The organism is Proteus sp. G2609 (genome assembly GCF_963896135.1).
Lineage (GTDB): Bacteria > Pseudomonadota > Gammaproteobacteria > Enterobacterales > Enterobacteriaceae > Proteus > Proteus mirabilis.
Map to the genome: position 1 here is coordinate 173,015 of NZ_CAWQNB010000030.1, position 57,671 is coordinate 230,685.

At 38.2% G+C, this 57,671-nt stretch carries 46 protein-coding genes, 1 pseudogene and 1 riboswitch (2 of these 48 running past the window's edge); of the genes and pseudogenes, 22 read left to right on the forward strand and 25 right to left on the reverse strand.

Going from position 1 to position 57,671, the window contains the following annotated elements:
* The 3 genes from bcsA to bcsC all read left to right on the forward strand — a co-directional run.
* Window positions 1-55, forward strand: the 3' end of a protein-coding gene (bcsA, locus tag AACV01_RS09780; RefSeq protein ID WP_060554815.1) for a UDP-forming cellulose synthase catalytic subunit. Its footprint begins 2,543 nt before the window's first position; 55 of the gene's 2,598 nt are visible here — the last part of the coding sequence; its start codon lies off the left edge, out of view; the stop codon is at window positions 53-55.
* A 66-nt stretch (window positions 56-121) separates the two neighbouring features.
* On the forward strand, window positions 122-2,413 hold the full coding sequence (gene bcsB / locus AACV01_RS09785) for a cellulose biosynthesis cyclic di-GMP-binding regulatory protein BcsB (protein ID WP_060554816.1): 2,292 nt from the start codon (window positions 122-124) through the stop codon (window positions 2,411-2,413).
* A gap of 3 nt (window positions 2,414-2,416) precedes the next feature.
* A complete protein-coding gene (bcsC, locus tag AACV01_RS09790; RefSeq protein WP_104836649.1) occupies window positions 2,417-5,692 on the forward strand; it encodes a cellulose synthase complex outer membrane protein BcsC in 3,276 nt (1,091 codons plus the stop codon).
* 84 nt (window positions 5,693-5,776) lie between these two features.
* Here bcsC and AACV01_RS09795 read toward each other — a convergent pair whose 3' ends face one another.
* Genes AACV01_RS09795 through AACV01_RS09805 form a run of 3 tightly spaced genes read right to left on the reverse strand, consistent with a single transcriptional unit; the run spans window position 5,777 to window position 6,956 of the window.
* Window positions 5,777-6,190 carry a DUF6691 family protein gene (locus AACV01_RS09795; RefSeq protein ID WP_046334673.1) on the reverse strand — a complete coding sequence of 138 codons (414 nt, stop codon included), beginning with the start codon at window positions 6,188-6,190 and terminating at the stop codon, window positions 5,777-5,779.
* A 4-nt stretch (window positions 6,191-6,194) separates the two neighbouring features.
* The gene (locus AACV01_RS09800) at window positions 6,195-6,629 is read right to left on the reverse strand and encodes a YeeE/YedE family protein (RefSeq protein ID WP_004244158.1); all 435 of its coding nucleotides are present in this window, start codon (window positions 6,627-6,629) and stop codon (window positions 6,195-6,197) included.
* 3 nt (window positions 6,630-6,632) lie between these two features.
* Window positions 6,633-6,956, reverse strand: a complete 324-nt coding sequence (locus tag AACV01_RS09805; protein WP_004248583.1) for an ArsR/SmtB family transcription factor — start codon at window positions 6,954-6,956, stop codon at window positions 6,633-6,635.
* Between the two features lie 104 nt (window positions 6,957-7,060).
* On the opposite strand from AACV01_RS09805, the gene AACV01_RS09810 reads away from it, so the two are divergent.
* Together AACV01_RS09810 and AACV01_RS09815 are read left to right on the forward strand one after the other, a co-directional pair.
* Window positions 7,061-7,567, forward strand: a complete 507-nt coding sequence (locus AACV01_RS09810) for a SprT family zinc-dependent metalloprotease (RefSeq protein ID WP_012368246.1) — start codon at window positions 7,061-7,063, stop codon at window positions 7,565-7,567.
* 488 nt (window positions 7,568-8,055) lie between these two features.
* Window positions 8,056-8,652, forward strand: coding sequence for a hypothetical protein (locus tag AACV01_RS09815; protein WP_104836650.1), 597 nt, complete (start codon window positions 8,056-8,058; stop codon window positions 8,650-8,652).
* Window positions 8,653-8,851: 199 nt separating this feature from the next.
* Here the strand turns inward: AACV01_RS09815 and AACV01_RS09820 are convergent, their stop codons facing one another.
* From AACV01_RS09820 to hcp, 4 genes are all read right to left on the reverse strand, one after another.
* The gene (locus tag AACV01_RS09820; RefSeq protein WP_004244168.1) at window positions 8,852-9,925 is read right to left on the reverse strand and encodes a magnesium transporter; all 1,074 of its coding nucleotides are present in this window, start codon (window positions 9,923-9,925) and stop codon (window positions 8,852-8,854) included.
* Window positions 9,926-10,001: 76 nt separating this feature from the next.
* Window positions 10,002-10,173: riboswitch (M-box (ykoK) riboswitch) on the reverse strand.
* A gap of 180 nt (window positions 10,174-10,353) precedes the next feature.
* Window positions 10,354-10,686, reverse strand: coding sequence for a DUF6694 family lipoprotein (locus tag AACV01_RS09825; RefSeq protein WP_004244170.1), 333 nt, complete (start codon window positions 10,684-10,686; stop codon window positions 10,354-10,356).
* Between the two features lie 220 nt (window positions 10,687-10,906).
* Window positions 10,907-11,911, reverse strand: coding sequence for an NADH oxidoreductase (gene hcr / locus AACV01_RS09830; RefSeq protein WP_004248592.1), 1,005 nt, complete (start codon window positions 11,909-11,911; stop codon window positions 10,907-10,909).
* Window positions 11,912-11,968: 57 nt separating this feature from the next.
* Entirely contained in the window at window positions 11,969-13,621 is a 1,653-nt protein-coding gene (gene hcp / locus AACV01_RS09835) for a hydroxylamine reductase (RefSeq protein ID WP_004244173.1), read from the reverse strand.
* 485 nt (window positions 13,622-14,106) lie between these two features.
* On the opposite strand from hcp, the gene AACV01_RS09840 reads away from it, so the two are divergent.
* Window positions 14,107-15,588 carry an aldehyde dehydrogenase family protein gene (locus AACV01_RS09840; RefSeq protein WP_161682785.1) on the forward strand — a complete coding sequence of 494 codons (1,482 nt, stop codon included), beginning with the start codon at window positions 14,107-14,109 and terminating at the stop codon, window positions 15,586-15,588.
* Between the two features lie 190 nt (window positions 15,589-15,778).
* On the opposite strand, the gene AACV01_RS09845 is transcribed toward AACV01_RS09840, so the two are convergent.
* Window positions 15,779-17,179 (reverse strand): alanine/glycine:cation symporter family protein, encoded by a 1,401-nt coding sequence (locus tag AACV01_RS09845; protein WP_161682787.1) that lies wholly within the window; start codon window positions 17,177-17,179, stop codon window positions 15,779-15,781.
* A 196-nt stretch (window positions 17,180-17,375) separates the two neighbouring features.
* Between AACV01_RS09845 and clcA the strand changes: the two genes are divergently transcribed.
* Window positions 17,376-18,776, forward strand: coding sequence for a H(+)/Cl(-) exchange transporter ClcA (gene clcA / locus AACV01_RS09850; RefSeq protein ID WP_060554819.1), 1,401 nt, complete (start codon window positions 17,376-17,378; stop codon window positions 18,774-18,776).
* 64 nt (window positions 18,777-18,840) lie between these two features.
* Here the strand turns inward: clcA and tehB are convergent, their stop codons facing one another.
* The 5 genes from tehB to AACV01_RS09875 all read right to left on the reverse strand — a co-directional run bounded on the left by tehB (window position 18,841) and on the right by AACV01_RS09875 (window position 23,478).
* Complete coding sequence (gene tehB / locus AACV01_RS09855; RefSeq protein WP_004244180.1) at window positions 18,841-19,695, reverse strand: SAM-dependent methyltransferase TehB; 855 nt, start codon at window positions 19,693-19,695, stop codon at window positions 18,841-18,843.
* 81 nt (window positions 19,696-19,776) lie between these two features.
* The gene (locus tag AACV01_RS09860) at window positions 19,777-20,946 is read right to left on the reverse strand and encodes an NAD-binding protein (protein ID WP_012368254.1); all 1,170 of its coding nucleotides are present in this window, start codon (window positions 20,944-20,946) and stop codon (window positions 19,777-19,779) included.
* 16 nt (window positions 20,947-20,962) lie between these two features.
* The gene (locus tag AACV01_RS09865) at window positions 20,963-22,048 is read right to left on the reverse strand and encodes a linear amide C-N hydrolase (protein WP_046334678.1); all 1,086 of its coding nucleotides are present in this window, start codon (window positions 22,046-22,048) and stop codon (window positions 20,963-20,965) included.
* A gap of 245 nt (window positions 22,049-22,293) precedes the next feature.
* Window positions 22,294-22,872 carry a YceI family protein gene (locus AACV01_RS09870; protein ID WP_004248606.1) on the reverse strand — a complete coding sequence of 193 codons (579 nt, stop codon included), beginning with the start codon at window positions 22,870-22,872 and terminating at the stop codon, window positions 22,294-22,296.
* Window positions 22,873-22,923: 51 nt separating this feature from the next.
* Window positions 22,924-23,478, reverse strand: a complete 555-nt coding sequence (locus AACV01_RS09875) for a cytochrome b (protein ID WP_161682789.1) — start codon at window positions 23,476-23,478, stop codon at window positions 22,924-22,926.
* Between the two features lie 1,075 nt (window positions 23,479-24,553).
* Between AACV01_RS09875 and AACV01_RS09880 the strand changes: the two genes are divergently transcribed.
* From AACV01_RS09880 to AACV01_RS09915, 8 genes are all read left to right on the forward strand, one after another.
* Window positions 24,554-25,378, forward strand: coding sequence for a MurR/RpiR family transcriptional regulator (locus AACV01_RS09880; protein ID WP_004244186.1), 825 nt, complete (start codon window positions 24,554-24,556; stop codon window positions 25,376-25,378).
* 203 nt (window positions 25,379-25,581) lie between these two features.
* Window positions 25,582-26,337 carry a trimeric autotransporter adhesin AipA gene (aipA, locus tag AACV01_RS09885; RefSeq protein ID WP_036918851.1) on the forward strand — a complete coding sequence of 252 codons (756 nt, stop codon included), beginning with the start codon at window positions 25,582-25,584 and terminating at the stop codon, window positions 26,335-26,337.
* 209 nt (window positions 26,338-26,546) lie between these two features.
* Window positions 26,547-27,035 carry a GNAT family N-acetyltransferase gene (locus tag AACV01_RS09890; RefSeq protein WP_004250320.1) on the forward strand — a complete coding sequence of 163 codons (489 nt, stop codon included), beginning with the start codon at window positions 26,547-26,549 and terminating at the stop codon, window positions 27,033-27,035.
* A 331-nt stretch (window positions 27,036-27,366) separates the two neighbouring features.
* Window positions 27,367-28,926, forward strand: coding sequence for a sulfatase-like hydrolase/transferase (locus tag AACV01_RS09895; RefSeq protein WP_004244191.1), 1,560 nt, complete (start codon window positions 27,367-27,369; stop codon window positions 28,924-28,926).
* A 144-nt stretch (window positions 28,927-29,070) separates the two neighbouring features.
* The gene (locus tag AACV01_RS09900; RefSeq protein ID WP_161682791.1) at window positions 29,071-29,955 is read left to right on the forward strand and encodes an OmpG porin family protein; all 885 of its coding nucleotides are present in this window, start codon (window positions 29,071-29,073) and stop codon (window positions 29,953-29,955) included.
* A gap of 37 nt (window positions 29,956-29,992) precedes the next feature.
* Entirely contained in the window at window positions 29,993-32,158 is a 2,166-nt protein-coding gene (locus tag AACV01_RS09905; protein WP_062814216.1) for an autotransporter family protein, read from the forward strand.
* A 12-nt stretch (window positions 32,159-32,170) separates the two neighbouring features.
* Window positions 32,171-35,236 (forward strand): chondroitinase family polysaccharide lyase, encoded by a 3,066-nt coding sequence (locus AACV01_RS09910; RefSeq protein ID WP_046334681.1) that lies wholly within the window; start codon window positions 32,171-32,173, stop codon window positions 35,234-35,236.
* A 57-nt stretch (window positions 35,237-35,293) separates the two neighbouring features.
* Window positions 35,294-38,335 (forward strand): chondroitinase family polysaccharide lyase, encoded by a 3,042-nt coding sequence (locus AACV01_RS09915; RefSeq protein ID WP_161682793.1) that lies wholly within the window; start codon window positions 35,294-35,296, stop codon window positions 38,333-38,335.
* 407 nt (window positions 38,336-38,742) lie between these two features.
* On the opposite strand, the gene AACV01_RS09920 is transcribed toward AACV01_RS09915, so the two are convergent.
* From AACV01_RS09920 to agaR, 11 genes and pseudogenes are all read right to left on the reverse strand, one after another.
* Window positions 38,743-39,813 (reverse strand): glycoside hydrolase family 88/105 protein, encoded by a 1,071-nt coding sequence (locus AACV01_RS09920; protein WP_004244200.1) that lies wholly within the window; start codon window positions 39,811-39,813, stop codon window positions 38,743-38,745.
* Window positions 39,814-39,830: 17 nt separating this feature from the next.
* Window positions 39,831-40,586 carry a 2-dehydro-3-deoxy-D-gluconate 5-dehydrogenase KduD gene (gene kduD / locus AACV01_RS09925; protein ID WP_004248613.1) on the reverse strand — a complete coding sequence of 252 codons (756 nt, stop codon included), beginning with the start codon at window positions 40,584-40,586 and terminating at the stop codon, window positions 39,831-39,833.
* A gap of 80 nt (window positions 40,587-40,666) precedes the next feature.
* The gene (gene kduI, locus AACV01_RS09930; protein WP_004244203.1) at window positions 40,667-41,497 is read right to left on the reverse strand and encodes a 5-dehydro-4-deoxy-D-glucuronate isomerase; all 831 of its coding nucleotides are present in this window, start codon (window positions 41,495-41,497) and stop codon (window positions 40,667-40,669) included.
* Window positions 41,498-41,539: 42 nt separating this feature from the next.
* The gene (gene nagA, locus AACV01_RS09935) at window positions 41,540-42,709 is read right to left on the reverse strand and encodes an N-acetylglucosamine-6-phosphate deacetylase (protein ID WP_046334684.1); all 1,170 of its coding nucleotides are present in this window, start codon (window positions 42,707-42,709) and stop codon (window positions 41,540-41,542) included.
* Entirely contained in the window at window positions 42,706-43,140 is a 435-nt protein-coding gene (gene agaF, locus AACV01_RS09940; RefSeq protein ID WP_004244205.1) for a PTS galactosamine/N-acetylgalactosamine transporter subunit IIA, read from the reverse strand. Before agaF ends, nagA begins: the two co-directional genes overlap by 4 nt.
* Before the next feature lie 99 nt (window positions 43,141-43,239).
* Window positions 43,240-44,130 carry a PTS system mannose/fructose/sorbose family transporter subunit IID gene (locus tag AACV01_RS09945; protein ID WP_004244207.1) on the reverse strand — a complete coding sequence of 297 codons (891 nt, stop codon included), beginning with the start codon at window positions 44,128-44,130 and terminating at the stop codon, window positions 43,240-43,242.
* Window positions 44,120-44,887 carry a PTS N-acetylgalactosamine transporter subunit IIC gene (gene agaW / locus AACV01_RS09950; protein WP_004244210.1) on the reverse strand — a complete coding sequence of 256 codons (768 nt, stop codon included), beginning with the start codon at window positions 44,885-44,887 and terminating at the stop codon, window positions 44,120-44,122. The genes AACV01_RS09945 and agaW overlap by 11 nt, the downstream gene beginning before the upstream one ends.
* 49 nt (window positions 44,888-44,936) lie before the next feature.
* Window positions 44,937-45,431, reverse strand: coding sequence for a PTS N-acetylgalactosamine transporter subunit IIB (agaV, locus tag AACV01_RS09955; RefSeq protein ID WP_004244211.1), 495 nt, complete (start codon window positions 45,429-45,431; stop codon window positions 44,937-44,939).
* 24 nt (window positions 45,432-45,455) lie between these two features.
* Complete coding sequence (locus tag AACV01_RS09960; RefSeq protein WP_202611868.1) at window positions 45,456-46,658, reverse strand: SIS domain-containing protein; 1,203 nt, start codon at window positions 46,656-46,658, stop codon at window positions 45,456-45,458.
* Window positions 46,659-46,664: 6 nt separating this feature from the next.
* A pseudogene (kbaZ, locus tag AACV01_RS09965) lies at window positions 46,665-47,939 on the reverse strand (tagatose-bisphosphate aldolase subunit KbaZ); the annotation flags it as partial.
* Window positions 47,940-47,993: 54 nt separating this feature from the next.
* A complete protein-coding gene (gene agaR, locus AACV01_RS09970) occupies window positions 47,994-48,773 on the reverse strand; it encodes a transcriptional repressor AgaR (protein ID WP_004244214.1) in 780 nt (259 codons plus the stop codon).
* Window positions 48,774-49,309: 536 nt separating this feature from the next.
* Between agaR and AACV01_RS09975 the strand changes: the two genes are divergently transcribed.
* The 7 genes from AACV01_RS09975 to AACV01_RS10005 all read left to right on the forward strand — a co-directional run bounded on the left by AACV01_RS09975 (window position 49,310) and on the right by AACV01_RS10005 (window position 56,868).
* Window positions 49,310-50,545 (forward strand): anaerobic sulfatase maturase, encoded by a 1,236-nt coding sequence (locus tag AACV01_RS09975; RefSeq protein WP_161682795.1) that lies wholly within the window; start codon window positions 49,310-49,312, stop codon window positions 50,543-50,545.
* A gap of 40 nt (window positions 50,546-50,585) precedes the next feature.
* Window positions 50,586-52,196 (forward strand): sulfatase-like hydrolase/transferase, encoded by a 1,611-nt coding sequence (locus AACV01_RS09980; protein WP_161682796.1) that lies wholly within the window; start codon window positions 50,586-50,588, stop codon window positions 52,194-52,196.
* A 53-nt stretch (window positions 52,197-52,249) separates the two neighbouring features.
* The gene (locus AACV01_RS09985; protein ID WP_161682798.1) at window positions 52,250-53,725 is read left to right on the forward strand and encodes a DUF2264 domain-containing protein; all 1,476 of its coding nucleotides are present in this window, start codon (window positions 52,250-52,252) and stop codon (window positions 53,723-53,725) included.
* A 114-nt stretch (window positions 53,726-53,839) separates the two neighbouring features.
* Window positions 53,840-54,694, forward strand: coding sequence for a tagatose bisphosphate family class II aldolase (locus tag AACV01_RS09990; RefSeq protein WP_004248618.1), 855 nt, complete (start codon window positions 53,840-53,842; stop codon window positions 54,692-54,694).
* Complete coding sequence (locus AACV01_RS09995; RefSeq protein WP_020946053.1) at window positions 54,691-55,662, forward strand: sugar kinase; 972 nt, start codon at window positions 54,691-54,693, stop codon at window positions 55,660-55,662. The genes AACV01_RS09990 and AACV01_RS09995 overlap by 4 nt, the downstream gene beginning before the upstream one ends.
* Window positions 55,643-56,281, forward strand: coding sequence for a bifunctional 4-hydroxy-2-oxoglutarate aldolase/2-dehydro-3-deoxy-phosphogluconate aldolase (locus tag AACV01_RS10000; protein ID WP_004244222.1), 639 nt, complete (start codon window positions 55,643-55,645; stop codon window positions 56,279-56,281). The genes AACV01_RS09995 and AACV01_RS10000 overlap by 20 nt, the downstream gene beginning before the upstream one ends.
* A 5-nt stretch (window positions 56,282-56,286) precedes the next feature.
* Window positions 56,287-56,868, forward strand: coding sequence for a DJ-1/PfpI family protein (locus AACV01_RS10005; RefSeq protein ID WP_004244223.1), 582 nt, complete (start codon window positions 56,287-56,289; stop codon window positions 56,866-56,868).
* Between the two features lie 88 nt (window positions 56,869-56,956).
* On the opposite strand, the gene AACV01_RS10010 is transcribed toward AACV01_RS10005, so the two are convergent.
* Window positions 56,957-57,671, reverse strand: partial view of an NAD(P)/FAD-dependent oxidoreductase gene (locus tag AACV01_RS10010; RefSeq protein WP_004248621.1) — the 3' portion only. The gene runs 701 nt beyond the window's last position; only the last 715 of its 1,416 coding nucleotides appear in the window; its start codon lies off the right edge, out of view; the stop codon is at window positions 56,957-56,959.

Consider the following 57,671-nt stretch of genomic DNA (forward strand, 5'->3'; position numbering starts at 1 on the left):
GTGGCTATTATCGCTACTTCCACGACGTGTCAATGTTTCACAAATATTTCATTAATCTTAACGGTAAAACTCAGCTTTTTGGGAATTTATTAATGAACAATAAGATCTATGGGTAATAATAATGAAAAAATATTTTCTACTATTCGCCTTACTTATGCTTTCCGGTTTAGCTTATAGTGATGACGAAAAAGAAGTGCCAGCGGTTATAACGGAACAACCTTTCATAACGGTTGAAGAAGAGAAAATCACTTTAACATCACCGGATCAGATAATCCCATCTCGCCAAGAAACACGACTATTTTCAACAACAGCACCTACTTATGGTGCTCTAAAATTACAAGGCTCTAGCCCTGATGGTTATCTAGAATTTGGTGTTCGTAGTGATGAATATGTTTCACAGGCAATATTAGATCTAGAGTTTACCCCCTCACCTTCATTACTGCCTATAGAATCACATCTCAATATCTATTTAAATGATGAAATCATGGGCGTGATCCCCCTGAAAAAAGAAGATCTCGGCCATAAAAACCACATTACATTACCGCTCGATCCACGGTTTATTCAAGATTTTAATCATTTAAAATTTACTTTTATCGGCCATTACCGAGAAATTTGTGAAAACCAAGCCAATACCACCTTATGGCTTGATATCAGCAAAAATAGCCAACTGCATCTCACCTATCAATCATTGAAATTGAGTAACGAATTAGCCAATTTCCCCGAGCCTTTCTTTGATAGTCGCGATTTTGGTACTTTTACCTTACCTATGGTGTTTAGCCAATCCCCTAATCTTACCCAACAAAAAGCGGCGGGAATACTCGCTTCTTGGTTTGGTACACAAGTCGATTGGCGCCAGCAACACTACCCTGTGTATTACAATCAGTTGCCCAATCAACACAGCATTGTATTTGCCACTAATAAACAGCGCCCCGACTTTCTTAATACACATGCCAATGTCAATGCTCCCACCATTGAATTAGTCTCACACCCAACGGATCCTTATGTAAAACTGCTGTTAGTAATGGGTCGCGATGACAATGACTTAATTACCGCCGTCAATGGTATTGCCCGGGGACAAGTTATTTTTAGAGGGGATACCGTCACCATTAATGATGTCAATCTATTGGCACCACGTGAGCCTTATGATGCACCTAAGTGGGTACAATTAAATAAACCAATCTACTTTAATACCTTGCAAGATTATCAAGGTCAGTTGCAATCTCGTGGACTAGAGCCTGCTCCCATCACACTCAATATGACCTTACCTCCTGATTTATTTATGTTTAATAATACAGGGCTACAGATGCAATTGCGTTATCGTTATACCGCTCCGGCATTTCAAGATGATTCTCGTATGTCGATTTCAGTCAACGATCACTTTATCAAAGCCTACCCTTTAGAGAGAGATAAAAAAGAGAACTTTATTGTGGCTTATCTACCGTTAATTCAAGGTTGGATCGAAAACAAAAATCTCCTCAATATCCCCGCGGTAAAATTAGGTGAACGTAATCAGATCCGTTTCTCTTTTGACTATACAAATCCGATCCCCGGAGGCTCCGTTGATCAATGTATTACTTATCACCCAGTCCCTAACACGGTAGCATTAGATGAATTATCAAGCTTTAATTTTACTGGTAACTATCGCCACTATATTGCTCTACCTGATTTGCGTGTTTATAGTCATGCTGGGTTCCCATTTAGCCGTTATGCCGATTTGTCAGAAACTCTTATTTATGTCAACCAATCCCCTTCACCTGAGCAATTAACAACGTTATTGATATCATTAGGTAATATTGGTGCACAAACTGGCTATCCCGCGTTAAATGTCTCTTTAACTGCATCATTAGAGGAATTATCAAAACAAGAAGCTGATTTATTATTAATCGGGACAATTCCTCCAGCACTCAATAATGATAAACAGATGAATGTCTTGATTGATAAAGCACGTAGCGAAATTACACTGCCATCACGTGAAATCACCATTTTTAGTCATACCAATTATCAAGATCTAGATAAGCGCCCAGATAGCAGAACATCTTTAACATCAACCGGATCACTCGGCACTATTATTGGTTTTCAATCTCCGTTCTTTTCACAGCGTAGTGTAGTGGCGCTATTAGCCGATAGTCCCCAAGGTTATCGATTATTAAATGAAGCGATAAGTGATAGTGGTAAACGTGATGCAATGCATGGCTCTGTAGTATTAGTCAGAGAGTCTGGTGTCCATAGTTTACGTGTTGGTGATACCTATTTCGTCGGCTATTTACCTTGGTGGGAAGAGGTTTGGTATGTTTTTGCTTCACACCCTATTTGGCTGGGGTTAGCTGCCATTGTCGGTATTGTGCTTATTTCTCTTCTTATTTGGCGAGCAATGAAAATAAGAAGCCAACGTCGTCTTGCGGATAAGGAGTAAGTTATGATGTGGCGCATTTGTTATCAATATCGCCAATATCTCCTTGCTCTTAGTTTGCTGGCAGGCATATTGCCTGTCACGCAAGCCGCAGATGATCCGACTGAAACTTTTTTATATGAGCAAGTTAGACTAGGCAACTCGAAAAGTAACGATGTTTTAGTTTCTCAATCACTGTATCGTTTATCACTTATAAAACCGAACGATCCTAGTGTGTTGTTAATGCGTATCCAATTTGCTGTAAAACAAAAAGAAACAGCAAAAGCACAACAACTGGTTGAGCAATTACGTATGCATGGCGAAAATACTGAACAATATCAACGTGCGATTAAGCTACTATCATTAACCCATGAAGATAACCGCCAAATCCTACAAAAAGCCTACCTTTATCAGACTGCGGGGCGTTATGATGAAGCCTTGCAATTATATGATGATATTTACCAAGGCACGCCCCCCGATGAAGGGTTAGCCCTTGAGTATCTCAATGTATTAATTGCTTCAAGCCATGCCAACAAAATGGCACGTATTAAGCAGATTTATCACACTTATCCCAATAACCAACAGATAGCTAATATCTATCAGCAATATCATCTTACCCCAGCATTATCTACCGCATCGGCGGGCTCTGTCTCCTATAACACACTATCTATTCGCGCATTAAAACAGCAATTACGCCAGCAGCCTGATAATGCAGACATAATAGGAACATTAGGCGTGCGCTATTCGCGCGCAAATCAACGGGCACCCGCGATTTATTATCTTTCTCAAGCACTCACATTGTCCCCCAAACACGATGATAGTGATTTGTGGCGTACGCTGTTGCAATCAAATCAATATTGGCATTTACTTGCCAAGGCTGATGAAGCGTTATTAAATCAAGAGTACTCTGCCGCTAAGCACTATTTTACCCAAGTACGTCAACTCAGCCCCTATAAAAGTGAAGCTTATATTGGTTTAGGGGATATCGAGTTGGCGCAACATCAATTAGAACAAGCTGAACGTTATTATCAACAAGCGCTACAATATCAGCCTAATGATGCGGCGACTTTGCATAGTCTGACCAAGCTCTATCGTCAACAATCTCATCAAAAAGCCGCCCAATTTATGGCTAACTTGACATCACAGCAATACAAAAATTTAGCCCAAGACTATGGGTATATCATTTCAGGTATACAACAAGACTTAGCTGCTGATGATGAACAGCAACAACACTATCTCAGTGCGATTGAGAAACGTAAGGCTATCGCTAAAGCGTATCCCGATGAAGTCTGGAATATTTATCGTCTGGCGGATGATTTACTTATCACTCAACAACCCCAACTTGCTGAGGATTACTTTAATCAACTTAATCAACGACGACCTAATGATCCCTCTCGACGATATGCCTATGCGTTATATCTCAATAAAACAGGGCGAGCACAACAAGCACTTAACACCTTAAAGACGATCCCTTTATCGCAGCGCAGTGAAAGTATGAACGCCTTAGATAGCCAATTACGTTTTGGTCAAATTATGGCGCATGCACAATCACTAAGAGAACATAACCAACAACAGCAAGCTGTCGAATATCTTTTCACCCATATTCCTCCTGAGCAAAAAATAGAAAGCTATCTGTTGTTAGCGCAATGGGCCGAAGAAGATGACCAACTCAATCAAGCATTAAATTATTATCATACAGTATTAAATTTAGCGCCTAATAATGAAACAGCACTATTAGGTGCAACAGAGATATCTTTAGCGCAACATCAAATAGATCAAGCTCGTTATTACTTAGCTCAGATAGAACAATTATCTCCTGAAAAATTTAACCACTATTCACTAAGACGTTTAGCAAACGCTGAAAAAACGGCGGGAAATATTGATAAAGCCAAACACTATTTTATCTATTTAGCTCGCCAAGTTGACAAGGAGCCAGATAGTGCTGATGGATTAATTTTACGTGATATTGGTCGTTTTTATCGTGATAGCCAACAAGTTCAATCCGCTCATCACTATTATCAACAAGCGATGCTAAAAGAGGGTATCACGCATACATTGCCAACAAACAATATTGAATACACCACACTTATGCGTAACAACCCAAATGATAATTGGCTATCACGTAGTGTACGTGATGATGCGAGTACCCTTTATCGTCAACAAGAGTGGCGTTTTACCCTAGAGCATGATTATTGGGGAGCAAATGGCAGTGAGGGATACTCTAAATTACGCGCTCATACCACCATGTTACAACTGGATCATCCTATTTATCATGGCCGTTTCTTTTGGCGTACTGATTTTGTGCACTTAAATAGTGGCACATTAGGTACAGCGCCATACGATGCTAAATTTGGTAGTTGTTATCGCACAGGTTGTTTCCCTCTAAAGCAAAAAGCCTTTGGTGTTAGTCCTGCTATCGGTTGGGAAAATGAGCAATGGCAATGGGATTTAGGTACCACGCCACTCGGTTTTAATGTGACTGATTGGGTAGGTAAAATTGCTTATAACGATAGTTTTTATCATCTCGGTTGGAGTGTAGATCTTCACCGTCGCCCGGTAAATAGCTCATTACTTGCCTTTGCAGGCCAACGTGATAGTTGGACCAATCAAGTTTGGGGGGGCGTTAGAAAAACGGGGCTTCGTTTAAGTGGCAGTTATGATCTGGGAGGCAAGGATGGGTATTGGGGAGAAATATCGATTGATAGATTAACAGGAAAAAATGTTAAAAATAACAGCAGTGTGAAAGCCATGGGCGGTTATTACTATAAGTTAATCAATGAAAATGATCGCCGCATTTCTGTTGGCTTAAATAGCATGCTTTGGCATTACAATAGAGATCTTAGTGGCTACACCTTGGGGCAAGGGGGTTATTATAGCCCACAACAATATCTCTCATTCTCACTGCCCGTTAATTACCGTCAACGTACTGAAAATTGGTCATGGGAAGTATCTGGCTCTCTCTCTTGGTCTTATTCAAAAACCGATGATAGCAGACGTTATCCATTACAAAATCTCGTTTCAAGCGATAAATTTAATTCTGATCCCATAAAAGAAATATTTAAGCATGAGAGAAATATCATTGATAAGGGGGATTCGGGTCATGGTTTTGGTTATACAGCAAGAGCATTAATTGAACATCGAATAACACCACATTGGTTTATAGGTGCCGCTATCGATATTCAGCAAGCGAAAAACTATACGCCAAGCCATGCACTAATGTATTTACGCTATTCATTTGATGGATGGAATGGTGATTTAGATCTTCCGCCTAACCCGCTTATTCCTTACGCAGATTTTAAATAATCCCGTAACAAGATTAAACAACAAACAGACAGCTAATGCGGTCCGTTTGTTATTTTTTATCGCGCGTGATTAAAATAGTGATGATTATTGTGGTTTGCGAATTAACCCAATAAATAGCCACCCAACAATCATAGCTGACACAAATAATACACCTTGGGTAAAACCACCACCCGCTAATACCAAACCCGGTCCAGGGCAAATACCCGCAAGCCCCCATCCTAAACCAAATAAGATACTGCCAAAGACGAGAGGCTTATCAATCACAGTTTTAGTTGGAATGGCTAGAGGACAGGCTAATAAACTTTGTTGACGATGACGTGCAATTTGGTAACTAATAGCACTGACGATAAGACCCGCCCCCATAATAAATAACAATGACGGATCCCAATCCCCACGAATATCTAAAAATGCCAAGATCTTTTGTGGGTTGCTCATACCACCGATGATCAATCCCGCACTAAATAATAGGCCACTAACAAAAGCAATTAATTTGGTCATTATCTTAGCCTCCGATGACATGGCGTTGAATATACACAGTCACAAATGCCGTCACCATAAAGACAAGAACTGCAACAATAGAACGACGCGATAATCGTGCTAATCCGCAAATTCCATGCCCACTGGTACAGCCATTCCCCAGACGTGTACCTGCTCCCACCAGTACACCGGCAATGATCAACTGCCAAGGTGAAACGTCAATAATAGGTGTTAACGGTTTATCAAATAGATAAAACAGTGTCGGTGTAATCAACATACCGAGTAAAAATGCCCATCGCCACCCATTACCTTGTTGGTTAGTGGTTAATACCCCTCCTAAAATCCCACTAATACCTGCAATACGACCATTAAACAGTAATAAAATAGCCGCTGCTAAACCTATTAATAGCCCACCCAATGCCGAGCTCCAAGGCGTAAAGTGAACCCAATCTATATTCATAAGTTAACCTGCTATAGGACAATATAGCTGATAAAGTGTATTTAATAGCACCAATACTTTTTCATCAGCAATAGAATAAAAAATACGTTTTCCATCACGACGAGTATTCACAAGCCCTTCATTTCTTAACACAGTAAGTTGTTGAGAAAGCGTAGGCTGGCGGATCCCTAAACTTTCTTCCAATTCACTGACACTTTTTTCGCCCTGACTTAATTGGCACAATAAGAGTAGTCGATCACCATTACCTAGCGTTTTCAGCATACTAGAGGCTTCATTAGCCGCTAATTTCATGGCTTCCAATAAATCAGGTTGAACTCGTTGTGTCATGGTAAACTCCATAATCAATATACTTTTTAATAATATGTTAATTTATATATTGTGCAAGTTTTCTTTTATTGCGTGTTTTAATAAGGCGCTATATGCTCTCTAATATGAAAACAGTAAGAGTCCCTATCGCCTTAGTGCAAAGTGTTATGCGTACACTGCGTGAAAAACTGCAACAGGCCAATAAATATCTTAATACAGATTACCCAGAACCCACTCTACAATATAACCAGAGAGGAACTATTGCAGGCAGTGCCTATTATGCAAATTGGGAGATCCGTCTTAATCCTACATTATTGATTGAAAATAAACAGAATTTTATTGAAGAAGTTATTCCTCATGAATTAGCACATCTGCTAGTTAGTCGCCATTTTGGTCGCGTGGCACCTCATGGCAAGGAGTGGAAATGGATGATGGAAACTGTGTTACAAGTGAGTGCGAAACGGACCCATCATTTTGATATCAGCAATGTAACAGCAAAAACGTTTAGCTATGCTTGTCGCTGCCAAGAAATACACCAGTTAACTCTTCGCCGACACAATAAAGTACAACGAGGAGAAACCCAGTATCGTTGTCGTCATTGTCAGGCGATTTTACAATTAATTAAAGAGTAAAAAAAAGTAAGCTTGGTCTTTAAGACTAAACGTCAGCCGAGGTTCTGAGTGACACTGATCAGGGATGTTAGTATAAACACTGGCAATAAAACTGCGGGAAGTCATTTCAAATTTTGATGAATTCAAATGATCAATTAAGTAAAAGTATATCAGGCAAAAAGATAGAGAAACTTATTGAATTTTATACAAACTATATTCAAATACTTCACAAAATTACAGTGAATTTATCAAGCGTTGCATCATTGCAAGTAAGGAAGTTTATGATGAAAATAGAAAGGCAAATGCAATATCGCATGTAATTCAAGTAAAGCCTGAAGAGCCAAAGAAAAATATTCCTCCTAAAAAAGATCAAGAGTAATTTCTCACTGAGTCATATAGCCAAGATCAAATCATCTAGCCCATCCTTGGGATGGGTGATGGTATATATCCTTTAGCTTTAAATGATGTATACTTTGTATGCGTATCTATTTCAGCGAAGGTAATAAACTATGATTTCTGAGGCTATTATGATGGCAATGCTATCAAATCCAATGGATAAAAAAGATGTGGATTCAGGCTTGGCTAATTTAGCCATGTCGATAGCTACCATTGTTGATAAAAAGGCAAAAGGTGATGTATCACCAGATGAAATTATGGATTTAATTGTTGGTGGTAAGACCGTGCTAACGACCCTTGTTACATCAATCGATGAAATAGTGGCTTTACTTGATGACCCAACAAAAGATGACATAAAAAAATATGCAGGTAATAACCCTGATGAGGTTATGCGTGAATTGGAACGAGTGATTAACCATAGTAATAATGTAATTATGATGATTGAGGCAATGTATAGCATTGCTAAAACTACCAAGGCTTTTCATCCATTTGAAAGCATAGCTGATGGTTACTTCAAAGAAGTTATTCTTAAAATGGCTGCACTAAGAAACCATACACAAGCACTTTATAGACAATTTAATCAGCATATTAACCCGTTACCCGCAATGGAGGTTGAAGATGAATTCGGTGAAGAGGATATAGCATTGTTTAATTCCTCAATAGCTGAATTTAATCAAGATCTGCTTGCAGGTAACTTGCAATGCCGATAGTCACAATCACGCCCAGATAATTAGATCAGTTCTAGCCACACATAGCTCAAGGACGACTTGCTTGAGATCACATAGCGGGTGGTTTTATATTTAAGACGCTGACGCGACTTAAACAGGCTAAAGCCCATAACAAAAAATAAAGCCGATAACTGGTTAGTTTATCGGCTTTATTCAGTATAAATAAGGGAGGATTGATATATTAAGCAAACACACTCATGGTATGAGATGCTATTTCAAAGTAGATAATAAGCCCAGTACCATCAATAAATGTTGCAATAAAAGGTGCAGACACCACCGCAGGATCAACACCAATACGCTTTAATACCATTGGAATAATAGAAGAGACAATAGCACTCCAAACCGTAATTGAAATTAGCGTTAATCCCACCACTATCATCACTTCCATGCCAACCCCTAAGGTCCAAGCACGAATAAATCCTGCTATTCCCATGGTTAAAGCCACCATTATCGAGGTCGTGATCTCTTTTCTTAATACTGACCATACATTACGCAAGCTCACCTCACCTAATGCCATGGCACGTACCAATGTTGAGGTAATTTGTGTACCGCTATTGCCACCAGTACCAATTAATAATGGAATAAAGAAAGCTAAAGAGATAGCAGCTTCAAGTCTGTCTTCAAAAGCATGTAACACCGTACTGGTATAAGCTTCAGCAATAAACAGCATTAATAGCCAGACAACACGTTTACGCCACAAAGTGACCGGACTTGTCTCTAAATAAGGTTGTTCTAATGGCGACGTTGCCCCCTGCATTTGTGCATCTAGCGTATTTTCATCTTCAATTAAATCAGCAATATCTTGAGGTCGTAATACACCAACTAACTTACCAAAATGCATCACAGGTACACTGTCTAAACCACTTTGGCTAATTAACTGATAAACATCATGTCGGCTTTGCTCCGGTGAAACTGAGAAAAATGTTTGGCGCATAATATCCGAAACAAAAAGCCCATTATCAGCAAGTAGTAATGATTTAACCGGCAAAATACCGTTAAGATAATTATCTTTATCTACGACATACAGATAAGTCGGAATTAATTCATCTTTTAAGTCATTAACCAGCTGTGCTTTTACATGTTCAACCGAATCTGCGACAGAAACAGAAATATAATTCTGGCTCATATAAGCACTAACGGTAGCATCATCTTTTAAACGATGATGTTGCTCTTGTATTGAATGATTATTGGGTGTGTTTAAGGATGCGCCTGCCATTAATGCAGCATCCATTTTATGTTGAGGAGTAAATTTCATTTTTTTGGTTCCCTATGACTGTTTGTGTTTAGCAAATCAGTTCTCAATAGGGGCGAAACCAGATGCGAGAATGCAAAAGCTATCTACACGTCTCGGTTTTAGCACTATACAACGTATCCGATGAATACTGGAAGTTACATGGAGATATACCTTCGGTCGATATATCTTGTCCTAATCTTGGGCGTCTCTCGACGTCGTCAGATCAGTAACCTGTGTTTGTATAGGAGCCTCGCCTAACGAGATACTGCACTTTTCTTGCGAATGCGGCGCGCATTATAACCACTCACATTATAATGAAAAGTCTCATCGTAGTTTTGTTTAAGTTCTATTGATAAATCTTAAATCGCTTATTTTTTACATCATTAATTAAATACTCACCTCAAATAGAGATGAATAAAATAGTTTTAAATAAATTGGTTATTAATTGATTATTTTAATGCTAATTTTTGTACTTTTATTTCTTCAGCTTGTGAGAAGATCTCATTGACTGTTTTACCATCTAACGATTGACACATTTTTCGCGTGATCATATCAGCATTTTTATTGCGCCCAGCAATGACTAAATCATTAAAATTAATATCATTTAGCATGGCTAATTCTATTGCTTCATCAAAGCGTTGTTGCTCTTCAAGCGGTAATGAATTGCGCATTTCTACAATCGATATTCGTAATGACTCAACATTAGAGCCATCTAGGGTTTGATTTTTTTCGCAACCAGAAAGTATGACAGTAAATAAACAAATAAATAACAATTTTCTCATATATCCCCCCTTCCCCTATCATAAATTAAATAATAGCAGAATGTGTATCAGTAAACTGCTAATTAAGTAAAATAAATATTTAATTCATTATAGCTTTACGTGTTATATATTATATTGAATAAATAAACTCTCTTTTTAAAAATAATAACAAAAAACCCCGCTAATAAATTAGCGGGGTAAAATAGAAGGATAGATAAAGAATAGATAATAAAATGAATGATTAGGCTAGTTCAACATCACCTGTTAATCGACAACTACAGGCTAAAACATAACCTTGTGCTATCTCATCAGCAGTTAAAGTACTGGTGCTGGTGACCTCATAATCACCTTTCACAATGCGTGTTTTACAGCTACCACACACTCCAGCACGACAAGCAGCCAAAACAGGAACACTGTTTTCTTCCATCGCTGTTAATAATGTCATCCCCACCGGTACGTTAATTTGCTTTAACGGATGACGAATAGTCATAGTAAGTTGTTGTGCTTCATCAACACACATTGGCTCATCACCAAAACGTTCCATAAAAATATTCTCTGCACAAACACCAAGATTTTTGGCAAAACGCGCAGTATCTTCCATATAACTATTAGGCCCACAACACATAACAGTACGACTGGCAATATCCGGCACTAAAGCGGCTAGTTTTTCTTGTGAAATACGTCCACTAAAAATTCCCTTATCATCCGGTAATTTAGGCATCATAATAAAATTGAGATTATAGGGATAAGCATTAGCCAACTCTAACCACTCTTTTTCAAAAATAAATTGGCTCTGTTCGCGAATATTAAAAATGACCGTGATATCCGCTTTAGGTTGATTATTTAACAACCAACGCGTCATCGACATAATGGGAGTCACACCGCACCCCGCAGCGAGCATTAAATAACGCGTTCCTTCTCTATCTGCACAGGTGAACTCCCCTTGTGCGTCTGATAACCAGAGATAATCACCCGGCTTAACTTGAGATGTTAACCACGTTGACCCCACCCCATTGTCGATACGACGAACCGTTAAAGAGACAAAAGGACTTAATCCCGGAGAAGACGAGAGCGTATAAGCTCGCATCGTTTCATCGCTATTATTAATACTGACTAGTGCAAATTGGCCGGGTTTATAGCGATAAAAATCATGGTTAATTAAATTCAGTGTCCACACTTCCGGGGTTTCCTGATGGATAGAGTGAACTTGCATACGATTAGGACAAAGAGCTGTTGGCATCGTCATGGATATTGCTTCCTTACCGAAGCCTTTAGGCTTCGGCAATGATGATGAATAAATAAATTAAGCAGAAAGAATTTCTTGAAGATCTTGTTCTGGCGTGGTGATCGCACGCATACCAAATTTTTCATTAAGTATTGCGAGCAAATTATCGGTTAAAAATGCAGGCGCAGTCGGCCCAGTATAAATATTTTTTACCCCTAATGAGAGTAGGGTTAATAAAATAACAATCGCTTTTTGTTCAAACCACGACAAAATCAAGGACAGGGGTAAATCATTTACACCACAACCTAATTTTTCTGCAAGATTAACCGCTAGCATAATCGCAGAGTAGGCATCGTTACACTGACCCACATCAAGTAAGCGCGGTAAGCCCTCTAATGTGCCAAAATCAAGTTTATTAAAGCGATATTTACCACAAGCTAATGTCATAATTAAGCAATCTTGGGGAATGGCACGAGCAAGATCGGTATAGTAGCTACGTTCACCACGACTACCATCACACCCCCCAACTAAGAAGACATGACGAAGTTTTTTCTGTGAAACTAAATCAATCACTGTATCAGCCGCATTTAATAGTGTTTGACGACCAAATCCAACAGTAATTAAGTGTTCAATTTCACTGTACGGAAATCCCTCTAAAGAGAGCGCTTGCTCAATCATTTCAGAGAAATCATCACCTTTAATGTGTTTCACACCCGGCCAACCAACAATACTACGCGTCCAAATACGATCGCCATAGTTCCCCACATTAGGATCAATAATACAGTTAGAGGTCATTAACACAGGGCCAGGAAATTTGGCAAATTCACTTTGTTGATTCTGCCAACCACTTCCATAGTTACCGACTAAGTGTTTATATTTTTTCAGCTCTGGATAACCATGGGCGGGTAACATTTCACCGTGCGTATAAACATTAATGCCTTTACCTTCGGTTTGTTCAAGTAGCATCTGTAAATCTTTCAGATCATGGCCTGAAATTAAAATAGCTTTACCTGCTACTGGGCGTACATTAACGGAAACGGGGGTTGGATCACCATAAGCTTGAGTTTCACCTTTATCCAATAACGCCATAATACGAAAGTTCATTTGACCAATGCCCATTGCATTGTCTAGCAACTCATTCATATCCGCAGGATCGGTACCTAACCATGCCATGTAACGATGATATTCAGCATAAATTTCATCATCGTACTGGCCTAAAACATGAGCATGCTCCATATAAGCAGCAGCACCTTTTAAGCCATACAAGCAAAGCATACGTAAACCATGCAGATCATCCCCCACTTGCGCTTTATCATTATTTAATGCAAAGCGTTGGGCTTGTTTCTGTAGACTGGCTAAGTCGTTGCCTTCTAATTGAATTTCGGCTTTAGGATGAGCGACTTGGATGGCTGCATTTTTGGCTAACGTACGTGATTTTAAGCTTTCACGTAAATAAATAGCCTCTTTGGCATATCCAACAATACGTTCAGAATCAAAATTAACATTGGTTAACGTCGAGAAGAAAGCCCGTGGCGCAAAGCTGTCTATATCGTGATCAATAATATCAACACTACGCGCAGCTAATGCCCATGCTGACAGCCCTTCTAATACTGCCACCAATAAGTCTTGTAGATCAGAGGTTTCTGCTGTTTTACCGCACATACCTTGTGCATAGGCACAACCATTACCAACAGGTGTTCTCATTGTTTGTTCACATTGCACACAATACATATCGAATTCCTTCTATAAGATGACGCTTTATTTTTATAAGTTGCATTAAATATGCAACATAAGAATACGCCATTTTTATAGTAGGAAAAGTGTCAGATGAAATAATCTGCGCCATGTTTGATCTAACGCAATTTATTGCTGTGCTTAAGAGCTTGCTTTTTTTTCTGTTGATTTGGCTTCACACCTCGTAAGAGGGTAAGTAAACAAAGTAAAGGGCTTTTCTTATAAGGGAAATTGAGAAGAAATGTTGCAGTGTCGCACGGGATGATTTTGTTACATCTCAGCTAAAAAAGAGTGAGATGAATCGATTAAATTAATTAGTTCTCATTGTATATATAATATCTATTTATTATTTTTGATAGTTAATATTACCTATTGCATCAATAGCTAATAAAATTACTACAATTGATATATTTTAATAGTACGAGTATTACGAAATGAAACTATAGAATTTGACGATACTCCCCCTACACTGGAGATTAAAAATGATTAAATTAAATAATGTTCCATCCGAATTTCGTCCCTTAGAAAGCTACAAAATGTTAATCGGCGGCGAATGGGTATCCAGTACATCGCAACAAACGACCAAAACCTATAGTCCCGCAACCGGTGAGTTATTAAGTGAATATCCATCAGGTACAGCTGAAGACGTTGATCTTGCTGTAAAAGCGGCTCGTAAAGCTTTTGATCATTGGCGTAAAACCTCTCCTGCTCAACGCCAAGCGCTATTATTAAAAATTGCTGACCGTTTAGAACAAGAGCAAGAACGTTTTGCTTGGATTGAGTCTCTTGATAACGGTAAACCACTCAATGAATCGAAAAACATCGATTTACCCGCCTCTATTGACCATTTTCGATATTTTGCAGGCGTGATACGCTCTCATACCGATGAAAGTGCTGTCTTAGACGAAAATACCCTGAGTCTTGTTATTCGTGAGCCCATTGGTGTCGTTGGACAAATTATTCCATGGAATTTTCCATTATTAATGGCTGCTTGGAAATTAGCCCCTGCCATCGCCGCTGGAGATACCGTTGTTATTAATCCAGCCACACTCACCTCACTTTCATTATTAGAGCTAGGTCGTATTTTAAATGAAATATTACCAGCCGGTGTTATAAATATTGTTACTGGTCGTGGATCTGTTGCTGGACAAGCTATTCTAGAACACCAAGACATTGATAAACTAGCATTTACCGGTTCAACCAATGTAGGTTATACCGTTGCAGCTGCGGCGGCGAAAAAAATGGTACCAGCCACTTTAGAATTGGGGGGTAAGTCAGCCAATATCGTCTTCCCTGATGCGAATATGAAAAAAGCCGTTAAATATTCCGCACTAGCGATATTAATGAACCAAGGACAGGCCTGTGAATCTGGCTCCCGTTTATTCTTACATAGAGATATTCATGACGCATTCTTAAAAGAGTTAAAAGCAGAATTTGAGCGTATCCGTGTTGGTGATCCACTTGATCCTAATACACAAATGGGTACTCAAGTCAGCCAAGCGCAAATGGATACCATTTTAGGTTATGTTGAGCTGGCCAAAAAAGAAGGTGCAACCATACTCACAGGAGGTGAGCGTATTACGGGTGAAGGGTTTGATGATGGCTTTTTTGTTCGCCCAACCATTATTATCAATGCCACAAACCAAATGCGTGTCGCACGTGAAGAAATTTTTGGCCCTGTATTATGTGTGATCCCATTTGATAATGAAGAAGATGTTATTGAAATGGCTAATGACTCTGAATATGGCCTTGGTGGTGGTGTCTGGGCTCAAGATATTAACCGCGCACTACGAGTTGCAAAAGCCGTTAGAACTGGCCGTATGTGGGTAAATACTTATCATGAACTTCCTGCCCATGCACCATTTGGCGGTTATAAAAAATCAGGCTTAGGTCGTGAAACGCATAAAATGATGTTAGACGCCTACAGCCAAGTGAAAAACATCTTCATTAGTACCAAAGAATAATTAACCTCTAGTTAAGCATATTCTTATAAATATAATTATCTATACTCATCTCTTAGCCTTCTCCCCAGAAGGCTTTTTATTTGCTGTAAACAACAAAAAACCGTATGCGCTTTTCTTAATATCTAATATTAACTGCTCACATACGGTTATTCGTTTAGATAGTCATTTAGCCTTAGATAAACAAACGCGTTTATTCCGCTTCTGCTTCTTTTTTGCTTACAGAATTCACTTGTTCATTTAGATCAATATCAACCGCATTAACATCTTTTATATAGTCTTTTGTTAGACGATAAACGATGGGACTCAGCAGTGCTAATGCAATTAAGTTAGGAATAGCCATCATCGCATTTAATGTATCAGCAAGTAACCAAACAAATTCTAAGGATTGAGTCGCGCCAATTGGCAAGGCAATTAACCATGCAATACGAAAAGGCATAATGGCTTTCGGTCCAAATAGATATTGCACACATTTCTCACCGTAATAGCTCCAACCTAAAATAGTGGTAAAAGCAAAAACAGCCAGTGCGATCGCAACAATATAGTTACCTCCAGGGATAGCTATAGAGAACGAACTTGCAGTAAGTGTTGCCCCACTTTGCCCTGTCAGCCACTGTCCGGTGATCACAATCGTTAATCCGGTGACAGAACAGACAATAATGGTATCAATGAAAGTCCCCAACATGGCAATTAAGCCTTGACGGATCGGGTTTTGTGTTTTGGCTGTCGCATGAGCAATGGGTGCACTACCTAATCCTGCTTCATTGGAGAATACACCTCGTGCAACACCAAAACGTATTGCCGCCCAAACAGCCGCACCAGCAAACCCACCTTGCGCAGCAACCGGTGTGAAAGCAGATTTTACAATCAACATAAATGCATCAGGAATAGCAGTAATATTCAGTGCAAGTACGACAATCCCTGCCCCAAAATACCCTACTGTCATAATGGGCACTAATTTACCGGCAACATCAGCAATACGCTTAATTCCACCAATTAATACAGCACCGACTAAAATAACTAATGCAATTGCTGTCACTGTGGTAGAAATACCAAAATTACTGTGCAAAACATCCGCCACTGAGTTTGCCTGTACCGTATTACCTATACCGAAGCCGGCAAAACTACCAAAAATAGCAAATAGCGTTCCTAACCAAAGCCATTTTTTACCTAAACCGTTTTTAATATAATACATCGGTCCGCCTACGTAGTTGCCGTATTTATCAACCTCACGAAAACGTACCGCTAACACAGCTTCTGAATATTTAGTCGCCATACCGACTAAAGCAGTCATCCACATCCAAAATAGCGCTCCCGGTCCACCTAATACAACCGCTGTAGCGACTCCAGCAATATTGCCCGTACCGATAGTGGCAGAAAGCGCCGTCATTAATGCATTAAAAGGTGAGATTTGCCCCTCACCTCTTTTATCATTTTTCTCAAATAAGAGTTTAAATCCTGTACCTAATTTTCTAATTGGCAGAAAAGAGAGTCTAAACTGCATAAATAGACCGATGCCTAGAATACCGACTAACATCGGTACTCCCCACACCACGCCATTAATAGCGCTTAATATATTTGTGATGAAATCCATACGTTACCCTTTTTATCCAAATGTTATGTAAATATATATTTTTTGTTATCAGATACACTAAAGATGAAAAAAAGGAAATATGCTAGAAAAAAAATCAACTAATTATGAAATTGATTACATTATGTGAGAAATATCACTTGATGATTAAATTACGCTATTATTAGATACATTGTTATTTATATATAAAACATAAATTATGTATCAGCGAAACACGATCAAAAAATCGCAAAATCAACAACGCTTTAATTGGTTTAGAAAAGCGAAAGAAACTAACCTTGCCCCGGTGAAAACGCTTATTCTTTCCGCCATTATCGGTACGTTAGCCGGATTAATTGGGGTACTATTTGAAAAAGCCGTTGGCTGGGTCATTCATTTAAGACAAGCTAAATTAGCTGAGGCATTAACCAACCCTTATCTTTTGGCTATTGGCACGTTACTTGTTTCCTCTCTTTTAGCCATGAGTGGCTACTACTTAGTGAAGAAGTTTTCACCAGAATCTGGTGGTTCAGGTATACCGGAAATTGAAGGGGCAATGATAGATATTCGGCCAGTTCGTTGGTGGCGGGTATTGCCAGTAAAATTTATAGCCAGTATCGGTACTTTAGGCTCAGGTATGGTACTTGGTCGTGAAGGCCCCACCGTGCAACTAGGGGCTAATATTGGTCAACTCGTTAATGATGTCTCTCGCGTTAAAGATAAAGGAACACGCCAAACACTATTAGCCACAGGTGCTGCTGCCGGTTTAACGGCTGCCTTTAATGCTCCCTTGGCAGGCATTCTATTTATTATTGAAGAGATGAGACCACAATTTAAATATAATTTAATCTCTATTAAATCCGTCTTCATTGGCGTGATCATGTCTTGTATTGTATTTCGCCTAATTAATGGTGAAGGAGGCGTAATACAGATAGGTAAATTTTCTTCAGCGCCGATGAATACACTGTGGCTCTATTTAGTGTTAGGAATGTTATTTGGTGTTGTTGGGGTTATTTTTAGTAAATTACTATTTTATGTTCAAACACAATTCCAACATTTTTATCAAGATAAAACCTCACGTTTTGTTTTAGCCGGTGGCGTGATTGGTGGTGCATGTGGTTTACTTGCGTTGATTATTCCTGAAATAACCGGAGGCGGTTTTAGTATTATTCCTGCATTAAGTGCCGGAGGATATTCGTTAACTGCACTGCTAATATTTTTTGTGTTACGCACCATCACCACCATTATCAGCTTCTCCTCCGGTGCACCAGGAGGAATTTTTGCCCCCACATTAGCCTTAGGCACACTCTTTGGTAGCGCTTTTGGATTAATGGCAACCTATCTTTTCCCCGATTATCAAATTCAAATTGGCACTTTTGCTATTGCTGGAATGGGTGCTTTATTTGCCGCAACGGTGAGAGCACCACTAACTGGGATTGTGTTAGTTCTAGAAATGACCGATAACTATCAACTTATTTTGCCGATGATAATTACCTGTCTTGGCGCAACCATGCTGGCGCAATTATTAGGCGGGCGACCTATTTATACGGTTCTACTCGAAAGAATACTACAACGCTCAGAAGCCAAAGAAAAAACAGAGGCTACCAAAGAGCCCCTATAGTTTTCAAATACTAAAATACCCTCGCTGTGATCTAACGAGGGTATTTTTTCTCACCATCTATTTATTATTTTTTACGCGCAATTAATGTCGCAAAATTAAGTTGGATACGATTACCATTAGCATCAGTTTTATGTAGATGCCCAGGGTTTTCATTATATTTAATAATATCCCAGCCTTGGTAATAATCCGCTAACTCACCTTGGCGCAAGAAGGTTTTGAAAGGAACTTCAGCAGACCCACTATTTGCTGTTTCAACAGGGCAAACAATGACATTAATCCCCTCTGGATTTGTACACTCCTGCATATTTTTAATAATATCTGCGATACGTTGACGCTGGCAAAACATCAAAACCACAGTAGAAATAATAATATCGTATTTCTCATTTAATGCTGCTTCATTAATATCATATAAGCCGCTTTTGATCGCTAAACCGGTTTTAGCTTTGACGGCTTCAATTGCATCAATATGAGCGGCATTAATATCTAATGCGGTCACATCATAACCTTGTAATGCTAAATAGAAGCTATTACGACCACGTCCTGCGCCTAAATCAAGCACTTTACATGGGGTAGTCAATGTTGCCATATAACGCACTTCTGAATGAGGTAATGACAAATCATTTTCTTTAAAAAATTTATCTTCGGGAGTGCATAAAAAAGAGAGCTGGCAAAGCACATCATCACTCGCTTTATCGATTTTATGCCATTGCTGAGGTTGAATAAGCGGAGGCTGATTTTCGCTATCACACTCTAAGAACACTTGTTCTCCATCATCCTTAAATAGCACAAATGTCATACTCCCTTGTAATATCCGCATTTGCGCATAAGTGCCTTCTTTTGTGTTATGACGCTCTAATAATGCTAAAGGGATCGCTGTTAAGTGCCATTCAGGTAGCGTTTTATACGTAACAAGTTCCATAATTCAACCTCTCTTAAGATGCATTTTAAATACATCTTATTGCAATCACTCTCTTAGGTAAAGGGTGATTTTTGGCATACATTATTTTAAATATTTATTGATTAATAAATCAGTAACATCAGACGAATTAATAGATTCACCACAAAGGACTTTCATCATAATTTCTTTGCCTAACGAAGCTAAAGACAACAGCATATCTGGACGTAATCGACTTATTTTTTCTCTATTCTCATCTTTATTAATGATAGTGATTAATTTCGCTTGAAGGTCTGGACACTCTTGAATAGTTAATAAAATAAAGGTATTTTCCGCATCACTTTCAGATAACGTCGCCACCCAACTCGCTTGGCGAATATTTGCCGTTTGTAATGTTTTTACATTGGTTGGATCACCTTCAATAATATTGGCTTCTTTATCATACATGGCTTGCTTTTTATCCGAACAAATCGCAATAACCGGTTTACCTTGCTCTCTAAGCCCTTTCTCTAATTGTGCTGCCAACATTGAAGAGCCAATAATAATAAAATGATCATGCATTTTAGCGATCCTTTTCTTCACAATATCGCGAGTACCACGAGCCAAAAATCCCATCACATAAACAATAGAAGTCGTAAAAACAGTGATCCCCAAAATAACCACTGTTAGGGTAAACATTCTCGCATTACTTGAGATAGGAACGATATCGCCAAAACCAAGTGTTGTCATACAGACAATGGAAAAATAGAAAGCATCCATTAACGTTGTGATATGTGGTTTAAATTCATCACCAATATAGAGGCTGCCTAACATAGAGAAACACAGTAGCGAAATCGTACAGATAAAAGCAACAAAACCGGCACTGGTTAAGCTATGATGAGGAAAAGCACGCCGGCTGATAACCAATACAATGGCTAATGCTAATGAAGTATAGGCTTGAGTACCAGCTTGGTGATAAACCGCGACATCTAAAAAAACGATCGTCACTAATAATATTAATGAAACGCACCACGCAATCCGCGCCCCCATATACATAAAGAAAGAGAGCAAAATAAGTGCACTCGCTAACATCACTTTAGGAATATCAAGTAATTTCAATATACCTAACGATTTTAGCCAATCAGCAAAACCGTGTATTTCCCAATCAAGATAAACACCACGAGAAAGTAATATCGAGTAAATAATAAAAAGACTATTCAAGATCAATAAGAAAGACATCGTCTTTCTGCTAAAAGACGATGTCTCCATAAAATTAACGACTGCCGATAACTTCATTTTTATCTAATTTCTATTAATTTTGTATTGGTATATTTTCTAACCCTTTAAATTTAAAAGGTTTCGCTGGCTTAAACTGAGAGCTTGCATCTCCTGAATAAATCGTTGACTGCTCTTGGCCTAACGCTAACATCATCACTTTTCCTGTTTCTTTTGAAAAATCAATTTGTTTCAAATCAACCCAAAAAGTATTTGGTGATAATGCAGATTCAAAAAAGTAGAGCTGATTTTTATGATCAGCGACAGTTCTCCAACGAGTCGATGATATTTCTGGAGATTCTACGGTACTTAATCCATAAGGCACCGAAACATTGCGGATCACCCCAAATACACTGGCAAGTGATTTTTTGCTCGATTGCGATTTAGGAATAGCATTAATATAAAAAGAGGCTCTTGCAAAACGATCCGATGCTCTATTAGTACCCGGTAACATTACCGTACCACCAATCTGCTGCCAATAGCTATTTAATGCTAACTGTTCAGAAAATATAGGGGAGTTAGTCATCACTTGATATTTTCGGCTATGGTGGATCACCTGTTGACCATCAATATATTCAATAATTGCGCTATCACCAGAACTGTCAGACAATGATAAATGTAACGTTGCGACTCTATCCTGTCCGGGTACTTTGTCTGTTAAGACAATAAAAGGCTCATCTTTTAAAGCAGTTACCGCCTCTTCAACAGTAGCAAAATTATCTAATACATATTGTGCCCATGCAGAAATAGCCATTGCAGGCTTATCTTTGGAATAACTTGGGTAATCTGATTCAGCAAGCCATAATAAATTAGCCACTAATCCTTTTTCATTAATACCATCAGTAGTAGAAATATCATAACCTGATGCAATCACACTACCATATTTTGATTGCCATTGAACTGAATTATCACCAGCTTCACCAGAACGTTGCATTCCTTGAGGGAATATCCATAAATTAGTACCAATTTCGTATTTCCAGTCCATAGAACGAGCAGTAATTATTTGGTTATTTTCACCTAAATAAACAACTCGGGTACAAGCTTGCGCCGTAGTTATACTACCTAAGAAGGTACCTGAAATAATTAATGTACTTAATAAAGTATGTCGTAATTTTTTTAGCATAATTTTTCACCTTTAAATTATTAGATAAGCTTAATCTTATTTTCCTCATTTTGACCACTTTCTTATCACTTATAAAAAATAAACTCTCTAATAATTAATAACGATTTATCTATCTTACAGAAATTTTCTTAAGTAAGTATAAGACAAGTTACGTATCTTAAGTAAAAAAAAACTGATGCTAAAAGCATCAGTTTTTAATCTATTAGGTGATATCGCAAATTATTGCTTACCAATATTCGCTACGTTTAATTTTTTTTCACACCTTCAACAGAGATGATTAATTCTGCTTCTTGCGATTTTGGTCCTAAATCTGATTTAAAGTTAAACTCTTTCAGATTAACTTTACCTGTTGCTTCAAAACCAGCGCGATACCCTTTCCACGGATCAGTACCTTCACCAATTAATTTTGCATTTAGTGAAATTGGTTTTGTAACGCCATTAAGTGTTAAATCACCCGTCACCGTATAATTTTCACCATCACGAGTCACTTTGGTTGAGACAAACTTAGCTTCAGGATATTTACTGACGTTAAAAAAATCAGCACTACGTAAGTGTTTGTCACGTTCAGCGTGATTAGTATCTAAACTACCCGTTTTAATCACAACATCGACTTTATCTTTTGAAGGATCTTCTTTATCGTAAGTGAAGCTTCCATCAAAATCTTTAAATGTGCCGTATAACCAGCTATAACCTAAGTGTTGGATACGAAATTGCACAAAAGCATGCTGCCCTTGTTTATCAATTTGATAATCAGCCGCTAATGCTGAACTAGCATTAAATAATAATGCACCTGCAGTTAAACTCAATAACGCCTTCTTAAACATTGTTCTCTCCATAATCATAATATTGTTATTAACAGGGTAATATAAATTTAATTATTGTGTTTTTATGCCAAGCATACGTTTCAATGTAATATCTTTATCTATAAAGTGATGTTTTAATGCACCCGCGGCATGTAATAGCGATAACACAACAACCGCCCAGGCTAAATAAAGATGTACATCACCGGCTAAATCAGCTTGCTCCCCTTCCCCTGTGAAAACAGCAGGTACTGAGAACCAATCGAATACAGATATTGGCTGCCCATCAGCAGTAGAAATTAAATAGCCACTTATAATGATGGCAAATAAAATTAGATATAACAGTATATGAGCTACATGGGCACTAATGCGAGTAAGTCGGCTATAGCTGGATAATGCTGTTGGTGGAGGAGAAATCCAACGCAAAATTGCTCGGAAAAGAAGAACAATAAATAGAATTATCCCTATACTTTTATGTATTTCAGGGGCTGAATGATACCAGCTATCGTAATAGCCTAAATTTACCATCCACAATCCTAGGGCAAACATGCCATAGACGGTTAATGCTGTCCCCCAATGTAAAAGAAGCGACAAGTGCCCATAGCGAGTAGATGTATTCCGCCACTGCATAATGATCCTCAATCGATATTTTATTAACAAGCCGTTAACTATATTAGTAGATTAAATATAAAATGTTAGTCTAAAATTCAACAAATTATTTGTTTATCTTTTTCAATAATAATCAATGAGTCATTATCGCTTATTAGTTGCCTTATTGATTAATTTATCAATATAATTATTGATTATAATATATACAAAAAACAGTATATAGGCGATTTATGTAACAGTAAAGTCGAAGGTGTAACAAAAAATTAACTTAATATTGTTACTGTATTAATATTGTTACGATAAAAGAAAAGTAGCGAATGAAGTGAGAATAAATAGGCGAGTCAGTTAATTTTAATATCGAAAAAATTTACAAAGCTATATATGATTTACTTAACATCGCCTAAACTCAAGAATTAGAAAAAATGAGTCCAACCACAAAAATTAACAGCGGTAGTGTAAAAAAAACAGATAGCCAGCGCATTTCATGAATAATACCCCAAATAATTCCAATAAAGCTAATAATAAAAATAACTGAAATAAGTTCAGAATAGTGTTCATGAAAATAACACATCAAGAAATAAAACCAAACATCCTCACTATCCATACAACAATCTAAGCCTTCAAAATAATTTAAAATAAAGATAGCAATAAATTACTATTATTATCTAATAAGGCAAGTAACCTATTATAAATATTAGCCATTGCGCACAAAAACACTAATCTATTTTAAATTAGTAATAAATACCAACAAAACAACTTAAAATATGGCAATAAATTAAATTTAAAATGAATTAAAAAATACAATCACAAATAAAAAATAGCCCACCATAAGACTTAAAATAATATAATGGGTTTTACTTTAGACTTGAAATAATTATTTCACCCAAAGTTAAACTCAAAAAAATAGTTTCACATTATGATAATAAACCATCTTACTTTTAACACGAATAGAGATTTTAACATTGAATAATTACCTTTAGGTTATTTATTTAATTAAAATTAACTCATGATTTCATTTTAATAGTTATTAACTAAAAACATTCAATTTGACTTGAAAAAACACTACAATTGTAGCCGTATTTTTATTGAGGGCACTATGTCTACTGCAACAAATCTGAATGAACTACAGGAACAAGTTCGCTCCCGCTATAATGGATTAAGTAAAAGGCTACAGCAGGTTGCACATTATCTTTTGGATAATAAAAACAGTGTAGCATTTGATACAATCGCGATCCTTGCAGATAAAGCAAATGTTCCTCCATCAACATTAATCCGTTTTGCCAATGCATTTCATTTCAAAGGATTTAATGAAATGAAACTTTTATTTCAACGTCATTTAATGGGTGAAATGGACAATGAAAAATTAACCTATAAGCAGCAATACAAAAAGGAACCACCAAACTTAAATGAGCCAGATTATATTCTGCAAGAGTTTGCACAAGCCAATAGCCACGCTTTGCAACAGTTAGCTCATCAAACCCATAAGGATATGTTAAATAAAACTATACAACTACTTGAGTATGCAGAAACTATCTATATAGGTGGTTTTCACCATTCTTTTAGTGCTGCGAGCTATTTTTTTCACGCGCTTTCTCATATCCCTTGTGAAACCGTCTTTGTTAATTGCCTAGGGGGAATGTATAAAGAACAACTTAGGAATATTACACATAGAGATGTGCTGTTTGGCATCCATTTCCACCCTTATTCAGAAGAAATGCAAAAAATGTGTGAGATTGCAGCTTATAAAGAGGCTAAACAAATTATTGTAACAGATAGCCCCATAAGCCCATTAGCAAGTCTAAGTGATGTTTGTTTAACTGTAAAAGAAGCACAAATAAAAATGTTTCGTTCTCAAACCTCAACATTATGTTTACTACAAGCACTTTCAGTTGCATTCGCTTTTAGAAAAAAGAGCCATTAACATATTATTTAAAACTGCATCTTATATAAGGTGCGGTTTTATTAAAAATAGAATAAATAATAATTAATAAAAATAAATTAAATAGCATGCTATATTAAACAAAATTAATTTTAAGAGTGATTTCATTTATTCTAGATTGTGATGAGAAAAAGAATCATTTAGCATTTATTGGCAACTCTGTTATCCATTACAGGACGAATAACATGCTATTAAAAAAAATATTTTTAGTGTCTTTTTTATTCCCTACACTCTCTTACGCTAATACCTTACCAACATCAAATATAGATAATTCACTAACTCCCAACCATGATAATCTTGCCCGTTTTTCACTCGGTGACAATAGTCAAGCATCCGGTAGCGGTGCCACAGCTATAGGTATCAATAGCCAAGCCACCAATACTCGTGCGGTTGCTATTGGTTATGGTGCATTAGCCAATGAGGAAAATACGGTTTCATTTGGCAATAGTGAAGAGAAACAAACAGCACGACTCACCAATGTCAGTGAAGGTAAAAATAATACTGATGCAGTCAATCTGGCACAAACAAAAGCACTACTTAGTAAAAATAAAAGGTTAACTGATAGCCAAATAAATGTTTTTAGAAATCAAACTAATAATAACTTAAACACCATCAAAAAAACCATTCATGAGTTTGATGATTATTATCGAAGACGACAAGCATCAATTACCGATGCAATTGAAGCACTTGATAAAAAAGTTATTTCATTAGAAAAAAAAGTCTATGCAGGTATTGCTTCCTCAATTGCCATGACCAATATTCCTTATCTTACTCATCATACTTTTAGTGGTGGCCTCGGTATTAGTAATTATCGTACTGGCATAGCACTTGCTGGAGGTATCCAATATCAGCCAAATAATGATATAGCATTTCGATTTAACTCATCAATTAATAGTGAACAAGAGCTTATTTTTGGCGGCGGATTAGCTTATGGCTGGTGATCTTATTAATTAACCTCACCTCTTAATAAGAAAGTTTTTTATTATTTAAGCAGTAGTATCCTTATTGCTGCTTAACAATATTTTTCTAAATAAAATAAATGCATAACACTTATTAAAAAGATAAGCTTATCTTCTGTTTTTATTCCCTTTTGTGATAGTGACATTTTTCCTATAATGACATAATTCTCCATGACTAAAAGAGACACAACATGAGTTATCCATTACGAAAAATGACCTTCGCTGATATCAAAGCAGTGACTTCATTACTACAAGAAAACTCACAGTCACAGCAAGGTGGATTATATGGTGATTATCCACACGATAAAGTTGAAGCTATGTACCAAAGTAGTACCAATGCCATAGTCGCAACTGACCAAGAACAGATTATAGCGGTTGTTTTCAGCTTTCCGGTCAGTTCTTTTTCTCTTCCACCTATTGCTCAAGAAATTAATCGACGTTTTCCTAGCCTTACATACAATAATTGGTTTTACGGTCCTGTATGTATTGATAAATCATACCGCGGAAAATCGCTATTAACCGAGCTTTACCAATATATTGGTGCGTTACAAGGTGGTCGCCCGATTGCATTTATTAATAGTGAAAACATCCGCTCGCTAAAAGCACATCAAAAATTAGGTATGAATATTGTTGAAAATTTTCAATTTCAAGGAAAAGCATGGTGGGTAATTAGTGGATAATGAAAACAAATGAAAGAAAAAGTACGCATATGTATTCTTCAATGAGTTACGATATCGAACAGTGATAATGAGTATTATTTATAACAAAAATCAATTTATATATAAAATTAATTAAAAATCAATAGGTTATTAGTATTTCATAAATTAACTCATAATTATTAACAATATTTGAACCCGACTTTTCTCTATCAAATTGCTTACAATTTGACACCATTCTGTGATCTCTCCTTCAATTCTAGATCTTTCGTTAACTTACTTTTTGATCTTACATAAAAGTATAAATAAGATAAATACCACCAATTCGAAAGCAAACGTAAAATAGGAGGAAGCAATGACTGTTTCCCGTAGAACTTTTATCAAAGGTCTTGCCGCCAGTGGGGCTGCAATCTCTGTTTCTACACCTGCTCTTGCTACTTCAGGTGACTTTACAGCAAGCAAACGCACTCGACCAGAAAATGCACCTAACTTATTAATTGTTTTTCCTGATGAAATGCGAGCCCATGCTCTACAGTTTATGGGGGAAGATCCATCGATTACACCAAATCTTAATAAATTTGCCAAACAAGCCAAAGTAATGACACAAATGGCATCAAATTACCCTCTATGCTCCCCTTTTCGAGGCATGTTTATGACAGGTCAGTACCCTGTGCGTAATGGTATCACAGGTAATGCCCATGATTACGGTGGAAAAGTAGGTATTGACTTGTCTCCTTACGCAAAATGCTGGTCTGACGTACTTAAATCCTTAGATTATAGCACTGGGTATATTGGCAAATGGCACCTTGATGCTCCCTATGAGCCTTTTATTGAAAGTTACAATAATCCAATGGAAGGTCGTTATTGGAATGAATGGGCTGCTCCAGATAGGCGTCATGGTTTTGATTTTTGGTACTCTTATGGTACTTATGACTTACACTTGAAACCGATGTATTGGGCAAACGATACACCTCGTGATAAACCGATTTATATCGATCAATGGGGGCCTGAACATGAAGCCGATATGGCAATCAAGTTCCTCAAAAATGAAAATAATCAATTTAGAGATAATTCAAAACCATTTGCATTAGTGGTTTCAATGAACCCACCTCACTCTCCTTATGATCAAGTACCGAAAAAATACCTCGATGCTTATCAAGGTAAGACATCAAAAGAGTTAAATACACGCCCTAATGTACAGTGGGACAGTGAATATCAAGAAGGTTATGGGCCTCAATATTTCAAAGAATATATGGCAATGGTCAACGGTGTTGATGAGCAATTTGGTCGCATTGTCGATGAATTAGAAAAACAGGGCCTTGCAGATAATACTCTCGTCGTTTTCTTCTCTGATCATGGCAGTTGCTTAGGATCAAATGGACAAGCAACAAAAAATAATCCGTATGAAGAATCGATGCGTGTCCCTATGATGTTTCGCTTACCGGGTAAAATCAAACCAGGTTTTGATGATGCATTAATGTCAGCACCTGATATTTACCCAACTATTTTAGGGTTACTTGGTTTATCAGAATGGATCCCTGATTCAGTAGAAGGCACAGATCTTGCAGATAGAGTCATCACAGGCAAAGGCGACACAGCAAACTCTCAGCTTTATCTTTTTATTCCTTATGGTGAACCTTCATTCGGTAAACGAGGTGTAAGAACAAAAACTCATACTTTGGTGATAGATAGGCAAGATGGGCAACCATTAAAATATACTTTATATGACAATGTGAACGATCCATATCAAATGAAAAATATTGCCAAAGATAATATGCCTTTAATTGATAAATTAATTAAAGAAGAATTAACCCCTTGGTTAGAAAAAACAGGAGATTCTTGGAGAGCGACTGAATTTATTACAGCGACAACGAATAAATTAAATAAAAAAATATCAATATGTGAAGAAAAATAATAAAAACATCTGCGCCATAACCTTATGGCGCTATATATAAACCTAATTCGCTAATATAAAAATCCTTTTAATAAAATAAAAGGAAGACGTCCTACATCTAAAAATAGATATAAATAAAAGCGAATAAAGAATTGGATATAGACCATGAACAAACTTCGTATTGTGCTTTTCTTACCTCTTTTTGGCTTAGCTTTAACTTCTTTTCATTCTCACGCAGCAACAGTTAATGCGATGTTCTCGTGGGAATCTGCTGATTATGATACATCGAATAACTATTCTGGTTATCGTGTTGATTTTAACATTAATCCAGACAAATCGAACTGGTATTTTGACGTCGGTTTTCGTCAGCGTGAACATGACAATAAAAATCGTTATCAGCGTTATGATTTACAAGGTAGTTATCGTTTTAAATTAAATAATGGTTGGATACAATCAGGATTAAAAATACGTCAAGATTTAACTAACTATGATAATGGTAGCCGTTTAACTATCGACTTTTATGAATCAAAAACAAATTATCAATTTCCTATTAATAAAGACTGGGTTTTAACCGGTAGTGTTTTGTTTGGATTACAAAAAAAAGAGGACAAACGAAGTAATGGCGTCACTAATACGGATTATTTAGGTTGGGAAATTGAACCCGGTATTCGCTACTTTATCACCCCGAATCTAAATACAACAGTGGCTTATTTTGATGGTGGAAAACAAGCAATAAGACATGAAGAGTATGATACAAAAGAAACAAATCACAACCAGCAATTACGTATGTATGTAAACTGGACGACACCTATCGGTGTTATTATTTCGCCCTCAATTCGTAAGTCTATTTTTGGAAAAATAGAAGACAGAACAAATAAAGGTGAATATATCGATAAAGATATGACTCGTTATACCTTACAAATGGCTTACCAAATATCTCCTCAATGGCGTGTTATGACAGAATATTATAATGAGCGTGTTGAGAATAAAAATAACGGCAGCAAGTCAACTCAAGATTATTTTAAAGTATCGGTAAGAGCAACTTTCTAATAATTAAAACCATATAATAGTCATAAGGTTATATCTCATGAAAAATAAAAATTTGTTATTTTTAAGTGCTGCTGTCCTTTCAGCTATATATGGCTCAGCCGTAGCGGCTGATTGCGATAGTACTTTAACCATTTGTGAAACCGTAAACATTAATAATGGTGATACAGCGCAAATAAATAAAGATGTTAATGTATCACAAGGTGACGGTGTAGTATTTAATGGCTCATCAACAGAATATAAAGCTCAAGCAATTACAAAAAACATTACTGTTACTGGTAATGGAGCAAATGCAATTAAAATAAATCAGGGCGCTACTTTTAGTAGTAATATTAATTTAAATGGCGCTAACGTTACTAGTGAAAATGGTACAGCAATATTAGTTGAAGGTAACTTTCCTAAACGAGGAACAGGTGTTTATATCCGAGATGGCGCTATTATCAGAGGAAAAACCGCAGCGATTGATTTTAGCACTTTAAAAACAGGCTTTAGAAGTGATGTTAATGGCGAGATCCACGGTGATATTTTAGGGAATAATCATGTGGATACCAAAATCAATTTTGCTTATCAGGGAGGAGCACAAAATGCATTATTTGACGGCTATAAAATTACCGGTGTTCCTTTAATTGAAAACCATGGCAATTTAACTATCCAAGGTAAAGATAAAACCATTCAATGGGAAGGTAACTTCATGAATAAGGAAAATAGCCAGCTTATTTTCCGCCTTGATGATAATACCAATACTGATGAAACTATCTTACATGTTACCGGCGATGTCACCTTTAAAAAAGGTAGCCAAGCAAAACTTGATTTTAAAGGCACCAGTGTTGATAACATCATTAATAAAGATATTGTATTAATTGCTTCAGACTCGGCAATTAAAGATGAAGCGGGCATTACAGTGACTGATGCAAATGCCATAGCGCCAGATATTTCACCTTTATTAGAAAAAACAGATTCATGGTTAGAAACGACACCACCAAATATTAGCGGTGGTGTCAGTGGTAATCAATTAATTGCGCGTTATGGTATTAGCTACGAAGGGGGGGATAATTTTATTAGCGCTGCTGAACGTGGCAATGTCACAGAGAATGGATTAGCAGCAGCTAATTTTATTATTCCAACAGTATTAAATGAATTTAATAATACACGTAGCCAAATTTCAGATGAAGCATTAAGTTTATTAGTCGCCGCTGGTAATAATGATAATAATATTGCTGCACTATCAAATGATCTGGCGCCCATTGCTGACGGTAGTGATATTCAAGCAGGATTAATCATGGTTGAAGATATGCGCAACAATATTGCTCATCGCTACTTACGCTATGATAATCAGCTCCCCATTGAAGAAAGAGAAATAGGTTGGAATAGCTGGGCAAATATTCTGTACGGTTATGGTACGCAAAGTCAACAAGGTGGAATTAACGGCTACAATACTTATCGCACTGGTATTCAAATCGGTACTGATTATGAAATAAATCAAGATGCGCTAATTGGCGTTTCTTTAGCATATAACTACGCTAAAGCCGATGCTAAACAACGTAATGCAAGCAAAGAAATTAGCCATTTTGAATTTATGCCTTATGCCGGTTGGTATAGTGATACATTATTCTTAAACGGTAATTTAAATATTGGTTATTACACTGTCGATAGTGAGAGGGATATCGGTGGTAATACGGGATGGCAAGGAAATACCAAAGCTAAAGGTGACTACTCTGGTGTGCAATTAGGCTATCAGATTAACGCTGGCACCTATTTGGATTTTGATTTTATCCATATTAAACCGATGCTAACTTACCAATATCAATGGCTCAATATTGATTCTTGGGAAGAAACAGGCTCTACATTATCTATGCGTACTTATGGCCAACGCTACGCAGTTAATCAATTAGGTGGCTCTGTTGCTTTATGGAATGATTACCAAACCTCTTATGGCAAATTAACCCCTTCTCTTAACCTTCGTTATATCAAAGATATTGCAGGTAATAACGATATTAATCAACGCCACAGCCTTACCTATTTTAATACTGGAGGAAGCACCTTCGATATTAAAGGAAATACCGTTGGTGGTGACATCATTAGTGCTGAATTAGGTGCAAACCTTGATATTACCCAATCGTTAAATTTAGGTACAACAATGGGATATCAGCGTTATGACAAATTCAATGAAGGGCGTATCGGCTTTACTGTTAGCCAGCGTTTCTAAGGAGAAAATATAATGCCGATATTTCGTTTTACTGCGCTTGCAATGACATTGGGGTTATTATCAACCCCCTATCATGTTATTGCTGCCACCAGCAATCCTGCATTTGATCCCAATCATCTTATGCAATCAGAAATCTATCATTTTGCACAAAGTGATCCATTAGCTGATTTTTCATCAGATAAAAATTCAACACTAACTTTATCTGATAAACGTAGCATTATGGGAAACCAATCCCTTTTATGGCAATGGAAAGGTGGCAGTAGTTTTACTTTACATAAAAAGCTTATAGTTCCCACAGATAAAGAAGCCTCTAAAGCATGGGGACGCGCTTCTACACCTGTTTTATCATTTTGGCTTTACAACGAAAAACCTATTGATGGTTATCTCACTGTTGATTTAGGGGAAAAGCTCAATGCCACCAGCGAAGCCCAAGCTGGTTTTAAAGTAAAACTAAATTTCACTGGCTGGCGTGCTATTGGTATCTCTTTAAATAACGATCTTGAAAATCGTGAGATGACTTTAAATGCAACAAATACATCATCCGATGGTACTCAAGATAGTATTGGTCGCTCTTTAGGTGCGAATGTCGACAGCATTCGTTTTAAAGCCCCTTCTAATATCAATCAGGGTGAAATCTATATCGACCGTATTATGTTTTCTATTGATGACGCCCGTTACCAATGGTCTGATTATCAAATAAAAACACGATTATCAGAGCCGGAAATTGAATTTCACACTGTACAACCTCAATTACCTGTAACACCAGAAAATTTAGCTGCGATAGATCTTATTCGCCAACGTCTTATCAATGAATTTGTTGGTGGTGAAAAAGAGACGAATCTTGCTTTAGAAGAGAATATCAGCAAGCTAAAAACGGATTTTGAGGCACTGAATATTCGCCCTCTTTCGGATGGAGGAATGCAAGGTCGACATCTTATCACCGATAAACAAACTATCATCTATCAGCCAGAACAGCTTAATTCTCAAGACAAGCAACTTTTTGATAATTACGTCATTCTTGGTAACTACACCACATTAATGTTTAATATTAGCCGTGCTTATGTGCTCGAAAAAGATCCAACACAAAAAGAACAGCTAAAACAGATGTACCTCTTGATGACCAAGCATCTATTAGATCAAGGATTTGTCAAAGGTAGTGCCCTAGTAACCACTCACCACTGGGGATATAGTTCACGTTGGTGGTATATCTCTACATTATTAATGGCTGATGCACTAAAAGAAGCTAATCTACAGACAGAAGTCTATGATTCTCTACTTTGGTATTCACGAGAATTTAAAAGTAGTTTTGATATGAAAGTTGGCGCAAATAGCTCTGATTTAGACTATTTTAATACCTTATCTCGTCAACATTTAGCGCTATTATTACTTGAACCCGATGATCAAAAACGTATTAACTTAGTCAATTCTTTTAGTCATTATATCACTGGTGCCTTAACTCAAGTACCACCGGGGAGTAAAGACGGTTTGCGTCCTGATGGTACGGCATGGCGACATGAAGGTAATTATCCCGGCTACTCTTTCCCAGCATTTAAAAATGCCTCACAGCTGATTTATTTATTACGAGAAACACCTTTTGCTGTAGGTGAAAGTGGCTGGAATAACCTAAAAAAGGCAATGATTTCAGCATGGATCTATAGTAATCCTGAAGTTGGCTTACCTTTAGCGGGAAGACACCCCTTTAACTCACCTTCCCTACAATCTATAGCACAAGGTTACTATTGGCTCGCGATGTCTGCCCAACCAGCGCCAGATAAACAGTTAGCATCTATTTATTTAGCAATTAGTGGTAAATCGCGAAATGAATCTCCCACTATTTTTGGTGAAGAGATAACGCCAGCATCCCTTCCTCAAGGGTTCTATGCCTTTAACGGTGGTGCCTTTGGTATTCACCGTTGGCAAGACAAAATGGTGACATTAAAAGCCTATAATACCAATGTATGGTCATCTGAAATTTACAATAAAGATAACCGTTATGGCCGTTATCAAAGTCATGGTGTTGCTCAAATCGTTCGCAATGGCTCTCAACTTTCACAAGGCTATCAGCAAGAAGGCTGGGATTGGAATAGAATGCCTGGCGCCACAACCATTCATCTTCCGCTTAAAGAACTTGATAGCCCTAACCCACACACCTTGATGCAACGAGGTGAGCGAGGATTTAGCGGCACATCAGCCCTTGAAGGAAAATATGGCATGATGGCGTTTGATCTTCTTTATCCCGCTAATCTTGCGCGTTTTGATGCTAACTTTACCGCTAAAAAAACCGTCTTAGCGGCGGATAACCATTTAATTTTTGTCGGTAGCAATATTAATAGCAGCGATAAAGATCACCCTGTGGAAACAACGTTATTCCAACATGCTATTACGCCTGAGTTAAACACTATTTGGATTAATGGCCAAAAAATAGAAGGTTTTCCTTATCAAACTACGCTAAAACAAGGAGATTGGATAATCGATAGTAATGGTAACGGTTATTTAATTACTCAAGCAGAAAAAGTGAATGTCAGCCGCCAACACCAGACTTCGGCTGAAAATAAAAATCGTCAACCCACGCAAGGAAATTTTAGCTCCGCATGGATCGACCACGGTATTCAACCCAAAGATCATAGTTATGAGTACATGGTTTTCTTAGATGCAACACCGGAAAAAATGGCGCAATTAGCCGAGAAATTCCGTGCTAACAATGGGTTATACCAAGTTATTCGTAAAGATAAAGATGTACATATTATTTACGATAAACTCAGTCAAATAACAGGTTATGCATTTTATCAACCAGCAGTCATTGACGATAAATGGATCAAAAAAGTCGATAAGCCGTCCATTGTTATGACACATCAGGAAGGAAATATACTGACGGTGAGTGCTGTAACACCTGATTTAAATATGACTCGCCAAAAAGCGGCAACCCCCGTCACCATTAATGTGACAGTGAAAGGGAAATGGCAACCCACAGCTCAAGACAGTGAGGTAAAATATAACGTTTCTGGGGATAATACCGAACTTATTTTCACCAGTTACTTTGGCATTCCACAAGAAATTAAACTCTCTCCTCTCTCTTGATTAAACCTTTAAAGGAGCGCATTCGCGTTCCTTTTTTATTTTGCAGGAAATCTGATTATGCTAATAAAAAATTCTTTAGCTTATGCGATTACACTAAGTTTCTGCTTATCCTTACCCGCACAAGCATTACCTTCTCTTTCTCATGAACCTTTTGGCGATCTTTATCTTTTTGAAGATGAAATGCCAAATACCTTGAGCACCTCAAATGACCATCAGCTATCACTAAGTAAAGAGCATGCTAAAGATGGCGTACAGTCACTCAAATGGCAGTATCAACCCCAATCAACATTAACACTTAATAATGAAGTTAATTATCAAGATGATAAAAATACAGCAACACCACTCACTTTTATGATGTGGATTTACAATGAAAAACCACAGTCAACGCCCCTTACATTACAATTTAAACAAAATAATCAAGTAGCATTAAGTTTTAAAACGGAACTGAATTTCACAGGTTGGCGAGGTATTGCAGTTCCTTTTCGTGATATGAAAGGCTCAGCAACAGGCAAATTAGATAAATTAGTCATTACTGCACCAGATCAAGCAGGTACGCTTTTTTTTGATCAAATAATTATGAGCGTACCTTTAGATAATCGTTGGCCTATTCCTGACTATCAAATTCCATATGTTAATAATGCAGTAAATACAATGGTGAGTAAAAATTGGAGTGCATTATTGATGTACGATCAAATGTTCACAGCGCATTATCCTACATTAAATTTTGCGACTGAGTTTCGTGATGATCAGCCTGAAGTGGCATCTATTTATCAACGTTTTGAATACTATCAAGGTGTCAGTCGTGATAAAAAAATCACCGCTGAAATGATCGACAAAAATTTAGCATTATGGAAAAAATTAGCCTTAGAACAACATGCTGATGGCTCAATAACCGCAAAAGCCCTTGATCATCCTAATCGCCAGAATTTTATCAAAGTCGAGGGGGTCTTTAGTGAAGAAACCCAAAAAGCATTACTTGATGCCAACATGCTAAGAGATGTAGGCAAAACGCTTCTTCAAACAGCGATTTACTTGCGTAGTCACTCCTTATCAGCAATCGATAGAAAAAAATTAGAAACACTCTATTTATTAGGCACTCGTTACGTTCTTGAACAAGGTTTCACACGGGGGAGTGGTTACCAAATTATTACTCACGTAGGTTATCAAACAAGAGAGCTTTTTGATGCATGGTTTATTGGTCGCCATATTCTAGCAAAACATAATCTGTTAGCACCGACACAACAAGCCATGATGTGGTATAACGCAACAGGGCGCATATTTGAAAAAGATAATGAAATCGTTGATGCAAATGTCGATATTCTCAATACCCAATTACAGTGGATGATAAAAAGTTTACTGATGTTGCCAGATTATCAACAGCGCCAACAAGCCTTAGCACAATTGCAAAGTTGGCTAAACAAAACCATTCTTAGTTCTAAAGGTGTCGCTGGTGGCTTTAAATCTGATGGCTCTATTTTTCACCATTCACAACATTATCCAGCTTATGCCAAAGATGCATTTGGTGGCTTAGCGCCTAGTGTTTATGCCTTAAGTCATTCCCCTTTTCGTCTTTCATCACCAGCACATGCACGCTTAAAAGATGTATTATTAAAAATGCGTATCTATACCAAAGAAACACAAATTCCTCTGGTATTAAGCGGCAGACATCCTACGGGATTACATAAAATAAGTATTGATCCCTTCAAATGGATGGCTCTTGCAGGTACGCCCGATGGTAAACAAGAGCTAGATACTACATTAGCAGCCGCTTATGCAAAATTAGCAAACAAAGATAGCTTTGAAGGTATTAAAGCAGAAAATGAACCGGTAGGTGCATGGGCAATGAATTATGCTTCAATGGCAATCCAGCGTAGAGCATCAATAACAGCGCCACAGCAAAGCTGGCTTGCTATCGCTCGTGGTTTTAGTCGTTATTTAGTGGGTAATGAAAGTTATGAGAATAACAACCGTTATGGTCGTTACTTGCAATATGGGCAACTTGAAATTATTCCTGCGGATTTAACTAAATCTGGTTTTAGTCATGCAGGTTGGGATTGGAATCGATATCCAGGAACGACTACGATCCACCTTCCTTATGATGAACTAGAAGCAAAACTAAGCCAATTGCCAAGTGCAGGCATAGAAGAAATGTTGCTTTCAACACAACGTTATTCTGGTGCCAATACACTAAATAATAACAGTATGTTTGCCATGAAATTACATGGTCACAGTAAATATCAACAACAAAGTCTAAGAGCGAATAAATCCTATTTCTTATTTGATAATAGAGTGATCGCATTAGGCTCTGGTATTGAAAATAATGATAAACAACATACAACAGAAACGACACTGTTCCAGTTTGCTGTTCCTAAGTTACAATCAATTATAATTAATGGTAAAAAAGTGAACCAACTCGGTACTCAATTAACCTTAAATAATGCCGATACATTAATTGATCCAGCGGGTAACTTGTATAAATTAGCTAAAGGGCAAACGGTAGAATTTAGTTATCAAAAACAATACTCTGTTGATGACAGAAATTCACAGCAAACAGAACAATTGTTTGCAACAGCCGTTATCTCTCACGGTAAAGCCCCTAAAAATGCAAATTATGAATATGCAATAGCCATAGAAGCACAAGATAATAAAGCGCCTGAATACACCGTATTGCAGCATAATAATCAACTTCATGCAGTAAAAGATAAAATCACGCAAGAAGAGGGATATGCTTTTTTTAATGCCACCGAAGTCAATTCATCTCAAGCTTTATTATTATCAAGTGATTCCCCCACTATGGTAATGGTAAAAAAACAAAAACAACAATTAACGCTAAGTATTGTTAATCCTGATTTAAATTTATATCAGGGTATTGAAGCTGACCAAATTGATAATAAGGGTAACCAGGTTGAAGTGAGTGTTTATTCTCGCCAATGGCTTACAGCCGATCCTCAACCAATAAGTAGTACAGTTACTGTAAAAGGGATTTGGAAATTAGCCACACCACAATTAGGTGTTAATATTATATATCAAAATAATAATACGCTAATTACAACAACGACTATACAAGCAATACCAATAACAGTTGATTTAATTAAGTAAAAGTCGTAACTTTTAAATTAAAGAGTCTCGATATAAAACATCGAGACTCTTTTTATTTATAAATCAATTTAGCGAATCAATTATTTTATTTAAATAATAAATAATCATATCTTCATTTATTATTGATAATAAATCTGTTGTCTCATTTTAATAATTTGTTATGCTCTGCGCCGGGTGCTTGGATCAATCTGGTTCAAGCATTGTGCCAATACCAGAAAGAGAAAAGCCCCGGAAAATATACAGTATATTAACCGAGGCGGACTCAAAAACACACAGTTTGATTCTGCCTCCATTCTTATCGGAGCGCAAGAGGAAATGAAAAAGTCGACTTTTATTTTAGCCAATATATTAGTTAGAAACAAATTAAAAGGAATAGGTATTAAATTACCAATTATTAATATAAAGAGCTAATTATTTAACGTCATTTTTAATACTTCACTACCCGCTAATAAGTATGCTCCAGCGCCATAATCCATATTATGCTCAAATTTTACCTCTCGCGGATTAAATGCCGGAAGTTGTACCCAACCAATCATGCCATTATCATGAATACAGGATTGTAATGCTGACCACGCTCTATGTAATGCGGGAAAATATTCTTCTTTATTTAATTCACCCTGATTTATTCCCCATGCAAGTCCATAACAAAAAAGCGCGGTAGCTGAACTTTCAGGTGCAGGGAAATTATCAGGATCTAATAAACTGGTGCGCCAAAAACCATCTTCATGTTGGTAATCTAGGATAGAACGCGCTAATTGTTTAAACAGTGTTATATAACGATCGCGCTCATGATAATCATCAGGCATATATTGAAGAATGCGAGGAATAGAAGCTAAAACCCAACCAATACCGCGACTCCAAAATACTTTTTCACCATTAGCTTCACGCATTTCATTTCCCTGACCATCAGGAATATAGCGGTGATCGCGGAAAATAAGTCCAGTTTCAGCATCACGTAAATGTTCAATAGCATCCCAATAAGCGGTATGCATATAATCCAAATAACGTCGTTCGCTAATAATTTCAGCCAAAGCAGCAAAACCAGGAGGTGCCATAAAAAGTGCATCGCACCACCACCAGTCTTCACGCCCTGGTTTTGGATCATTTAGCATGATATCAAACGCTTTAATCGTCGGTTCAAGAATTTCAGATTGTTCAAACAAAGGACTTATCGCCAAATAAGCTTGAGCGCAAACATGATCATCCGCAAAACGTGCATTAGGACCTGTTCTAAATCCAGTATGTAAGGTGTAATTTAACACACCATTAAGGTACTCTTTATCTTGTGTCGCTTGCCATGCCGCACTTACACAGGTCCATAAAACACCGCGTTCCCAATCTGTATCTTTAATAAAACGAGTTTTACCACTACGGCGACGAACACTGCGAACTTGATGAGCCGATTGATAACGATAAACCCGTTTCATATTTTGTAACACGAGATCTCTTTGTAAAGCCTCTGTATTAGCGTGTTCCATCCTAGTTCTCCATAAGATTATCGAGCTAACCAACCACCATCAACCGCAATGGTATATCCATTGATATAATCACTAGCTTTAGAGGCTAAAAATATGGCAGGACCTGCGACATCTTCAGGTGTTCCCCAACGCCCCGCAGGAATACGCTCTAAAATAGCAGCATTACGCGCTTCATCAGCACGAAGTGCAGCGGTGTTATCGGTTGCCATATAGCCAGGAGCAATTGCATTTACATTAATATTATATTGTGATAATTCCGTCGCTAATGCCCGTGTTAATCCCATTACCGCGGATTTACTTGCCGTATAAGAAGGAACTCGGATACCGCCTTGATAAGAAAGCATTGACGCGATGTTGATTATCTTGCCACCTTCGCCTTGTTTGACAAACTGGCGAGCCACTTTTTGCGATAAGAAAAACAGTGTCTTTTGGTTAATATTAATCACATCATCCCAATCTTTTTCACTAAATTGCAAAAGATCTTCACGGCGAATAATACCGGCATTATTCACTAAAATATCAATACGTCCCATCACCTTAACAGCCTCATCCACTAAAGCATCTAATCCATCTTGTTGGATTAAATTTTGCGTGATGTAATGAAAACGACGGCCTAACGCTTCGACTTTTTGACGCGTTTCAGGAGCATCTTGAATACCCACGCCAACAATATCCGCACCGGCTTGTGCTAAACCTATTGCCATTCCTTGCCCTAAGCCTGTATTACACCCAGTAACAATGGCAACTTTGCCTGTTAAATCAAATAAATTCATGATTAAAACCTCTAGAAGTGTGGCAATAATTGCCACACTTTTTTTGTAGGAATAAAGAATAAAATGTAATTAATTATCTGTTATTTCAGATCTTTCATAGCAACATGATCCATATCGTGGAATACCTGGTTTTCACCCACCATTCCCCAAATAAAGGTATAAGATGCGCTTCCTACGCCAGAATGAATTGACCAACTAGGACTAATGACAGCTTGTTCGTTGCGTACCACTAAATGACGAGTTTCAGTTGGCTCTCCCATATAATGGAAAACCACATTGTCATCTTTCATATCGAAATAAAGATATACTTCCATACGACGTTCATGAGTATGACATGGCATTGTGTTCCACAAGCTACCCGGCTCAAGCACTGTCATCCCCATGGATAATTGACATGTTGGTAACACTGAAGGATGTAAAAACTTATAAATCGTACGAACGTTACAATTTTCTGCATTACCTAACTTTTCAGGTGAGGCCTGCTGTTGAGTAATTTTGCGAGTAGGATAGGTGTGATGTGCTGGTGCACAGTTAATATAAAAACGCGCCGGTGTCTCTACAGAATCACTGGTGAATTCAACAGATTTGGCTCCCATACCAATATAAATGGCTTCACGAGGGCCTATTTCAAATACCTCACCGTCTATAATAACTTTACCCGCACCACCAATATTAATAGCACCTAATTCACGTCTTTCTAAGAAGAAATCAACACCAAGTGCTTTACCCGCCATTAATGCTAAAGGTTGAGTTGTTGGGACAACTCCCCCAACAATAATCCGATCTATATGGCTATAAGTGAGATTCATTTCCCCTTCACAGAATAGGTTCTCAATCAGGAACTCTTTACGAAGTCCTTCTGTATCAAGCCTTTTAGCATGTTCACTATGAATTGGCTGACGAATTTCCATTATAAATACCTCATTTTTACTGATGGGAGCATAACGAAAAGGTTATGCATTATCCCCGGATACAGAGTAAATATGATTTCCTCTGATGAATGTATCGGTAAGATGAAAACACTCATCCACCACGGCAAAGCTGGCTTGTTGACCTGCTTTGATATAACCCAATTTATCCCCTATGCCGAGATACTCAGCGGGGATCGCCGATGCCATTTGAACCGCTTCCCACTCAGGAATATGTGCAAGTTGCACCATGTTTCTTAACGCACTATCAAGACTGCAAGTGCTACCAGCTAGCGACCCATCGGCAGTTTTTGCCTGTCCATTGGTGACGGTGACCGTTTGAGCACCTAATGTGTAATCACCATCAGCTAAACCTCCTGCCCGCATACAATCTGTAATTAGGGCAATCTGTTGATATCCTTTCATGCGATATGCCAGTTGCATCATTACAGGGTGAACATGGATACCATCAGCAATAAGTTCAGCTAATACACTGTGATATAACACTGCACCACAACATCCCGGCTCACGATGATGAAGCCCGGTCATGCCGTTATACAGATGCACACCACAATCAGCACCGTGTGAAAAAGCTCGTGAAGCTTGTTCATAAGTTGCTGCTGTATGTGCCACACTTGGTTTAATTCCTCGGCTGACCAACCAATCAATCGCATTCATCGCACCTTCAGCTTCAGGTGCAACAGCAACACGCAATAGCGATCCCCCAGCACTGTCGAGTAATGTTTCTAATTCACAGATGGTCGGCGCTTTGAGATATTTCACAGGGTGTGAACCACGATGGCGTTCTGTAAAATAAGGGCCTTCTAAAAAGCTACCGAGTAACAACGCACCTGTTGCTTGAGGTTTTGATACAAACTCACGGACTTGTAATAGCGCATGACGGATATCCTCCATCGGTGCTGTGACAGTCGTTGCAACCCAAGCCACAACCCCTGTTTTAACCAGCGCATCGGCTATAGTTTGTAGCCCTTGTTGCGTTGCATCCATCACATCAGCCCCTTCACGACCATGAATATGGATATCCACAAAACCGGGTAATAATGATTTTCCTTTTAAGCGAATAACTGGGCAATCTGTTGGTGCTTGTGTGGTGATTGATTCAATATTTTCACCATTAACATGGACATAGCAGAGATAACGGATACCTTCAGGTGTAAAGGTTCTATCTGCTAAAATGGCATATCGCTGACTCATAAGCCGTCTTCTTCTTCAACATCATGACTATCTATTTGTGCCAATTGCTCTCGAATATCTTGAATGCTGTCTTGACCAATTTCGCGTAGCGTTTGCACCAATTCCGTCGTTGAACACCCTTCCCGTTCAAATGCCGCATTAACAATCATGGGTAAATTAACCCCAGCTAACACCTCAACAGAGGGATTTTGCATCATGATTGCCATTGCGCGATTACAGGGGGTACCGCCAGGTAAATCTGTTAAGAACAGATATTGCTGGCATGACATAGCGTTAATCGCTTCACGCATTTTTTGTTCAAGCTCATCCGGAGAAATTGACTCAATAAAATCAATAAACGCGATATTTTCTTGCTCACCAGCAATCGCCTTTACAGCGGATGCCATACCTGTAGCAAAATTAAGATGTCCTGAGACAATAAGACCTATCATGAGTAACTCCTTGCGAGTAGCAGATAGCTCTACTACCCGTTTGTAGCAAGTTAATAATGTATTTCGATTAACAGTGTCGACAATTAGGGCATCTCTTTTTTATAAGAATCCTAATACATGCCCAATAACGCCAAATGCTAGGGTTGAAAAAATCAATACTGGTGGCTTACCCCAAAAACCGGTACTTTTCACCATTTTGTACATTAAGAAAACTAAGCACAGTGGCAGTAAATTCGGCATAATTTTGTCGAAGAGGGCTGTTTGTAATTCAACGACTTTTCCGCCAAGTTCCAGCGAGGCGGTGGTTTGCACTTTGATAAAGGTCGCCGAGAGCGCACCAATAACAAAGATCCCCATAATATTTGCCGCTTTCGCTAATTTTTCAGTGGCATCGCTCATATTGACCATTGCCGCAGTACCTGCGCGATAGCCCATAAACATCAGTCCGAAATACACTAAAAAATGCACAATTTGATACAAGAAGAAGAAAACGAAAGGTCCTGCAATCGAGCCTTCCATTGCAATAGAAGCACCTAATGCTAAGGTCAAAGGCATTAAGGTCATATGGTCGATAGCATCGCCAATACCCCCAGTCGGCCCCATTCCTGCCACTTTCATCACATTAACAGTCGATGGCTTTTCTTTGTTCTCTTCCATTGCCACCGCCGTTCCTAATAAAAAGGTAAACAGCTTTGGACTGGCATTAAAAAATTGCAGATGGTTTTTCAACGATGTTGCATAATCGCGTTTATTATTGCCGTGAATTTTCTTCAATGCTGGAATAATTGAGAAAGCAAATCCACCACCTTGCATACGTTCGAAGTTGAAGTTACCTTCCATAAATAAGCCACGGAATGCACACTTCCAAAGTATGCCTTTAGTAATAACTTTTCTGACAGCAGTATCTTGATACTCATCAATGCCATCAATCAAAGAACCTGTTTCTGGTTTATCCTGCGTTTTCAATGCGGTGCTGTTATCAGATACCATCTTCGAAATCCTCATTCTGCTGACTTGAATTTTTATTGTTACCACTAAAGAAGAAGTAGAGTGCGGCGGCTGATGCGCCTAAAATAGCGACGGCCATAATTGGGAGTTTGAGATAGGTTGTCATCACGAAACCAATAAAGAACACACCGGCCACTTCTTTTGACCACATAATTTTTAGAAGCATTGCAAAACCAATTGCGGGTACCATTTTCGCCCCAATACCTAATCCTTCTAATAAAACTTTTGGCGTGTTCTCATCAATCCATTGAGCAGCATGTTCACCAAAATAAACAGTAACAAAAGCGACTAAAGCATAAAGGAGTGAACGGACAATAAGTGTAATAATCAGCAAGCGAGAGATCCCCGCCCCGTCAGCCTTTTCTGCATATCGATCCGCTTTACCCATGGTAAATGCAGTCATAGCAAAGAAACCAATCACCAACATCTGCATTAAAACAGCAATAGGCATACCTATTCCCATTGCAACTTCCGGTGATTGTTTTGTCATTACTGCAAAAGCAACTGCTGCAATGGTGCCTAAAGTCACATCTGGTGGCTGAGCTCCGGCATTAGGTACAAGCCCTAACCATGCAAGTTCTAAGGTAGCACCTGCAATTAATCCTACTTGCATATCTCCCATAATCAGACCGACAACGGGCCCTGTAATTAATGGTCGATGGATATTTAATGCCACGTCGTACTTATCGATACCGCAAAAGAAGGCCCATAAAGCCACTAAAGAAGCTTCAAAAATCATAAATTATCCTCAAACCTGCCTATAGCAGGTTTTCTTGATCAGGAAATAATCAGGCTGATGCGAGTGTTAGTACATCAACAGGAGTTTGATCTGGTGTGTTTTGGACTGTGCAAGTAACCCCTTTTTCGATAAGACGCTTAAAAGCACTAAGATCTTTTTCATCGATAGAGACTGTTTTCGCAATTTGACGTTTACCTTCATGAAAATGCATATTGCCAACATTACAATGAGTAATAGGCACGCCACCTTCAACTAAACGGGCTACATCAGTTGGGTTATTACACAGAACAAAAATTTTCTGACGAGGAGATGCTTTGCTAATAACATCAATAGTTTTTTGAATAGAGAAAAAGCGAACCGCATATTCGCCGCCAGCAGATGCTTTCATTCCCGCCTGCATAAATGCAGCATTGGGACCTTCAGCAGCATCATCATTAGCGACTAAAATTAGGTTTGCTTCCGTATGTTTACCCCATGTAATGCGGATTTGTCCATGAAGTAAACGTTCATCAATGCGGGTCCAGACAATATTAGGTGTGTTCATAACTAGCTCTCTTATTATATTTTATTAATTTAAAGCAGACTGTGTGTCTTCTGTTTTAAGTGAGAACGGATAAATTGTGACGCCTTGTACAACTCGATTGATTTCTCCGGTTGGAGATGGATTATCAGGCGTATTCCCTAGTGCAATAGAACTGTGAAATGCAAATGATTGCGCCAACATCAAATAAGGGAACAATAGCGCCACATCTGAACAGTTCTCTAACGCTGGAATATAAACAAAACTCTCTGGTGAAAAAGTTTTATCATTTCGTGCGGTGATCGCGATCACCTTGCCTGATGCATTATCGTGAATAACCTCTCGTAATAAATCTGTCTCGTATTGACGTGTATAAGGATCATTAGAGAAAAACATCACCACAAGGGTTTCTTTATTTACGATGGATTTAGGCCCGTGTCGAAAGCCTAATGGGGTATCAAAATTGGCTACGACTTTACCCGCCGTCAGCTCTAACATTTTTAATGCGGCTTCTTGTGCTAGCCCTTGTAATCCTCCGCTACCAAGATAAATAACGCGTTTGAATTTTCCTGCGTATTGATGGCGGATAATTTTATTTGCTTTGTCAAATTGCGCTTTGTAATCACTAAAAAACGGCGCAATAGCATCAGTAAATACACTATCGCCTAAAAAGATAGTGACCGCCGCCATCATCATTGAAGAAAAACTTGATGTCATTGCTAATGAGCGATCGTTTGACTCTTCCGGCATTAATAACGCCAATGCCTTATGATTATTTTGGCAATATTGATAAAGCTGGCCCTGAGGGTTACAGGTTAAAACTAAGTGGTAACATTGCGATAAGCACTTCTTTGCAATATCTAACGCAGCCACACTTTCGGGGCTATTCCCTGAACGAGCAAAAGAAATCAGTAATGTAGGGATATCTTCGGCTAAATATTCTTGAGGATCAGCAACTAAATCCGTTGTGGCAATAGCATCAACACGACGTTTTATAGCTCCCGTCAAAATAGGTGCTAACGCTCTACCGGCAAACGCGGATGTTCCAGCTCCCGTAAGAATTATTCTGCTATTTGATGCCTCCAATGCTTTTTCTAAAAAAGACTCAATATCAGCACGTTTTTCTCGAATTGATAGCCATGTTTTTTTCCAGCACTCTGGTTGCTGGTCAATTTCTTTCGCTGTCCAAAATGCGTTTAACTGCTCAAGTTCAGCGGTTTGATAGCTTAAATATTCAATGGTTTCCCTCAATTGATGGACATTGCACGCATCGGCATAAACCGATAACACATCACGAATTTTCGCTATAACAAATGACTCAGGCGTACCCGCAATTTTCCCCTCTCTAAACTGGGTAAATTGATAAGGCAAATATTGGCTAAGTAAGGGAAGTGGGATAGGCTTAACAGATAAATTATCCATTAATGTGTCAATAGCAGTATTAATCTCGGCATCAGGCCAATAATAACGAATACGATCACTAAAACTATAAACACGAGCAAAGGCGAGTTGACGTTCATCACCGTGATAATATTTTTGCCAAAAATTAGGCTCACGGCACATCAATTGTTCCATTTTTTCACGTAATCGAGAGCACTTCTCAAGAGGAAATAATGTTTCTTCAATGGCGCAAAGTGCATATAAACCTTCACGCATAGCAAATGTTAGCGCCGGCCCAACTTTTAAAATAGCAAAGTGATCATGGACGAGTTGCTGATAAGCTTGATTGGTTTGATAATCTGTAGAGTGAGCTTCAAAAACCAGATGAGAATAGTCATTTACTACTTGGCTTAACGCTTGTGCTTTTTCAGATTGATAATCAATAATACCGGTATGATCAAATTCAACCCCAGGCTGTACAACTAAACCTATAACACGAGTCCAACACTCTCCCACACCAGCGTCATAAAATGCTTGGCGATGGCACGCTAATGTTTTACGGGCAGCATCAGGTGAAGTTACCTCAACGGTATCAAGCTCTTCAGCAGCACCACCAGGAACGGGGACTTCTGTGCCAACAACATAAACAATATCACTAAAACCAAATGTCTTTTTGGCGGTATTTTCTGCAATAACAGCAAGACGAGCTGCACGCGATGCCACGATTTCATCTGTTAAAGGAATAGGATCATCTGCACAAGACATACTGCAATCAAGATGGATTTTTTTAAATCCCGCGGCAACATAATGTGCAATAAGTACATCCGCATTTGCCATCGCTTCTTCAGCATTAAGATGCTGCCAGCGATTAGGCCCTAAATGGTCACCACCAAGGATAAGCTTTTCGACAGGAAAACCGACATTTTCCGCTTTCTCAATAACATATTGGTAGAAATCAGCGGGAGTCATACCTGTATAACCACCAAACTGATCAACCTGATTAGAGGTGGCTTCAATCAGCAGAAAGGAATCATCGTCCAGCGCTTGTAATAAAGCAGCTTCTATTACTAAAGGGTGGGCAGAACAAACAGAATAAATACCATTCTGTTTGCCTGATTTATGTTGCTGAACAATCTTTTCTAAAGGATGCATGTAAATACTAACTCCATAATCAACACCGGCGGTGTTGCTAATGGAGTTAGCAAATTACGCTGTCTTATCGTCCACGATGATAACGTCGATTTTATGATCTTTCAGTTCCTGAACATACTCATCAGGAATACCTGAATCCGTCACTAACACATCAATATCACCAAATTCTCTGATCATATGACAGCTGCGTTTACCGAATTTCGTAGAATCTGCAACCGCAATAATCGTTTCTGAGATATCACACATTAAACGGTTAAGACTGGCTTCCTGTTCATTGTGAGTAGTGATACCAACACGTAAATCAAATCCGTCAACACCAAGAAAAACCTTATCGAAACGGTAATTTCTTAGACTATTTTCAGCTTGTGAGCCAGAAAAAGACAATGCACTTTTTCGCAATACACCACCTGTCATTAAAACCTCAACACCTGTGGTATTTGCTAACTCCATTGCGACATCCAGACCGTTAGTCATGACGACTACATTTTCGCGCGACTTTAAATGTGTCGCGATTTCGCGTGTAGTTGTCCCCGAGTCAAGAATGACGGTGTCTCCATCCTTTATCAGCGTTGCGGCAGCTTTCCCGATTAATGTTTTAATGCCCGCATTTTGTCCACGTTTTTCATGGATACTCAGTTCAGCAATAAAGCCTGTATTAGGAATTGCTGCGCCATGAGAGCGAACGATATAGCCATTTTTCTCAAGAAAACTTAGATCGCTGCGGATAGTGACACTTGAGACTTTAAATAATTCAGCGAGATCTTCGACTCTGGTTTTGCCCTGTTGGTTAACCATATCGAGGATTTCCATACGCCTCTCAACTGCCGCTTTCACTTTCGTCTCCTTACGAAACCAAAAGATTTACTTTCGATTGATTTCGAATGTAGTTTACTACGCCAAATTTAACCGACAACGCAAAAAAACAAAACTTTTGATCTCTTTCACAAAGTTTCGATTTCACTGTCGATTGCTTACGATTATTTTCGTGTCATGTCAATGATAGCCTTGAGGGCATCAGTTTCCAATAAATAAAATGATATAAGGTAATGTCACTCTTATGATTACACCATATATAGCTATATAAAATGCCATAAAATAGAGTTAATAGCGAAATATTTCACAAAAATCAGATTAAAAATTCAAAATGATTATTTATTTTCGAAAAATAAAAGAGTCATATCGCTCAAATAATCAAAAGAACACGAAATTATCGCCATGAGAACATCGTTAAATTGAAAATTATTGTGTTATATACTTATCAATAAACTTTCATTTACTTTCGATATTCTATATTTGTGATTTTAATCTCTTTTGTTTTGTAAAAATTTACGTAATGTAACAGGATAAAAAATAAACTCAGGAAATAAATAATGGCATCAAATCAACCTGCTTTATTTCATATGATGGCAAAGCCGACAAGCTACCACTGTAATATTAAATGTGAATATTGCTTTTATCTGGAAAAAGAAAATATTTTTCAAGATGAGACAAAAGAAACAGGCCATACAGTGATGCCTGATGGTGTACTTCGTCGTTATATTAAAGACTATATTCAGTCACACAGTGGCGATCAGGTTGATTTTGCTTGGCAAGGTGGTGAACCAACGCTTGCAGGATTAGCCTTCTTTGAAAAAGTGGTCAAATACCAAAAGCAATTTGCTAACGGCAAGACAATTACCAATAGTGTACAAACCAATGCGATTGCCATTAATCGCCAATGGGCACAATTCTTTGCTGATAACCACTTTCTATTAGGCGTTTCAATTGATGGCATTGAAGCCGTTCACGATAAATATCGTATTTCAGTCAATGGTAGCCCAACATTTGAACGCGTAAAACGCGCCATCAATTTACTAAATGAGTATGGTGTTGAATTTAATACATTAACCGTTGTAAATGATCAAAACTGGAATAAAGGAAAAGAGACTTATCAAGCTTTAAAAGATTTAGGTTCAACTTTTTTTCAATTTATTCCCATAGTCGAAGTGGATAGACGTTTCCCACACACTCATGGCGGACATTATGCTCCCGGTCCTAACGCACAATTAGCGGCTTTTTCTGTTCCTGCTGAAGGTTACGGAAAATTTATGACTGATATATTCAATGAATGGATACGCCAAGGTGATGTAGGAAAAATATACATTCGCTTATTTGATAGCTTATTAGGGACATGGATGGGATATCCTGCATCAACATGTATTCAATCTAAAACTTGTGGTCAAGCATTAATTATTGAAGCCAATGGTGATGTTTACTCTTGTGATCACTATGTTTATCCCGCTAATAATTTAGGCAACATACAACTAACAAGTCTTGCACAGCTCGCAACATCAAAAACACAGCAACGCTTTGGTCAAAATAAATACGATAAACAAACCAACCTTTGCAAACAGTGTGAAGTGCAAAGCTTATGTTATGGCGGTTGTCCTAAACATCGCATTATTGCTATAGAAGGCGAAAAATATCGCCACAATTATCTATGTCACTCTTATAAAAAAATATTTCATCACACGGCAATCGGCATGCAATTAATGCGTCAAGCGATAGCTCGTGGAGGCCTTGCCAGTGATGCACTTGGGGCGATGCAAAAAAACTATCTCAAGTGACCCTTATTTTATTTCATTTTATTTATTTTGGAGACAATCTGTGACCTTACCTTTTGTTAAAAAAAGCATACTCGCGGGGATCATTGCCACGTCATGTTTAAGCCTTCCAATATCAGCCCATGCTGGTGGCACACCTGAAAAACCGAATGTACTGTTAATCGTAATGGATGATTTAGGCACAGGACAACTTGATTTTGTACTGGATACCTTAGATGTAGATGCGTTAGCTCAGCGACCAACACCTCCTCGTTATAAAGGTGATATCAATAAAATGATAGAAGCCGCACGTATTGCGATGCCTAATGTCAGTGATATGGCAGAAAACGGTGCAAAAATGACTAATGCATTTGTAGCTCATCCCGTTTGTGGCCCTTCTCGTGCAGGTATCTTTACAGGACGCTCACCCGCCAGTTTTGGTACTTACAGCAATGATGATGCCATTTTAGGTATACCCCAATATATCAAATTGTTACCTTCACTTTTCCAAGAAAATGGCTATGCCACTGCCAGCATTGGTAAATGGCATAATGCAAAAGTTATCCGTAAACCGAAAATAAATGAAAATAAACAAACCCGTGATTATCACGACAATATGATCTCAACCCCTGAAGCGGGTTATGCGCCTCATGAGCGGGGCTTTGATTACGCCTTTAGTTATTATGCATCAGGTGTTGCCTTATGGAATTCGCCTGCATTTTGGCGTAATGGTGTCAATGTTCCTGCTCCGGGTTACACCACCCATCTATTAACGGATGAAACACTAAAATTTATTGATGAACATAAAGATAAACCTTTTTTTATCAATCTTTCTTATAGCGTTCCACACATACCGTTAGAGCAAGCATCTCCTGCTAAGTATATGGATAAATTTGATACAGGGAATGTGGAGGCAGATAAATATTTTGCCGCCTTAAATGCAGCAGATGAAGGTATTGGACAAATCATTGCGAAATTAAAAGAAAATGGTGAGCTAGAAAATACATTAATTTTTTTCTTATCTGATAATGGTGCAGTTAATGAATCCCCCATGCCCATGAATGCCATGGATAGAGGCTTTAAGGGCCAGATGTTTAATGGTGGAGTTAGAGTACCTTTTATTGCTTATCAACCCGGAACTATTCCCGCGGGAACAAAAAGCGATGCGATGATCTCCGCACTTGATATTTTGCCAACCGCGTTACAAGTCGCTGATATTCAAATTCCTGATAGCCTGCAAGTAGAAGGTAAAAATATTATGCCATTGCTTAAAGGTGAAACAACGCGTTCGCCTCATGCTTATCTGTATTGGGCTGGCCCCGGCACTAAGCATTATAGTGAAGAAAACCAAGAGTTTTGGCATGGTTATCACCAATGGATCACCTATCAACGTCAAACGCCTCCAGTAAACCCTAACTTAGAGAAACTGTCTAAAGGTGCTTGGGCAGTGCGTGATGGTGAATGGGCGCTCTATTTTTATGATGATGGTAAAAATCAACCACAGCTTTTTAACGATAACACCGATCCTAGCGAATCAATCGATTTGGCAAAACAAAATCCACAAAAAGTGGCTGAACTAAAAAATGCGTATTACCAGTGGATCAAAGATAAACCTAAACCTGTTATTTGGGGGCAAGAACACTATCAAATACTAGTAGATTCAGCCAAACCTTAAACTCAACTTCCGTTTTGTTTCGCAAGGATGCGTCTTTTTTCTGAGATACGAAAATGGTTATTGAAATTGCATCTAAACCACGGCCTAAACTGCCTTATGAGCACCCTGATGTAAAAATTTATCAACGCTTATTTAAAGAAAATATAATCCGGCGATTAGTCAGAAAATCGGCTTATCACCGTCATGATAATGCTATTGCTGACTTTTTTAAGGATGAGACACACACTCTTTTTTCGCTCTGTGAAAGACTTACTCAGTATATTACAGAAGCTTTTCATCACTATCAGGTTTGGGGTTATTCCCATGCCTATTACCCCGGTAGTCCTGGTCAACAAACCGTCAGAACCGATGCGCTAGAAGGGGTCAGTCGAGTACTTCCTTTACTTGCCGCATGGACAGTAAATAGCAAAAAAAGCACATTACTAGGTTTAAACCAGCAAATTTACCATTTACCCTCAATGATAAAACAAAGCTTTATTCATGGAACAGATCCTCTTCATAAAGGCTATTGGGGAAAACTTGAAAATTACGATCAACGAATTTGTGAGGCATCTGATCTCGCTCTTACTCTTTGGATCAGCCGTGAATGGGTTTGGGATACGTTATCTTCGGAGATCAAACAGCAAATAATTAACTGGTTTGAACAAGTTAATCACTGCGAAATTGTTGATAATAACTGGCATTTTTTTCCACTAACCGTCCAATTTGTTATTAAAGCACTGACAGGTAAAGATACCATTGCCCATTGGCGTTATGAAAGATTAAAAGAATTTTATGTCGGTGATGGATGGTTTCGTGATGGGGCAAAAGGTAATTATGATTACTACAATGCGTGGGGGTTTTATTATTCTCTTTATTGGCTAGCGCAAATTGATCCACAATTTGATCATGATTTTATTACTCAATCCCTGAATAATTTTAATCAACACTACCTTTATTTTATCACCCCAAAAGGTATTCCTTTTTTTGGTCGTAGTGCTTGTTATCGTCTTGCTGTTTCTGCGCCATTACTCGCAGGCGTTGATTTACAATGCCCTTTTGTCAAAGTTGGAGAGGCTAAACGGGCTTTTGAAAGTAGCTTACGTTATTTTATTTCTCAAGGTGCACTCAAAAATGGCGCTCCCACTCAAGGGCTATTTAATCATGATGCTCGTTTAGTTGATAATTACAGTGGTCCAGCAAGCTCTTTTTGGTCATTACGGGCTGTCATTATCGCTCTTTATTGTGCTGATCGTATTAATTTATGGCAAGCACCATCACTTCCTTTACCTATCGAAAAAAATGACTTTCGTTTCGAAATACCCGCTATCCAAGCATCAATTATCGGGGTGAAAGCAACACAAGAAGTCAGTGTTATTTTTCGAGAGGATTATACACAACAACAATCACCTTTAACTCGCCGTTTAGAAAAACAAACGCGAGTACAAAAAATCACAGAAACTGTAATTGGACAATCAAGACGCCCTAAAAACAACCTATTACGCAAAGGAGTCACCAGTTACAGTTCTAAAATGACACATTTCTTCTGACTTATTTTCATTTGCTTTCGGTGCGAAGGGAATAAAAATGTGATTTAGATCTTTTACCTTTCTATTTCTTTCGTTTATTATTAATCGTAATTAAACGAAAGATGAGAGGCAAACATGTATCTGGTTTCTACTCGTAATATGCTCAATAAAGCACAGCATGAAAACTATGCTGTGCCCGCTTTTAACATTCATAACTTGGAAACTATCCAAGTGGTAATGGAAACTGCGGCTGAAATGGCATCACCTGTGATCTTAGCAGGCACACCTAGCACGTTTGCTTATGCTGGTAGTGATTATTTAATTTCGATTTGCCAGCAAGCGGCTGAGCAATATCGCATCCCAGTAGCACTACATTTAGATCATCATGAAAATATTCCTGATATTTGCAATAAGGTGATTTCGGGGGTGCGATCAGCCATGATCGATGCTTCTCATTTTCCTTTTGAAGAAAATATTCGCCTGGTTAAAGAGGTCGTCAATTTCTGCCATTATTGGGATTGCACCGTAGAAGCTGAATTAGGTCGTCTTGGTGGGCAAGAAGATGATTTAATCGTTGATGCGAAAGATGCGCTATTTACCGATCCTGATTCAGCAGTACAATTTATCAAAGCCACGGGAATTGACTCATTAGCGGTGGCGATTGGTACAGCACATGGTATGTATAAACATGAACCACATCTTGATTTTGATCGTCTACATGCCATCCGCCAAAAAACAGAGATCCCTTTAGTACTACATGGCGCGTCAGGTATTCCTGATACTGATGTACGTCATTGTATCGACTTAGGTATTTGCAAAGTTAACGTAGCAACCGAACTTAAAATTGCTTTCTCTAACGCAATTAAGCAGTACTTTTTAGATAATCCTGATGCCAGTGATCCTCGCCATTATCTAGTGCCAGGTAAAGCGGCGATGAAAGCGGTGGTTGCAGATAAAATTCGCGTCTGTAAAAGTGATGGGAAACTGTGAAAATAAATAGAACTGTCGCCATTATTGGCGAATGTATGATAGAGCTAAGTGGCCAACCTTTTTTGCCACAACAACAGCGTTTTGGGGGCGATACATTAAATACAGCACTGTATTTAGCGCGCCTCATTCCTACATTACATCCGCAATATATAACAGGTTTAGGCACTGATAATTACAGTGCCTTAATGCAAAAAGCATGGGAAAAAGAGGGGATCAACTGCCAGTCAGTGATCACCATTCCCGAAAAACTTCCCGGTTTATATGCCATTGAAATTGATACTTGTGGTGAGCGTAGCTTCCATTATTGGCGTAGTGATGCCGCTGCACGTTATATTGCAACGGACAACCGTTTTGCAACACATCTAGATACCTTGCCCGACGATAGTGTTATCTATCTTAGTGGTATTTCCCTGGCCATTTTAACGCCGAAAGGAAAAGAAGCGTTAATCACGCAATTAATCCGCCTTAAACAGCGAGGGCTCACCTTAATTGTCGATTCAAACTTTCGGCCTCGTTTATGGGATCTAATACCTCATGCGCAAGAGTGGTTCGAAAAACTATATCGACTCAGTGATATCGCTTTAGTCACCGGAGATGATGAACAAGCTCTCTGGCAACAACCCAGCCTTACTGAGCAAAAAATTGTCGAACGCCTTCATCAATGGGGCAATAAAAACGTCATTGTTAAACTAGGAGCAAAAGGAGCTTTCTGGTCTGATAGTGAAAATACCGGTTATATCTGCCCCAAACCGATACAGCATGTCATAGACACTACGGCAGCCGGGGATTCTTTTAATGCTGGTTTTATTGCTGCATGGCTACAAAACTACCCTTTGCCTACATGTTGTTTATGGGGAAATACATTAGCAGGATTAGTTATCCAACATCATGGCGCCATTATTCCCCATAACATCACTGATTCATTCTATTCACTCATCAAGGATAACCATGAGACAGTCAATTGTTGATACACTTTCAGTACTGAAAGTGATCCCCGTGATCCAAATTAATCGCGCCGAAGATGCAATTTGGCTGGGTGAAATACTAACCCAAAATCAATTACCTATTGCTGAAATTACCTTTCGTACTCCAGCAGCCGCCAAAGCAATAAAGCTGATGAGAGAACACTTTCCTGAGCTTATTCTTTGTGCGGGTACCGTATTAACAGCGCAACAAGCTGATATAGCAAAAGAAGCGGGTGCAAGCTTTGTTATTTCTCCCGGTTATAATCCAAAAACCGTCGATTATTGCCTTCATAATGGCATTGATATTGTGCCTGGAATAAATAACCCAAGCCAAATTGAAGTTGCTCTTGAGCGGGGTTTAACCTTGCTAAAATTTTTCCCAGCAGAAGCTTCTGGTGGAGTAAAAATGCTAAAAGCAATGGCGGCACCTTACTCTCAAGTTCAATTTATGCCTACTGGAGGAATTAGTCTAAACAATGTTAGTGATTACCTCGCTATCGGGCAAGTTATCGCATGTGGTGGCAGTTGGATTGCTACTACTGAGGCAATTGATAATCAAGACAAACAGACTATTGCTCGCAATATTCAAAATATCCATTCATTACTTAAGAATAAAGGATAAACAAAATGAAACAGGTTGCCGTTTTATTGGCTGATGGTTTTGAAGAAGGTGAAGCGGTTGTTTTTATTGATATCATGCGTCGCCTTGATATTCATGTAGATGTACTTTCTTGCATGGATACACTGGTATTAAACACCTATTTTAACACTAAGATCAGTGCTGATTACCTATTAACCGAAAAATTCACACACAGTTATGACGCAGTAATGATGCCCGGTGGTCCTAAAGGTACAGATCGTCTATGTGCAAATTCACTCGTGATTGATTTTATTAAACGCCATATTGCACAAGACAAATACATTTGTGCTCTATGCTCTTCCGGTGCAAAAGTATTAGCAGCACATCATCTTCTTGAAGGTCGTTATTACAGCACTGGTGATAAACTTGCTGATAAATATGATGATGGTCATTATCTTGACCAAGATGTTGTTGTTGATGGGAAATTTATCAGTGCCAAAGGATTAGGTGTTAGCTTTGAATTTGCCTTTACGGTAGCTAAATATTTGCTCAGTGACAATGTAGAAAAAGTAGATTGGCAAGCTAATCACATTTACTTTAAACATTGGCCGTTGTCTTACCTTGACTAAATATTAAATAACTAAGCCCTCTTTTTAAACCGCCGTTAATAACAGAGCGGTTTATTAGAGGGCTTTCATTTCTTATCAAAAAAAAGAGTTAGAAACGATACAGACTAAATGGTTTGGCATCTAATACAGGTTTTTTGCCTAATAATAAATCTGCTGTAATTTCTGCTGATACAGGGCTTTCGGTCATTCCCCAACCTGTTGCAGTATTAATAACTAGGCCTGGATACTCTTTAACATCAGAGATAATTGGGTTTTCATCTGGTGCAATCGCCATCGCACCACTCCACTGATCAATTAACGTTGATTCTTTAAATGCTGGGAACTCTTTTTTCAGTTTTTCCAGTGAGGCATTTAATTCTGGCAGATCAGGCAGAGCGGTCATATCACGATATTTTTCAAATGGCGACTCTTCATTAAGATCCCAATGTGTTGATTGCATAAAGGAATTAATCAACTGCTCATTTAACGAAATATGTACTGGGAAATCAGGTAAAGCCAGCAGAGGTAAATATTTATAGCCGTAAGTAAATGATTCTTTTACTACCGGAGCAACAATGACACGAGGAGAAGTTGCATACGTTCCATCCGCTTGCTCACGGAAGAAAATTCCGCCGGGTAAAGCAACGTTTCCACCTGGCGCATTTGGTGCTGCGCTAATTAATTGCTGTGATTGATAAGCAGGTAATGTTGGTACATCAACATTTAGGTTCTGCATAAATAAACGTGACCAAACACCACCGGCGACAACAACACGAGAGGTTTTAATTGGTCCTTTTTCTGTTACAACATCAGAAATAACACCA

Excerpts from the sequence above, each read along its gene's own strand:
- bcsB (WP_060554816.1), top strand. The coding sequence starts at position 122 with ATGAAAAAATATTTTCTACTATTCGCCTTACTTATGCTTTCCGGTTTA.
- bcsC (WP_104836649.1), top strand. The coding sequence starts at position 2,417 with ATGATGTGGCGCATTTGTTATCAATATCGCCAATATCTCCTTGCTCTT.
- AACV01_RS09795 (WP_046334673.1), bottom strand. The coding sequence starts at position 6,190 with ATGACCAAATTAATTGCTTTTGTTAGTGGCCTATTATTTAGTGCGGGA.
- AACV01_RS09800 (WP_004244158.1), bottom strand. The coding sequence starts at position 6,629 with ATGAATATAGATTGGGTTCACTTTACGCCTTGGAGCTCGGCATTGGGT.
- AACV01_RS09805 (WP_004248583.1), bottom strand. The coding sequence starts at position 6,956 with ATGACACAACGAGTTCAACCTGATTTATTGGAAGCCATGAAATTAGCG.
- AACV01_RS09810 (WP_012368246.1), top strand. The coding sequence starts at position 7,061 with ATGAAAACAGTAAGAGTCCCTATCGCCTTAGTGCAAAGTGTTATGCGT.
- AACV01_RS09815 (WP_104836650.1), top strand. The coding sequence starts at position 8,056 with ATGATTTCTGAGGCTATTATGATGGCAATGCTATCAAATCCAATGGAT.
- AACV01_RS09820 (WP_004244168.1), bottom strand. The coding sequence starts at position 9,925 with ATGAAATTTACTCCTCAACATAAAATGGATGCTGCATTAATGGCAGGC.
- AACV01_RS09825 (WP_004244170.1), bottom strand. The coding sequence starts at position 10,686 with ATGAGAAAATTGTTATTTATTTGTTTATTTACTGTCATACTTTCTGGT.
- hcr (WP_004248592.1), bottom strand. The coding sequence starts at position 11,911 with ATGACGATGCCAACAGCTCTTTGTCCTAATCGTATGCAAGTTCACTCT.
- hcp (WP_004244173.1), bottom strand. The coding sequence starts at position 13,621 with ATGTATTGTGTGCAATGTGAACAAACAATGAGAACACCTGTTGGTAAT.
- AACV01_RS09840 (WP_161682785.1), top strand. The coding sequence starts at position 14,107 with ATGATTAAATTAAATAATGTTCCATCCGAATTTCGTCCCTTAGAAAGC.
- AACV01_RS09845 (WP_161682787.1), bottom strand. The coding sequence starts at position 17,179 with ATGGATTTCATCACAAATATATTAAGCGCTATTAATGGCGTGGTGTGG.
- clcA (WP_060554819.1), top strand. The coding sequence starts at position 17,376 with ATGTATCAGCGAAACACGATCAAAAAATCGCAAAATCAACAACGCTTT.
- tehB (WP_004244180.1), bottom strand. The coding sequence starts at position 19,695 with ATGGAACTTGTTACGTATAAAACGCTACCTGAATGGCACTTAACAGCG.
- AACV01_RS09860 (WP_012368254.1), bottom strand. The coding sequence starts at position 20,946 with ATGAAGTTATCGGCAGTCGTTAATTTTATGGAGACATCGTCTTTTAGC.
- AACV01_RS09865 (WP_046334678.1), bottom strand. The coding sequence starts at position 22,048 with ATGCTAAAAAAATTACGACATACTTTATTAAGTACATTAATTATTTCA.
- AACV01_RS09870 (WP_004248606.1), bottom strand. The coding sequence starts at position 22,872 with ATGTTTAAGAAGGCGTTATTGAGTTTAACTGCAGGTGCATTATTATTT.
- AACV01_RS09875 (WP_161682789.1), bottom strand. The coding sequence starts at position 23,478 with ATGCAGTGGCGGAATACATCTACTCGCTATGGGCACTTGTCGCTTCTT.
- AACV01_RS09880 (WP_004244186.1), top strand. The coding sequence starts at position 24,554 with ATGTCTACTGCAACAAATCTGAATGAACTACAGGAACAAGTTCGCTCC.
- aipA (WP_036918851.1), top strand. The coding sequence starts at position 25,582 with ATGCTATTAAAAAAAATATTTTTAGTGTCTTTTTTATTCCCTACACTC.
- AACV01_RS09890 (WP_004250320.1), top strand. The coding sequence starts at position 26,547 with ATGAGTTATCCATTACGAAAAATGACCTTCGCTGATATCAAAGCAGTG.
- AACV01_RS09895 (WP_004244191.1), top strand. The coding sequence starts at position 27,367 with ATGACTGTTTCCCGTAGAACTTTTATCAAAGGTCTTGCCGCCAGTGGG.
- AACV01_RS09900 (WP_161682791.1), top strand. The coding sequence starts at position 29,071 with ATGAACAAACTTCGTATTGTGCTTTTCTTACCTCTTTTTGGCTTAGCT.
- AACV01_RS09905 (WP_062814216.1), top strand. The coding sequence starts at position 29,993 with ATGAAAAATAAAAATTTGTTATTTTTAAGTGCTGCTGTCCTTTCAGCT.
- AACV01_RS09910 (WP_046334681.1), top strand. The coding sequence starts at position 32,171 with ATGCCGATATTTCGTTTTACTGCGCTTGCAATGACATTGGGGTTATTA.
- AACV01_RS09915 (WP_161682793.1), top strand. The coding sequence starts at position 35,294 with ATGCTAATAAAAAATTCTTTAGCTTATGCGATTACACTAAGTTTCTGC.
- AACV01_RS09920 (WP_004244200.1), bottom strand. The coding sequence starts at position 39,813 with ATGGAACACGCTAATACAGAGGCTTTACAAAGAGATCTCGTGTTACAA.
- kduD (WP_004248613.1), bottom strand. The coding sequence starts at position 40,586 with ATGAATTTATTTGATTTAACAGGCAAAGTTGCCATTGTTACTGGGTGT.
- kduI (WP_004244203.1), bottom strand. The coding sequence starts at position 41,497 with ATGGAAATTCGTCAGCCAATTCATAGTGAACATGCTAAAAGGCTTGAT.
- nagA (WP_046334684.1), bottom strand. The coding sequence starts at position 42,709 with ATGAGTCAGCGATATGCCATTTTAGCAGATAGAACCTTTACACCTGAA.
- agaF (WP_004244205.1), bottom strand. The coding sequence starts at position 43,140 with ATGATAGGTCTTATTGTCTCAGGACATCTTAATTTTGCTACAGGTATG.
- AACV01_RS09945 (WP_004244207.1), bottom strand. The coding sequence starts at position 44,130 with ATGGTATCTGATAACAGCACCGCATTGAAAACGCAGGATAAACCAGAA.
- agaW (WP_004244210.1), bottom strand. The coding sequence starts at position 44,887 with ATGATTTTTGAAGCTTCTTTAGTGGCTTTATGGGCCTTCTTTTGCGGT.
- agaV (WP_004244211.1), bottom strand. The coding sequence starts at position 45,431 with ATGAACACACCTAATATTGTCTGGACCCGCATTGATGAACGTTTACTT.
- AACV01_RS09975 (WP_161682795.1), top strand. The coding sequence starts at position 49,310 with ATGGCATCAAATCAACCTGCTTTATTTCATATGATGGCAAAGCCGACA.
- AACV01_RS09985 (WP_161682798.1), top strand. The coding sequence starts at position 52,250 with ATGGTTATTGAAATTGCATCTAAACCACGGCCTAAACTGCCTTATGAG.
- AACV01_RS09990 (WP_004248618.1), top strand. The coding sequence starts at position 53,840 with ATGTATCTGGTTTCTACTCGTAATATGCTCAATAAAGCACAGCATGAA.
- AACV01_RS10000 (WP_004244222.1), top strand. The coding sequence starts at position 55,643 with ATGAGACAGTCAATTGTTGATACACTTTCAGTACTGAAAGTGATCCCC.
- AACV01_RS10005 (WP_004244223.1), top strand. The coding sequence starts at position 56,287 with ATGAAACAGGTTGCCGTTTTATTGGCTGATGGTTTTGAAGAAGGTGAA.